The organism is Pseudomonas sp. P1_A1 (assembly GCF_056406935.1).
On the sequence record NZ_JBFTZE010000001.1, the window covers coordinates 284,033 to 339,496 of the forward strand.

56 protein-coding genes (2 of these 56 only partly in view) are annotated in these 55,464 nt (G+C 60.1%); 29 read left to right on the top strand and 27 right to left on the bottom strand.

Translation table 11 applies throughout. The features are described from left to right. From AC1D2Q_RS01335 to AC1D2Q_RS01355, 5 genes are all read left to right on the top strand, one after another. Positions 1 to 761, top strand: partial view of a hypothetical protein gene (locus tag AC1D2Q_RS01335; protein WP_477811989.1) — the end only. It extends 1,159 nt beyond the left edge of the window; the window shows 761 of its 1,920 coding nt (coding positions 1,160-1,920); its start codon lies off the left edge, out of view; its stop codon occupies positions 759 to 761. A gap of 31 nt (positions 762 to 792) precedes the next feature. Further along, entirely contained in the window at positions 793 to 2,016 is a 1,224-nt protein-coding gene (locus AC1D2Q_RS01340) for a GNAT family N-acetyltransferase (RefSeq protein WP_477811990.1), read from the top strand. Continuing rightward, positions 1,988 to 2,800: a ChbG/HpnK family deacetylase gene (locus AC1D2Q_RS01345; protein ID WP_477811991.1), complete on the top strand. Its 813-nt coding sequence runs from the start codon at positions 1,988 to 1,990 to the stop codon at positions 2,798 to 2,800. The genes AC1D2Q_RS01340 and AC1D2Q_RS01345 overlap by 29 nt, the downstream gene beginning before the upstream one ends. A 56-nt stretch (positions 2,801 to 2,856) precedes the next feature. Continuing rightward, positions 2,857 to 3,546 carry an N-acetyltransferase gene (locus AC1D2Q_RS01350; protein WP_477811992.1) on the top strand — a complete coding sequence of 230 codons (690 nt, stop codon included), beginning with the start codon at positions 2,857 to 2,859 and terminating at the stop codon, positions 3,544 to 3,546. Between the two features lie 211 nt (positions 3,547 to 3,757). Then, complete coding sequence (locus AC1D2Q_RS01355) at positions 3,758 to 4,066, top strand: addiction module antidote protein (RefSeq protein WP_477811993.1); 309 nt, start codon at positions 3,758 to 3,760, stop codon at positions 4,064 to 4,066. Between the two features lie 69 nt (positions 4,067 to 4,135). Here AC1D2Q_RS01355 and AC1D2Q_RS01360 read toward each other — a convergent pair whose 3' ends face one another. Further along, a complete protein-coding gene (locus AC1D2Q_RS01360; RefSeq protein WP_477811994.1) occupies positions 4,136 to 5,014 on the bottom strand; it encodes a LysR family transcriptional regulator in 879 nt (292 codons plus the stop codon). Between the two features lie 160 nt (positions 5,015 to 5,174). Between AC1D2Q_RS01360 and AC1D2Q_RS01365 the strand changes: the two genes are divergently transcribed. Together AC1D2Q_RS01365 and AC1D2Q_RS01370 are read left to right on the top strand one after the other, a co-directional pair. Beyond that, positions 5,175 to 6,191, top strand: coding sequence for an alpha/beta hydrolase (locus AC1D2Q_RS01365; RefSeq protein ID WP_019648504.1), 1,017 nt, complete (start codon positions 5,175 to 5,177; stop codon positions 6,189 to 6,191). A 63-nt stretch (positions 6,192 to 6,254) separates the two neighbouring features. After that, the gene (locus tag AC1D2Q_RS01370; protein ID WP_477811995.1) at positions 6,255 to 7,682 is read left to right on the top strand and encodes a mechanosensitive ion channel domain-containing protein; all 1,428 of its coding nucleotides are present in this window, start codon (positions 6,255 to 6,257) and stop codon (positions 7,680 to 7,682) included. A gap of 89 nt (positions 7,683 to 7,771) precedes the next feature. On the opposite strand, the gene ycaC is transcribed toward AC1D2Q_RS01370, so the two are convergent. The 8 genes from ycaC to AC1D2Q_RS01410 form a co-directional block, all read right to left on the bottom strand. Then, positions 7,772 to 8,398, bottom strand: a complete 627-nt coding sequence (gene ycaC, locus AC1D2Q_RS01375) for an isochorismate family cysteine hydrolase YcaC (protein WP_028941293.1) — start codon at positions 8,396 to 8,398, stop codon at positions 7,772 to 7,774. A gap of 67 nt (positions 8,399 to 8,465) precedes the next feature. After that, a complete protein-coding gene (locus AC1D2Q_RS01380) occupies positions 8,466 to 10,304 on the bottom strand; it encodes an amidohydrolase (protein WP_477811996.1) in 1,839 nt (612 codons plus the stop codon). Between the two features lie 45 nt (positions 10,305 to 10,349). Continuing rightward, a complete protein-coding gene (locus AC1D2Q_RS01385; RefSeq protein ID WP_018925556.1) occupies positions 10,350 to 10,976 on the bottom strand; it encodes an antibiotic biosynthesis monooxygenase in 627 nt (208 codons plus the stop codon). Continuing rightward, positions 10,969 to 11,385 carry a DoxX family protein gene (locus tag AC1D2Q_RS01390; protein ID WP_064618759.1) on the bottom strand — a complete coding sequence of 139 codons (417 nt, stop codon included), beginning with the start codon at positions 11,383 to 11,385 and terminating at the stop codon, positions 10,969 to 10,971. The genes AC1D2Q_RS01385 and AC1D2Q_RS01390 overlap by 8 nt, the downstream gene beginning before the upstream one ends. A 193-nt stretch (positions 11,386 to 11,578) precedes the next feature. Beyond that, positions 11,579 to 11,947 (bottom strand): DUF6124 family protein, encoded by a 369-nt coding sequence (locus tag AC1D2Q_RS01395; protein WP_477811997.1) that lies wholly within the window; start codon positions 11,945 to 11,947, stop codon positions 11,579 to 11,581. Between the two features lie 387 nt (positions 11,948 to 12,334). Next, positions 12,335 to 14,827: a hypothetical protein gene (locus AC1D2Q_RS01400; RefSeq protein ID WP_477811998.1), complete on the bottom strand. Its 2,493-nt coding sequence runs from the start codon at positions 14,825 to 14,827 to the stop codon at positions 12,335 to 12,337. A gap of 157 nt (positions 14,828 to 14,984) precedes the next feature. Further along, positions 14,985 to 15,908: a LysR family transcriptional regulator gene (locus AC1D2Q_RS01405; RefSeq protein ID WP_477811999.1), complete on the bottom strand. Its 924-nt coding sequence runs from the start codon at positions 15,906 to 15,908 to the stop codon at positions 14,985 to 14,987. A gap of 47 nt (positions 15,909 to 15,955) precedes the next feature. Beyond that, positions 15,956 to 16,951: an MBL fold metallo-hydrolase gene (locus AC1D2Q_RS01410; RefSeq protein ID WP_477812000.1), complete on the bottom strand. Its 996-nt coding sequence runs from the start codon at positions 16,949 to 16,951 to the stop codon at positions 15,956 to 15,958. 279 nt (positions 16,952 to 17,230) lie between these two features. Between AC1D2Q_RS01410 and AC1D2Q_RS01415 the strand changes: the two genes are divergently transcribed. Then, positions 17,231 to 17,695, top strand: coding sequence for a helix-turn-helix domain-containing protein (locus tag AC1D2Q_RS01415; RefSeq protein ID WP_477812001.1), 465 nt, complete (start codon positions 17,231 to 17,233; stop codon positions 17,693 to 17,695). Between the two features lie 22 nt (positions 17,696 to 17,717). Here the strand turns inward: AC1D2Q_RS01415 and AC1D2Q_RS01420 are convergent, their stop codons facing one another. Both AC1D2Q_RS01420 and AC1D2Q_RS01425 read right to left on the bottom strand, forming a co-directional pair. Further along, entirely contained in the window at positions 17,718 to 18,542 is an 825-nt protein-coding gene (locus AC1D2Q_RS01420) for an alpha/beta fold hydrolase (RefSeq protein WP_477812002.1), read from the bottom strand. Positions 18,543 to 18,575: 33 nt separating this feature from the next. Continuing rightward, positions 18,576 to 19,151, bottom strand: a complete 576-nt coding sequence (locus AC1D2Q_RS01425; protein WP_477812003.1) for a flavodoxin family protein — start codon at positions 19,149 to 19,151, stop codon at positions 18,576 to 18,578. A 255-nt stretch (positions 19,152 to 19,406) separates the two neighbouring features. Here AC1D2Q_RS01425 and AC1D2Q_RS01430 point away from each other — a divergent pair, with 255 nt between their 5' ends. After that, positions 19,407 to 22,211 carry an ATP-binding protein gene (locus AC1D2Q_RS01430; RefSeq protein ID WP_477812004.1) on the top strand — a complete coding sequence of 935 codons (2,805 nt, stop codon included), beginning with the start codon at positions 19,407 to 19,409 and terminating at the stop codon, positions 22,209 to 22,211. On the opposite strand, the gene AC1D2Q_RS01435 is transcribed toward AC1D2Q_RS01430, so the two are convergent. Together AC1D2Q_RS01435 and AC1D2Q_RS01440 are read right to left on the bottom strand one after the other, a co-directional pair. Next, complete coding sequence (locus AC1D2Q_RS01435; RefSeq protein WP_477812005.1) at positions 22,176 to 23,654, bottom strand: ATP-binding protein; 1,479 nt, start codon at positions 23,652 to 23,654, stop codon at positions 22,176 to 22,178. The genes AC1D2Q_RS01430 and AC1D2Q_RS01435 overlap by 36 nt on opposite strands. A 186-nt stretch (positions 23,655 to 23,840) precedes the next feature. After that, a complete protein-coding gene (locus AC1D2Q_RS01440; protein WP_477812006.1) occupies positions 23,841 to 24,791 on the bottom strand; it encodes a GlxA family transcriptional regulator in 951 nt (316 codons plus the stop codon). A 226-nt stretch (positions 24,792 to 25,017) separates the two neighbouring features. Between AC1D2Q_RS01440 and AC1D2Q_RS01445 the strand changes: the two genes are divergently transcribed. Beyond that, positions 25,018 to 25,740 (top strand): pirin family protein, encoded by a 723-nt coding sequence (locus AC1D2Q_RS01445; RefSeq protein ID WP_477812007.1) that lies wholly within the window; start codon positions 25,018 to 25,020, stop codon positions 25,738 to 25,740. 89 nt (positions 25,741 to 25,829) lie between these two features. Here AC1D2Q_RS01445 and AC1D2Q_RS01450 read toward each other — a convergent pair whose 3' ends face one another. The 4 genes from AC1D2Q_RS01450 to AC1D2Q_RS01465 all read right to left on the bottom strand — a co-directional run bounded on the left by AC1D2Q_RS01450 (position 25,830) and on the right by AC1D2Q_RS01465 (position 28,532). Continuing rightward, on the bottom strand, positions 25,830 to 26,648 hold the full coding sequence (locus tag AC1D2Q_RS01450) for a helix-turn-helix transcriptional regulator (RefSeq protein WP_477812008.1): 819 nt from the start codon (positions 26,646 to 26,648) through the stop codon (positions 25,830 to 25,832). A 5-nt stretch (positions 26,649 to 26,653) separates the two neighbouring features. Beyond that, complete coding sequence (locus AC1D2Q_RS01455) at positions 26,654 to 27,193, bottom strand: kinase inhibitor (protein WP_477812009.1); 540 nt, start codon at positions 27,191 to 27,193, stop codon at positions 26,654 to 26,656. A 125-nt stretch (positions 27,194 to 27,318) separates the two neighbouring features. Next, positions 27,319 to 27,912 carry an NUDIX domain-containing protein gene (locus tag AC1D2Q_RS01460; RefSeq protein WP_477812010.1) on the bottom strand — a complete coding sequence of 198 codons (594 nt, stop codon included), beginning with the start codon at positions 27,910 to 27,912 and terminating at the stop codon, positions 27,319 to 27,321. 182 nt (positions 27,913 to 28,094) lie between these two features. Continuing rightward, the gene (locus AC1D2Q_RS01465; protein WP_477812011.1) at positions 28,095 to 28,532 is read right to left on the bottom strand and encodes a hemerythrin domain-containing protein; all 438 of its coding nucleotides are present in this window, start codon (positions 28,530 to 28,532) and stop codon (positions 28,095 to 28,097) included. A 123-nt stretch (positions 28,533 to 28,655) separates the two neighbouring features. Between AC1D2Q_RS01465 and AC1D2Q_RS01470 the strand changes: the two genes are divergently transcribed. Then, the gene (locus AC1D2Q_RS01470) at positions 28,656 to 29,084 is read left to right on the top strand and encodes a GNAT family N-acetyltransferase (protein WP_477812012.1); all 429 of its coding nucleotides are present in this window, start codon (positions 28,656 to 28,658) and stop codon (positions 29,082 to 29,084) included. A gap of 98 nt (positions 29,085 to 29,182) precedes the next feature. Here AC1D2Q_RS01470 and AC1D2Q_RS01475 read toward each other — a convergent pair whose 3' ends face one another. Then, positions 29,183 to 29,533, bottom strand: coding sequence for a hypothetical protein (locus AC1D2Q_RS01475; protein ID WP_007941140.1), 351 nt, complete (start codon positions 29,531 to 29,533; stop codon positions 29,183 to 29,185). Between the two features lie 148 nt (positions 29,534 to 29,681). Here AC1D2Q_RS01475 and AC1D2Q_RS01480 point away from each other — a divergent pair, with 148 nt between their 5' ends. The 8 genes from AC1D2Q_RS01480 to AC1D2Q_RS01515 all read left to right on the top strand — a co-directional run bounded on the left by AC1D2Q_RS01480 (position 29,682) and on the right by AC1D2Q_RS01515 (position 33,837). Continuing rightward, entirely contained in the window at positions 29,682 to 29,930 is a 249-nt protein-coding gene (locus AC1D2Q_RS01480; protein WP_477812013.1) for a hypothetical protein, read from the top strand. Between the two features lie 19 nt (positions 29,931 to 29,949). Continuing rightward, entirely contained in the window at positions 29,950 to 30,279 is a 330-nt protein-coding gene (locus tag AC1D2Q_RS01485) for a DUF6388 family protein (RefSeq protein WP_019648485.1), read from the top strand. An 86-nt stretch (positions 30,280 to 30,365) separates the two neighbouring features. Then, entirely contained in the window at positions 30,366 to 30,758 is a 393-nt protein-coding gene (gene tusD, locus AC1D2Q_RS01490; protein ID WP_477812014.1) for a sulfurtransferase complex subunit TusD, read from the top strand. Position 30,759: 1 nt separating this feature from the next. Beyond that, positions 30,760 to 31,122, top strand: coding sequence for a sulfurtransferase complex subunit TusC (tusC, locus tag AC1D2Q_RS01495; protein WP_253421614.1), 363 nt, complete (start codon positions 30,760 to 30,762; stop codon positions 31,120 to 31,122). Then, positions 31,122 to 31,415: a sulfurtransferase complex subunit TusB gene (gene tusB, locus AC1D2Q_RS01500; RefSeq protein WP_477812015.1), complete on the top strand. Its 294-nt coding sequence runs from the start codon at positions 31,122 to 31,124 to the stop codon at positions 31,413 to 31,415. Before tusC ends, tusB begins: the two co-directional genes overlap by 1 nt. Next, a complete protein-coding gene (locus AC1D2Q_RS01505) occupies positions 31,412 to 31,747 on the top strand; it encodes a TusE/DsrC/DsvC family sulfur relay protein (RefSeq protein WP_477812016.1) in 336 nt (111 codons plus the stop codon). Before tusB ends, AC1D2Q_RS01505 begins: the two co-directional genes overlap by 4 nt. Continuing rightward, the gene (locus AC1D2Q_RS01510) at positions 31,744 to 32,745 is read left to right on the top strand and encodes a glycosyl transferase family protein (protein ID WP_413695351.1); all 1,002 of its coding nucleotides are present in this window, start codon (positions 31,744 to 31,746) and stop codon (positions 32,743 to 32,745) included. Before AC1D2Q_RS01505 ends, AC1D2Q_RS01510 begins: the two co-directional genes overlap by 4 nt. Positions 32,746 to 32,835: 90 nt before the next feature. Next, positions 32,836 to 33,837 carry a glutathione S-transferase family protein gene (locus AC1D2Q_RS01515; RefSeq protein WP_477812017.1) on the top strand — a complete coding sequence of 334 codons (1,002 nt, stop codon included), beginning with the start codon at positions 32,836 to 32,838 and terminating at the stop codon, positions 33,835 to 33,837. 144 nt (positions 33,838 to 33,981) lie between these two features. On the opposite strand, the gene cysG is transcribed toward AC1D2Q_RS01515, so the two are convergent. The 6 genes from cysG to AC1D2Q_RS01545 form a co-directional block, all read right to left on the bottom strand. Further along, positions 33,982 to 35,376, bottom strand: a complete 1,395-nt coding sequence (cysG, locus tag AC1D2Q_RS01520; protein WP_477812018.1) for a siroheme synthase CysG — start codon at positions 35,374 to 35,376, stop codon at positions 33,982 to 33,984. Beyond that, positions 35,377 to 36,657: a serine--tRNA ligase gene (serS, locus tag AC1D2Q_RS01525; protein WP_258669397.1), complete on the bottom strand. Its 1,281-nt coding sequence runs from the start codon at positions 36,655 to 36,657 to the stop codon at positions 35,377 to 35,379. It abuts the gene before it with no gap. Positions 36,658 to 36,672: 15 nt separating this feature from the next. Further along, positions 36,673 to 37,047, bottom strand: a complete 375-nt coding sequence (gene crcB, locus AC1D2Q_RS01530; protein WP_007941127.1) for a fluoride efflux transporter CrcB — start codon at positions 37,045 to 37,047, stop codon at positions 36,673 to 36,675. Further along, on the bottom strand, positions 37,047 to 38,369 hold the full coding sequence (locus AC1D2Q_RS01535) for a replication-associated recombination protein A (protein WP_477812019.1): 1,323 nt from the start codon (positions 38,367 to 38,369) through the stop codon (positions 37,047 to 37,049). The genes crcB and AC1D2Q_RS01535 overlap by 1 nt, the downstream gene beginning before the upstream one ends. An 85-nt stretch (positions 38,370 to 38,454) precedes the next feature. Beyond that, positions 38,455 to 39,078 (bottom strand): outer membrane lipoprotein periplasmic chaperone LolA, encoded by a 624-nt coding sequence (gene lolA / locus AC1D2Q_RS01540; RefSeq protein ID WP_018925528.1) that lies wholly within the window; start codon positions 39,076 to 39,078, stop codon positions 38,455 to 38,457. 68 nt (positions 39,079 to 39,146) lie between these two features. Then, entirely contained in the window at positions 39,147 to 41,552 is a 2,406-nt protein-coding gene (locus AC1D2Q_RS01545; protein ID WP_477812020.1) for a DNA translocase FtsK, read from the bottom strand. 306 nt (positions 41,553 to 41,858) lie between these two features. Between AC1D2Q_RS01545 and trxB the strand changes: the two genes are divergently transcribed. From trxB to infA, 4 genes are all read left to right on the top strand, one after another. Next, positions 41,859 to 42,818 (top strand): thioredoxin-disulfide reductase, encoded by a 960-nt coding sequence (gene trxB, locus AC1D2Q_RS01550; RefSeq protein WP_477812021.1) that lies wholly within the window; start codon positions 41,859 to 41,861, stop codon positions 42,816 to 42,818. A 68-nt stretch (positions 42,819 to 42,886) separates the two neighbouring features. Beyond that, positions 42,887 to 43,567, top strand: coding sequence for a leucyl/phenylalanyl-tRNA--protein transferase (gene aat / locus AC1D2Q_RS01555; protein WP_477812022.1), 681 nt, complete (start codon positions 42,887 to 42,889; stop codon positions 43,565 to 43,567). Between the two features lie 87 nt (positions 43,568 to 43,654). Beyond that, on the top strand, positions 43,655 to 44,362 hold the full coding sequence (locus tag AC1D2Q_RS01560) for an arginyltransferase (protein ID WP_305409377.1): 708 nt from the start codon (positions 43,655 to 43,657) through the stop codon (positions 44,360 to 44,362). 100 nt (positions 44,363 to 44,462) lie between these two features. Further along, positions 44,463 to 44,681 carry a translation initiation factor IF-1 gene (gene infA, locus AC1D2Q_RS01565; protein WP_002553999.1) on the top strand — a complete coding sequence of 73 codons (219 nt, stop codon included), beginning with the start codon at positions 44,463 to 44,465 and terminating at the stop codon, positions 44,679 to 44,681. A 195-nt stretch (positions 44,682 to 44,876) separates the two neighbouring features. Here infA and clpA read toward each other — a convergent pair whose 3' ends face one another. Both clpA and clpS read right to left on the bottom strand, forming a co-directional pair. Continuing rightward, positions 44,877 to 47,147, bottom strand: a complete 2,271-nt coding sequence (gene clpA, locus AC1D2Q_RS01570) for an ATP-dependent Clp protease ATP-binding subunit ClpA (RefSeq protein WP_305480610.1) — start codon at positions 47,145 to 47,147, stop codon at positions 44,877 to 44,879. Positions 47,148 to 47,177: 30 nt separating this feature from the next. Further along, on the bottom strand, positions 47,178 to 47,540 hold the full coding sequence (clpS, locus tag AC1D2Q_RS01575) for an ATP-dependent Clp protease adapter ClpS (protein WP_015094394.1): 363 nt from the start codon (positions 47,538 to 47,540) through the stop codon (positions 47,178 to 47,180). A 224-nt stretch (positions 47,541 to 47,764) separates the two neighbouring features. Between clpS and AC1D2Q_RS01580 the strand changes: the two genes are divergently transcribed. Next, on the top strand, positions 47,765 to 48,046 hold the full coding sequence (locus AC1D2Q_RS01580) for a cold shock domain-containing protein (protein ID WP_477812023.1): 282 nt from the start codon (positions 47,765 to 47,767) through the stop codon (positions 48,044 to 48,046). 73 nt (positions 48,047 to 48,119) lie between these two features. On the opposite strand, the gene icd is transcribed toward AC1D2Q_RS01580, so the two are convergent. Beyond that, the gene (icd, locus tag AC1D2Q_RS01585; RefSeq protein WP_018925522.1) at positions 48,120 to 49,376 is read right to left on the bottom strand and encodes an NADP-dependent isocitrate dehydrogenase; all 1,257 of its coding nucleotides are present in this window, start codon (positions 49,374 to 49,376) and stop codon (positions 48,120 to 48,122) included. A 506-nt stretch (positions 49,377 to 49,882) separates the two neighbouring features. Here icd and AC1D2Q_RS01590 point away from each other — a divergent pair. From AC1D2Q_RS01590 to purB, 5 genes are all read left to right on the top strand, one after another. After that, positions 49,883 to 52,108 (top strand): NADP-dependent isocitrate dehydrogenase, encoded by a 2,226-nt coding sequence (locus tag AC1D2Q_RS01590; protein ID WP_477812024.1) that lies wholly within the window; start codon positions 49,883 to 49,885, stop codon positions 52,106 to 52,108. 126 nt (positions 52,109 to 52,234) lie between these two features. Then, positions 52,235 to 52,681 (top strand): NUDIX hydrolase, encoded by a 447-nt coding sequence (locus AC1D2Q_RS01595; RefSeq protein WP_018925520.1) that lies wholly within the window; start codon positions 52,235 to 52,237, stop codon positions 52,679 to 52,681. Between the two features lie 59 nt (positions 52,682 to 52,740). Next, positions 52,741 to 53,874, top strand: coding sequence for a tRNA 2-thiouridine(34) synthase MnmA (gene mnmA / locus AC1D2Q_RS01600; protein ID WP_477812025.1), 1,134 nt, complete (start codon positions 52,741 to 52,743; stop codon positions 53,872 to 53,874). After that, positions 53,871 to 54,494, top strand: a complete 624-nt coding sequence (gene hflD, locus AC1D2Q_RS01605; protein WP_007940860.1) for a high frequency lysogenization protein HflD — start codon at positions 53,871 to 53,873, stop codon at positions 54,492 to 54,494. Before mnmA ends, hflD begins: the two co-directional genes overlap by 4 nt. Positions 54,495 to 54,622: 128 nt before the next feature. Then, on the top strand, positions 54,623 to 55,464 hold the 5' portion of the coding sequence (gene purB / locus AC1D2Q_RS01610; protein ID WP_007940861.1) for an adenylosuccinate lyase. 529 nt of this gene lie beyond the right edge of the window; only the first 842 of its 1,371 coding nucleotides appear in the window; the start codon lies at positions 54,623 to 54,625; its stop codon lies off the right edge, out of view.

A 55,464-nucleotide genomic window follows, 5' to 3' on the forward strand; every position in this document is an offset into this window, starting at 1 on the left:
CCATGCCCGCCAGTTCGCGCTTCGTCAACGGCCCGTTCACCGACGATGCCGCCGACAAGCGCGGTATCGACTGGGCACGGCGCCTGCTGGCCGAATCCGGCGAGCAGATCGACGCCCTCGCCTGGCATGAATGGATGGTTCGCGACCTGTTGGCGACCCGGGTCTACCGCGACAGCGTGCGCCGCGCCGCCGAACTGGTGGGCCTCGATGCCAAGGGCCGGCCACGCAAGGCCTTGCTGCTGGACCAGACCAACCTGTCCAGCGGCTCAAGCCTGAGCCCCTACGATCAGGAAACCCATTTCACTTCACTGTGGTGGGCCTCGGTGGTCATCAACTCGGCGCAGGACGGCTTGCTGGACATGCTCAACTGGTTCCAGGCCGCCGACGAACCGAACTACCCCAAAGGCATGGTGCGGATACTGGGCGGCGATCGTTTCGAGCTCAAACCGGTGGGCCTGGCCCAACAATTCATCCGCCAGCACTGGCTGAAAAACGTCATGCGCCTGGACAACGACGCCTTCGAAGTCGACGTGCTGGCGATGGCCACCGAACACCAACGCAGCCTGTTGGGCGTCAATAAGGGCGCGCGCTTGCAGCGTGTCGATCTGGCCGGGGCGACCTGCCCGCTGACCAAGGGAGCGCTGGTGTATTTCGGTGCCGACAGCCGCAGTCGCGAAGGCAAATTCAACTGTCAGGACGGTCGCGTCAGCTTCGACCTGCCAGGGCAAACCCTGTTCGCACTGAGCTGGAGCGCCTCATGAACGTCCATGAGTTATGCAGCGGTCTGAACCTATGATGGCTCGATTCGAATGGCGCACGTCGTTGTGCGCTCCGGACTTTCCAACAGCCGCCTATGAGGGGTTGCGCTGGCGCGTGACGGACCATACGCCGTTCAACACCCTCGCCTGGCTGCGCGCATCGGAGCAGGCACTGTCCGCTGGGGAACGCTTGCACGTTCTGCTCGGCTGGCACGGCGATGAATTGGCCTTGTGCCTGCCGCTGGTGGTGTCCGTGGAGCGCTTTGGCGGGCTACCGTTTCGAGTCCTGCATCACCTCGGCTATCCCCTCACCGATCGTCTGACCGTGCTCACCTGCCTCGATGCCGAAAGCATGCGCAAAGCGCTGGTGATCATCCGCCGTCGCGTGCCTCATGCGATGCTGCAACTCAATGAATTGTCCGAACCCATCGGCGAAGAAAGTGCGTTGACCACCTGGATGGCCCACAGCTCGACCGGCGAGCGCCGCCTCAGTTGTCGGGTGCCGGTGCACCTGATCAGCGATGCCGACCGCCAGGAGGTGTCCGGCGACCCGCGTTACAAATTGCGCCGGGCGCGTAAACGCATCGCGGCCTGCGGTGCCGAGGTCCGGCGGCTAACCCCCGACGCCGCTACCATCAGGCCACTGTTGCGGACCCTCGGCAAAGTCGAAGCGCTGAGCTGGAAAGGCGTTCAAGGCGTGGGGATTTTCACCAATGACCGCTACCGGCAATGGATCGAGCAAGCCTTCACCGCCCTCGCCGAACAGGGACTGGTACGGGTGGTGGTGCTGGAACTGGACGGGCGCTGCATCAGCTACCGCATCGGCTTGCTGGAACAGGGCCGGCTGTACGACTACAACCTGGCGTTCCTGCCGCAACACGCAGACCTGGGCAGCGGTCGTGTGCTGCTTGAAGAGTGGATCCGCTGGGGGCTGGACGACAACTGGCACTGGGTCGACGCCTCGCGGATCAGCCTGGAAAACTCCAGCCATCAACTCCTGGAACGCATGACCGGGCAACTGGAGCACTGGCGCTGGAGTTTCTACTCCTGGCGCCCCAGCGGCCTCGCCCTGGGGCTGGCCCTGCGACTCTGGCACCGAATCAAACCCGGGTTAAAAAAGTGGCAGGCCAGGCGTGCAGCAACGCTGGTTGCTCCTACGCTTACACCTATACAGGCACCTATTGTCGCCAAAGACGCTGCACCCACCGAACAAGAAAGAGAGGGCAGCCATGCCTCGCCAAGTCATAGTCAACGCTGACGATTTCGGCCTCAGTCCGAGCGAAAACGCGGTGATACTGGGCGCCTTCCACGCCGGGGTCATCAGTTCCGCGACCGCCATGGCCAACATGCCGGCCTTCGAAGCGGCCTGCGTCCTGGCCCGGCAGCCAATGCTCAAGGGGCGGATCGGCCTGCACTTCAACCTCACATACGGCCGGCCGTTGAGCCTGTCGATTCGCGCGCGCTCGACATTTTGCGACAGCCAGGGTGAGTTCGACCTCAGCCTGCCCCGCCATAGCCTCTGGCTCAATCGCCTGGATCGCGATGCAGTGCTGGAGGAACTCGAAGCCCAATGGCAACGCTGCCTGGACAACGGCCTGCACCCCAGCCACCTCGATTCCCATCAGCACGTGCACAACATCTGGCCCATCGGCGAAATCGTCGCGCGGTTTGCCGCCCGCCAAGGGGTGCCCGTGCGACTGGCGCGCGATCTGGGCAGTAATTTGAGTGTGCCCAAACGAGTGTTCAAGACGTTACTCAACCATCGCCTGAACAGCCTGTCCGGAGCGACCGCCCAGAACGTCTGCACCCCGGTAGACCTGCGCACCGTAGCAATGCCAATCGACGGCCTGCTGGAAATCGTCGTCCATCCGATCCATATCGGCGCCGATTTTGGCGATGCCTATCTGGCCCCCGGAGAGTCGCTGAGCCATGTGCTGGATCAGCGTCTTGGCGGTGTTCCGAGGGTGTCCTATGCCGTTGTGCCGAGGGCGTCCAAACATGAGCCGCAGTACTCGACCGAACTGCACCCGTTGAAACTTTGATTTATCGCCATTGAAACCTTACCCACCGCACCCTGGCTTCAGCCTCGGAGGACTTCATGAGCGTCATCGACAAGCTTCGCGAACGTATCAAACAAAAAGGCCTGCTCCACACACTCCAGTCGCTCTGGAAGCGCTACGTGTATTTCCATCGGGAGCTGCTGTGGCTGGGGCGCGACCTGGTGACCCCGGTGGCGCCGCAAAATCTGCGGCCCTATTCGGGCTTGCGCCTGGTGATCATCACCCCGGAAAACGCCACCGCGTTCACCAAGTACTACGGCAACCGCGTCAAGGCCATGGCCGAAATCGCCGCCGAGGGTCACACCGGGCACATGTACGTGAACGAGGAAGGTGATGCCATCGGATTCATCTGGGGCAGTGCCAGGGACTACTTCGACCGGCACTATTACGGCTGCTGGTTCCGGATCAACCCCGGTGAGTTTTTCGAGTTCGGCGGTGAAATGATCCCTCAATACTTCGGCACCAGTCTGTCGATGGACGCCCAGTTCAAGCTCTGGGACGCGATGCGGGCCAAAGGATGCAACAAAATCGTCGACGTCTGCGATACCCGCAACATCCAGGCGATGAAAATGCACATCCGCATGGACTACCAGGAGCAAGGGCGCATCACCCACGTCTACGACCTGTTCGGCCGCTGGCGCTTCTTCCGCGAAACCTACTACACCGGCTCGCGGCTGACGGCACTGCGCAAACCGGAACAGCGGCCGGTGACGGCGGCGCAGGCGTGATTGGCTTCCACATCGATCTCAATCAGCCACTTTTTTACGGCTGACTCGCTCCCACATTGAATTGCACTGAACCTGTGGGAGCGTGGCTTGCCCGCAATGGGGTCAGTTGCCTACACAGTTCAGGGAAAAATACACCCATCACAAAAGAACCAACTGACTCCTCATGCCTGCGCTAACAGATACATTCGCACAGGAACGAGGAGCCAGAAGCATGAATCACAAACTAACAAACTTCGACATGGCGGCACTGCTCGACAGTGACGAAGCCATCAGCGAATACCTCTCACAGGTATTGGCGGACGGCGACAACGAAGAGTTTCTTCGTGCTATCGGCTACGTGGTAAAGGCCCGCGGCATGACACAAATTGCCAAAGATTCCGGAATGGGGCGCGAAAGCCTGTACAAGGCCTTCGCACCCGGTGCGAAACCACATTTTGACACGGTTCTAAAGGTCATTCATGCCTTGGGCATTGATCTCTGCGCGCAACCAGGGCAGGCGGAAAATCACTCAACGCTCTGAGAGTGCTTTGGCACTACGTTGCTTCTGTCACTCAAAGTGGCATCACTGGTGGCGCGAACCCTTTTCGCGTTAATTCAACCGCTCACGCAAGAACTCGATCAACGCCTGCACCGGTCGCGAGGCCTGACGGTGCTGCGGGTAGACCGCCGACAAGGTCAGCGGCTCGGGGCGGAAATCATCCAGTACTGGCACCAGCCGGCCGTCCTCCAGGGCCGAACCGACGATGAAGCTCGGCAAGTACGTGATGCCCATGCCGGCGATGGCCGCGTCCTTGAGCAGTTCACCGTTGTTGACCCGCATCCGCCCGGTGACATTGACGGTCAACGGTTTGCCCCGCCCTTCGAACCGCCATTGCACCTGGCGGCCATGGCCGTAGGGCAGGCAATCGTGGCTGTGTAATTCCTCGGGCTCAAGCGGCGTGCCACGTTCGGCCAGATACGCCGGGCTGGCGCAGTACACCCGCTCGATGACGGCGATGCGCCGGGCGATCAGTGTCGAGTCTTCCAGCACGCCGATGCGCAAGGCCAAATCGTATCCCTCACCGAGCAAGTCCACCGGCCGATCACTCAGGTCGACCTCGACGGTGACGTCCCGATAACGCTGCAAAAATACTGGCAGCAAACAGCCCAAATGCGCCACGGCAAACGACAACGGTGCACTCAGGCGAATGGTCCCGCGAGGCTCGATGGTCTGGCCGGCGATGCCCTGCTCCACTTGCTCGACTTCACTGAGCAGGCGCAGGGCCGATTCGTAATAACTCTGCCCCAGCGGGGTGACGTCCAACCGTCGGGTGGAGCGATTGAGCAGGCGCACACCGAGACGCTCTTCGAGTTGCATCAGCCGACGGCTGACGAACTGCTTGGACAGGCCCAACTGATCGGCCGCCGCCGTGAAGCTGCCGGAGTCCATGACCTGGCAAAAAATACGCATGTCTTCGAACGGGTTCATTGTCACTCTCTGGTTGACAGTTAATCGCTTTATAGCCGCTTTTTCACTTTCCGGCATCCCATTAATCTGTGCTCACGGTGTTGCTGAGGCCTGAACCCCAGCGCCACAGCAGCCCGATCCCAAGGCATAAAAACTCAAACGATTTAAAAAGGATTTGCACATGAACATCAAGAAAACCCTCGCCACTTCCGTCCTCGCCCTGTCCATCGGCAACGCATTCGCCGCCGGCAGCCCCGGTGTCGAACACAACACCCAGGCCTTCCTCGATGCCCTCGCCGCCGGCGGTGGCAAACCGCTGGAACAACTGAGCCCGAAAGACGCCCGCGCGGTGCTGACCGGTGCCCAGGCTTCGGTGAAGGTTGATCTGTCGGGTGTTGAAGTCAGCGACAAGGCGATCAAGGTCGACGGCCAGACCATCAACCTGAAAGTGGTGCGTCCGGCCAAGGTCAAGGGAGAGTTGCCGGTGTTCATGTTCTTCCACGGTGGCGGCTGGGTATTGGGCGACTTCCCGACTCACCAGCGCCTGATCCGTGACCTGGTGGTGGGCTCCGGCGCAGTCGCGGTATACGTCGACTACACGCCGTCGCCGGAAGCGCAATACCCAACCGCCATCAACCAGGCCTACACCGCGACCAAATGGGTGGCCGAGCATGGCAAAGAGATCGGTGTCGATGGCAAGCGACTGGCGGTGGCCGGCAACAGCGTCGGCGGCAACATGGCGGCAGTCGTGGCGCTGATGGCCAAGGAACAGAAAACCCCTGCCCTGCGCTTCCAGCTGTTGATGTGGCCGGTGACCAACGCACAGTTCGACGACGGCTCGTACCAGCAATTCGCCGAAGGGCACTTCCTCACCAAAGGGATGATGCAGTGGTTCTGGGACAACTACACCACCAACCCGGCCGAGCGTGCGCAGATCCATGCCTCGCCGCTGAATGCCAGCGCCGAACAACTCAAGGGCCTGCCTGCGGCACTGGTGCAGACCGCCGAATTCGACGTGCTGCGTGACGAAGGCGAAGGCTACGCCCGCCACCTCGATGCGGCCGGTGTGCCGGTGACCTCGGTGCGCTACAACGGGATGATTCATGACTTTGGCCTGCTCAATCCGCTGAACCGGATTCCGGAAGTCAAAGCGGCGGTACGTCAGGCCGCGGCTGAGCTCAAGACGCATCTGAACTAAGCCCAACCTCTCGCCACACCTCAGGGTGTGGCGAGTTTTTTTGTRCCCGCTGGAGTGCAATCCATGAGCCTTTTCTCTGCCCACCTGTTGCCTTGGAGCGCCCTGCTGCTGGTGCTCGACGCCCTGCTCTGGCACCTCGTCCCGCTCAAGCATCGCGCGCCAAAGGTCGGTGTGCGGCTGGTGCTGTTTCTGGCGTTCAGCGCGCTGATTATCAATGTCGGCGTCAGCCCGTTGCAGGCACCGTCGTTTACCGATGACCAGGTGGCCCAACTCGGCGCAACGGCGCTGGGGATTCTCTGGTGGTTGTACGCCGCACGGGTGCTCACCGAGGTGTTCGGTCTGGTGCTAATGCGTCGCATAGGTCACAGCGGCCGTTTGCTGCAGGACGTGATCGGTGCGCTGGTGTTTCTGGCCTCCATCGTCGCGGCCGCCGGTTATGTGCTGGATCTGCCGGTCAAGGGTTTGCTGGCGACTTCCGGCGTGTTCGCCATCGTGGTCGGTCTGGCGTTGCAAAGTACCTTGGCCGACGTGTTCTCCGGCATTGTGCTCAACACCACCAAACCCTATCAGGTGGACGACTTTGTGATGATCGATGGCGTCGAAGGCAAAGTGCTGGACATCAACTGGCGCGCCACGCACCTGTTGAGCAGCGCCGGCACGATGGCCGTGGTGCCGAACTCGGTGGCGGCCAAGGCCAAGATCGTCAACCTCAGCCGCCCGAACAACCTGCACGGGGTGTCGATCAGCATCAAGGTGGCGAACCACATCCGCCCACGCCGGGTGCTCGACGCCCTCGACCGCACGCTGCAAGGCAGCAGCAGTCTGTTGCTGTCGCCCGCGCCAAAAGCGGTGCTCGTCGATGCTGGCGAAGAGATGTCCGAATACGTGGCCAGCGGGTTCATCGCCGAGCTGGGCAAAAAGAGCGAGGTGCGCAATCAACTGTTCGACCTTGCCCATCGCCATCTGGAAGCGGCAGGCATCTCACGACACCCCGACGGTGTGATCGAACCCTCGACCCGCGCCCGCGCACTGCTCGATGAAGTGAAGATTTTCCGCTCGCTGAGCCATGAGGAACGCGACCGCCTCGCCGAATCGATGGTCGCGCAACAATACGCCGCCGGCGAGGTGGTGCTGGATCTGGCTGAAGTGCCGGACAGCCTGTTCGTGATCGCCACTGGCGTCGTCAGCGCCAGTGTGCCGGACGGCAATGGTTTCACCGAGGCCGGTCGCATGGGGCCGAGCGAAGTCATGGGCGAACAGAGCATCCTGGCCGATACGCCGTCGCAGGCGACGTTCACCGCGCTGACATCTTCGATCATCTATCGTCTGGACAAGAACCTGACCCGACAGTGCATGGAACAGCGCAGCGAAGTGGGCCGGGCATTGAACAAGTTGCAGGCGGTACGCCAGCAGAACAGTCGGCTGGCGTTGATGGCCAAACCGGTGCCGATCAGGAAAGGTGGTTTTTTGGGATGGTTGCAAAAACGCTAAAAGCAAAAGATCGCAGCCTGCGGCAGCGCCTACAGGAGGAACGCATTCCAATTGTAGGAGCTGCCGCAGGCTGCGATCTTTTGATCTTCTTACTTGGCAGTGAACTTGGTGTAGCTGTTGATCAGGTTGCGGTAGTTAGGCAGGCGCTGGGACAGCAGGTTGGCCAGGCCTTCCATGTCGTTGCGCCAGTCGCCTTGCAGCTCGCAGGCCACGGCGAACCAGTTCAGCAGGTGTGCACCCGCCGCCGACATGCGTGCCCACGCCGCTTGTTGCACGGTGGTGTTGAAGGTGCCGGAAGAGTCGGTTACCACGAACACTTCAAAACCTTCGGCGATGGCCGACAGGGTTGGGAACGCCACGCAGACGTCAGTCACCACGCCAGCGATGATCAGTTGCTTGCGACCGGTGGCCTTGATGGCTTTGACGAAGTCTTCGTTGTCCCAGGCGTTGATCTGGCCTGGACGCTGAATGAACGGCGCGTCCGGGAATTGCTCGCGCAGTTCAGGCACGATCGGGCCGTTCGGGCCTGCGTCGAAACTGGTGGTGAGGATGGTCGGCAGGTTGAAGAACTTGGCGATGTCGCCCAGGGCCAGCACGTTGTTCTTGAATTCGTTGGGCGAGAAATCCTGCACCAGAGAGATCAGGCCGGTCTGGTGATCGACCAGCAGCACAACGGCGTCATCTTTGTTCAGACGTTTGTAAGGAACGTTGCTCATGTGAAACTCCTCGGAGGGTGGTGAGTGAAGCGTCGACCACACATGGCCGACGCTTTTGTTGCAAGACTCAGAACGCGAAGCAGGAACAGCCGAAGGCGCCCCAGAAGCCGGCGAAGTCACTCACCGGCACGTTCGACATACGGGCCTTCTCATGGCTGTGGGTATGCACGGCACACGGGCCGCTGCACTGGTGCACCTGCGCCTGCATCGGCGCGTTCGGCCGCCAGTGCCCCGGCACCTTCGCCACCGGCGACCAGTCCGGCAGCACCGGCAGGCTGACAGGCCCGAGTTTTTCGAAGTCGCCGGCGGCGTACACCACCTTGCCGCCGACCACGGTCAATACCGACTCGATCCACTTGATCGCTTCTTCGTCGACGCTGAAGAAGTCCGCGCTCAGCGCCGCGACGTCCGCCAGTTGTCCGACCTTGATCTGGCCCTTCTTGCCCTGCTCGGACGAGAACCAGGCACTGCCGTGGGTGAACAGTTCCAGCGCGGTCTGCCGTGGCAAGCCTTCCTCGTACAGCGCCAGGCCACCGACAGTGCGGCCGCTGACCATCCAGTACAGCGAAGTCCATGGATTGTAGCTGGACACTCGCGTGGCATCGGTGCCGGCGCCGACCGGTACACCCTCGGCCAACATGCGCTTGATCGGTGGCGTAGATTCGGCGGCCTGCTTGCCGTAGCGGTCGACAAAATATTCACCCTGGAACGCCATGCGGTCCTGGATCGCAATGCCACCGCCCAGCGCCCTCACCCGCTCGATGTTCTGTGGGGTGATGGTTTCGGCGTGGTCGAAGAACCATGGCAAACCGTTGAAGGGAATATCGCGATTGACCTTCTCGAACACGTCGAGCATGCGGCTGATGGATTCGTTGTAAGTGGCGTGCAAACGGAACGGCCAGCGCTGTTCCACTAGATGGCGGACCACCGGCTCCAGCTCCTGCTCCATGGTCTGCGGCAGATCCGGACGCGGTTCGAGGAAGTCCTCGAAGTCCGCCGCCGAGAACACCAGCATCTCGCCGGCGCCGTTGTGCCGCAGGAAGTCGTCGCCCTGGTGCAACTTGACGCTGCCGGTCCAGTTCTGGAAATCGGTCAGCTCTTCTTTGGGCTTCTGGGTGAACAGGTTGTAGGCAATGCGGATGGTCAGTTGCTCGTCCTTGGCCAACTGCTCGATCACCTGATAATCGTCCGGGTAATTCTGGAAACCACCGCCGGCATCGATCGCACTGGTCAGGCCGAGGCGGTTGAGCTCACGCATGAACTGGCGGGTCGAGTTGACCTGATATTCCAGCGGCAGCTTCGGCCCCTTGGCCAAGGTCGAGTACAGGATCATCGCGTTGGGCCGCGCGACCAGCATGCCGGTCGGGTTGCCGTTGGCATCACGCACGATTTCGCCACCCGGCGGGTTCGGCGTGTCGCGGGTGTAACCGGCAACTCGCAATGCAGCGCGGTTGAGCAAGGCGCGGTCGTACAAATGCAGCACGAACACCGGGGTGTCTGGTGCCGCCTGGTTGAGCTCTTCCAGGGTCGGCATGCGCTTCTCGGCAAACTGGAATTCGTTCCAGCCACCGACCACCCGTACCCATTGCGGCGTCGGTGTGCGGTCGGCTTGCTCCTTGAGCATGCGCAACGCATCAGCCAGGGACGGCACGCCTTCCCAGCGCAGTTCGAGGTTGTAGTTCAAACCGCCACGGATCAGGTGCAGGTGCGAATCGTTGAGGCCAGGGATGACACAGCGGCCCTTGAGGTCGATTACCTGGGTGCCCGAGCCGCGCAGGGCCATCGCCTCTGCATCGTTGCCGACAGCGACAAAGCGCCCGTCCTTGATCGCCACGGCGCTGGCGAGGGGTTTTTCGCGGTCTACCGTATGAAATTGGCCATTGAATAGAATCAGATCGGCGTTCATCGCAGTTCCTTCGTCATCAGGGAAATGAAGCAAAAAAGCGCCAGCTCAGCGCGGCGAATTTGCGTTGGATTCGAGGTGCTCCCGTGGCTGACTGGCCGTCAGCCACGGCGCAAACAAGCGAGTCGCGGCCGGCATGCACACGTACACCACCGACACCACGATGGTCAGGGTGATCAGGAACGTGGCGACCAAGTAGTTGGAGAGAAAAGCGTTGAGTTTGAGCAGCGGCCCCCAGAGCAGCGGCACCAGCAAGGTGTGCGGCAGAATCACCAGCAACGACACCACGGCCTGCTTCCAGCGCGGTGGCGGCGAAGCAGCATCGGCCAGCGGCGCGAACCAGAATTCGTTGACCGGGTTGACCTCGGTCTGGTCGCCGTCGGCCAGCATCGGCGCGGCTTCATCGATCAACGACTGACGTTGCGGCGAATCGAGCCAGTGCTGCATGGCCTCGGTGGAGCAAAAGCGCAGCACGCAGGTGAACATGTCCAGGCCAGCGTTCTTGCCGCGGATCACGTCCACGCCCAGATGTCCCTCCGTGCGCCCCGCTACGCTGACGATGTTGCGTAGCCAGGCTTCATAGGCTGCTTCGAAACCGGCCTTGACCCGGTGCTTGACGATCAGCGTCACGATCTCATCGGACCCCGGCGCTTTTTGAGTTTGGGCTTCAGACATAACGGAGCACTCCGGGCAAACGGACATTGAGCGCCAGCCGTCCAGGCCCGGCGATAAACACAGAGGTGAAGATGATCAACAACAGCCAGCCGAACTGCCCTTCGGCCACACTCCATTGCGGGTGCACGACCAGCAGCGCCACCAGCAGCACAAACAGAATAGGCAAGCACGCCAGCCGCGCCAGCACCCCGGCGACAATCAGCAGCGGGCACAGCACTTCGGCGAAAATCGCCAGGCTGAGGGTGAGGTGGGCACCGAGGTGGAACGGGTCTTCGATCAGTTGCAGTTGCGCACTGAAGTCCAGCAGCTTGGGCAAGCCGTGAACCCACAGCAGAAACAGACCACCGCTGACCCGCAGAAACAGCAGCCCGACATCCCGCGCCTGTTCATCCCTTTGCGAAGCGTTCATGACTCACCCCTGTTCAATCATTGGATTGAATAGTGCCGCCAAGGGGTGGGGAAAAATTGAATGTACGTGCTCTCTTTGCGGTATGAAGAGCTTAGGCTCAACGCCCCCCCGTAGGTGGACCGTGGGCAGGGAGCCCCATTGTGGCGAGAGAGTTTGCCCCCTTCGCCACAGGGATGTTTTCTGATGAATCCGGTCAGGTGGCCGGGTTGGCCTTCAACTCCAGACTATCCAGCGCCCGACTCACCGCCAGCTCGCCGAACATGATGAGTTGCGCGACGCCCAGTATCGTATTGCGCTGCGGCCCCTCCAGAAACCCGGCGCAGTCGCTGGCGATCACCTTGGTCGAGGCAAAGGACTCGCAGGCATTGGTCAGTAGCTCTTCGATGTTGATGTCCGGGGCGATGGTGTAAATCGTGCTCGGTTTGCGCGGGGGCTTGGCGTCGGACGGTTTTAGGTAGTGATCGAGGGCGCGTTCGGCGGCTTCGTTGAGTTTTTTGGGATCCAGGGGATCGTAGGGGGAAACGTCGTCGGTTGCTGGCGGGTTGGGTGTGGCTTTGAACATGGTGAATCTCCTTTGGAAAATAGCACCACCAGAACCTGTCGCTAAACAAGTAAGGGTGGCGACTGTATGCAGGTTAGCGAACCGGTCAAAGGCACCCGGTAGACCCGAGAGTCTCCCGCATACAGCCACCATAACGTAATTGCAGGCGTCAAAAGTCGGCAATAAAGTCTGGAGCACTGATGCACTTTGAATAGTCCGAGTCGCTAAACCCGATCGCTGATTGGCAGCGACACGGAAACGATAAAGACCAGGCCCAAAGCGCACAAGCCGGCGGATTCTGGCGCAGTCGTAGGCAACCACGCAAGGATCTGTAGCTTTCAGGAAGTAACGCTAAACACCTTTAAACACTGCACGTCGAATACCAAAACCCTCCAGCCCCGCCTCTGGTCAACGAGTGTCCTTGATAGTGTATTCCCGCACTTCGAAATCCGTCCTGGCCGCCGAACCAGGCACCTGATCCGTACACACCGAGAACACGATAGACAATGTGCTCCCGGGCCTGAGCGCCAGCAAATAGACGGCCGGTATGGTCGTGCTGTAGCCACCAGACGTAACCCATGCTCGATGAACCGCGTTACGCGTGTCCGTCCAAATGGGCAAATTGTGCTCGGCGCCGCTGGCATTGCGGCCCATCAACATCAACGACAATCGTTGTCCGATCGCGATATGTAGCCAGATGCCAAACGCCAGCGTCCCTCCGGCAATGACATCCTTCAGATCAAGCTCGGTTGTACCTTTCGCTTCGGCAATCACCGGGGAAACGAGCGAGGCCTTCGGGATAGGCAGAACATGTAACGGCCAGGGCAATGAAGTGACTGGATCCGATGAGCCACGCCTGTAGGTGAACGAGATATCCGCCGCCTTACCGATGCTGAAAGCCACCAATGGAACGGGCAACGTAATTTCCATGGGCATGGTGCCCACCGCGACAGGGATTGTGGTTCGCGAACCCGCCGCCGGCGTGCCTGGCTCGGCAGTCCAGTTCACGCTGACCAGGTCGGTAGACTCACTGGCGTAATTCAAGACAGCGGTCAAATGTGTCATTGCGTCAACCGGGTTCAAATTGGCGTTATCTGGCGCTTCCTTGATCGTCACTTCCCGGCTTACCTCAACGTTGATCGTCCATGAATTAGATACCCCACTGCCATTCAAGGGCCGGGCGGTGAATACGTGCGGGCCATCAGTCAACGCAGAGACCGTAAGCTCCCAGATGCCGGAAACTACCGGGATCGTGCGTATGGGGGTTGGCCCGTCAAGTATCTCCAGTTGTTCGTCTGCCCTCGCGCTGCCGCTGATCATCACCTGGGTGGTGTTGGTGTTCCCGCCATTGGTTATGTCATTGCCGGCAGAGTCTTTCACCGCCAGGATCTTCGGATCCTGCGGTATCGGTCCGCCCGTTTTGACGGTGTACTGTTTCGCTGGAAACTTCACTGCTGAACTTTTGCTCAGGCTTTTATCCAGTGCCACCCTGAGTTCCACTGTCAGTGTGCTGCCATCCATGAGCAGGTTTAGCGGGGTGGTTGAAAAGATTTGCGAAAAGAAGTCGTGGGTGACAAACGACTGGTCGACGGGGGGGTGAGGGGCAATCACGTACTCGACATTGAAAACGCCGCCATCGGCCAATGTTCCAATCAGGCTTACCCAGAAGTACTGACCGACGGCGATCAGCGGCCAACCCTCTATGAACAGGGTGAACGCCGAGATAGAGCTCACGTCCAGCTCGTTGCCATGGCCATTGCCCAATGCTTCCTTGATGATCGGCTGGGGCAATGCGTTCTGCGCAAGAGGCAGCACGTTCAACATCAGCGGCAGCGAACTCGCGGCGGGAGCGTTGCCGACCATCAGGTCAAAGATCACCGTCACCGTTTGGCCCAGGTTAAAGGCGACCACCGAATTGGGCAGCGACACGTCTTTAGTACCGGTTGCACCGGCATCGACATAAGCGGTGACAACTGAACCCTCTGGCGAAGTGCCCGGCGCACCTATCCAGCGCACACGGACCCTGGCGCCCGCTATTACGGGAAAGGAGAGACGAGCCGTGAGGGTGTATCGGGCCGCCAGCGAGTCCAGATGGGGCTTACCTTTGGCTTCCACGATAGAGGGAGCCAACAGTCGCATTTGGGCATCGTTATTGATGGTGTAGTGACGCGGCGCAAACTTCAGTGCTGCATTCTTGTTCAGTTTTTTATCCAGCGCGGCCCTGAAATCCAGTGTCAACGTGCTGCCATGCTTGAGTCTCTTGAGCGGCAACGCCGAAAACGTCTCGGCATAAAAACCGGACTGCAGAAATGCCTGGGTGACCACACTGTTGGGCGCTATCCAGTATTCAATGTAAAAAGCGCTGCCGTCGTCGTTGATGCCACTCAGGCTCATCCAGAAATACTGCCCGTCCGTTATCAGCGGCCAGCCATTGATGCGCAGGGTGAAATTCGTCAAGAACACCACGTCCAGCACGCTGCCTATGCCATTGTTGGGCGCTTGGGTGATCAGCGGGATGGGCAGAGCGCTCTGCGCAAGCGGCAGAATGGTGACCGTCAGCGGCAATGAGGTCGCGATCGGTGTGGTGCCGTTCATGACGACATAAGTCACCGTCACCACGTTGTTCAAGCTATAGGCCACTATCCAGTTGGGCAGTGGGACTTTCCATGGCGCAGTGCCGCCGACCGGAAAGAAGACGGTCGTGAATGAGGCCTCGCTCGGCGCTCCTGGCGCAGCCGTCCAGATCACTTGCAAGCTCTCCCCAGGCTGCATGGGGTAGTTGATGACAACCGTCAGGTTATTGCGGACCAACGCTGGGTCAAGTGGCGGGTTACCCGGGTTTTGCTCGAGTTCAGGGGCTGGCGGAGAGTTTATGAGCGCTGCGGCAACTGGGCTATTCATCATTCGCTCCCTGTGCATGATTGAGGTCGCCCCATGGGCACTGACTCATCACACACCGGTTGGCGACATCGCGCTACTATCAGAAATTACAGGTCAGGAAAAAAACGGATGAACGGTAAGAGCAAAAGCGCTTGCTCGCAGCACGTGTGCTGCCTGTTTACACCGCCGGAGTGTTCAGTGACACCGACATGAACTGACTGATGCGCGACCTGAGCCAGCGCTCCGCTGGATCGTTGTCATGCACCCCGCTCCAGGCCATCGACAGCTGCGCCGCGTCGATGGGAAACGGCGGATCTTCCGCTCGCAACCCACACCCCTCCACCAATGCACACGCGGCGTAATCCGGCACGGTGGCGATCATCTCGGTGCCAGCGAGCAACGCGCGCAAACCACTGAATTGCGGCACGCCGAGCACCACGCGGCGGGTGCGGCCGACCTTGGCCAGGTCGAGGTCGATGTTGCCGCTCAGGTCGCCGGAGAACGACACCATCGCATGGGGCCGCGCACAATACTCGTCCAGCGTCAGCGGCCCCGGGCGGTCATCGCCGCGCAGGACTTTGCAGGTGATGTCCCGCAGCTTCTTGCGTTTGGCATTGGCCGGCAGATCCGTGGTGTAACTCACCCCCACCGAGATTTCCCCCGACGCCAGCAACGCCGGCATCAACAGATAGTTGGCGCGGCGCACCACGACCACGATCCCCGGTGCCTCTTCCTGCAATTGTCGCAGCAACGGCGGAAACAGCCCGAACTCGGCGTCGTCCGACAGCCCGATGCGGAACACATCGCAGCTGCTGGCCGGGTCGAATTCCTTGGCCCGGCTGACCGCCCCCGAGATGGTGTCCATCGCTGGTTGCAGCTCCTTGAGAATCGCCAGCGCCCGCGCCGTCGGCTCCATGCCGCGACCGTTGCGCAGCAACAACGGATCGTCGAACAGATCACGCAGCCGCCCCAGCGCGGCGCTCACCGCCGGTTGGCCCATGAACAGTTTTTCGGCGACGCGGGTCAGGTTTTTTTCGAACATCAGGGCTTCGAAAATCACCAGCAGGTTCATGTCGACACGGCGCAGATCGTTACGGTTCATGGGCACGGTTCCCCTTTGTGTTCAGCCAGGCGCAAGTGTGTCGGACTTTACTCGATCATCGGCACTTTCGCCGCTCGTTTATAAGGCCCGTACTCGATCGGTACCCACTGGAAATGCTTGTCCACCGCGGTGATATGGCCGACACCCGGAAACGGCAAATGCGCTGCCGTGACCCAGATCTTGCTGGCCGCCGCATCGCTGAACACCTTGGCGCGGCTCTTGATCGCCTGCTGATTGTCGACGTCGAAACGGATCGATACCTCGGGATGCTCAAACTGCACCGCCAGGTTATGCACCAGATCACCCATGAACAGAATGCTCTGGCCCTGGGAGTTGAACCGATAGGTGGTGCTGCCCGGTGTGTGCCCGGCCTCCAGCTCGGCATCGACAACGCCCGGCACTGGCGACTGCCCGGCAGTAAAGGTTTTGAAACGGCCCGCCGCGATATACGGCGCGGTTGAGTCCTGGGCGATCTTGAAGAATTCCCTGGCACCGGCCGGTGCCTTGGCCATGGCCTGGGGATCAAGCCAGTAATCGGCTTCTGCCTTGGCCGCGTACACCGTTGCGTTGGCGAACACGGGCTTTTGCTGCCCATCCACCAACCCGCACACATGATCCAGATGCAGGTGGGTGAGCAGGATGGTATCGACCTGTTCCGGCTTATAACCAGCGGCTTGCATGTTCGCCGACAACTGGCCCGCCGTGGCACCGATGCACTGCCCTGCTCCGGTATCCACCAGAATCAATTGTTTGCCGGTATTCACCAGAAACGCGTTGAACGCGGTTTGCACCCCCGGCGTTTCAATCGAACGACGAGCCAGCAACGCGCGGATCTGGTCTTGGGTCAGCCCCTCGAGCAGTTTGGGCGACAGGTCGTTGTAGCCATCGAACAACGCCGTCACCTCGTAGTCGCCCACCGCGAGCCGGTAGTAACCGGGCACCTGAGTGTTCACCTGAGCCGGCGCCTGGGCCAGGCTGGTGCCGGACATCAGCGCCAATGCCAGGCCAAGTCCGCCAAACGTGCAAACGCGGGATTGCTTCATGAGATCACCCTTGATCGAACCAGAAAAAGCGGCCCAGTCCAGGCCGCTACACGTCGTCAATCTTGCATGACCGTGCATCACCCCGAATTGCAGTGATGTGCTCAGTTGGCGCATTTTCAGCCTTAAGCCTGACTGCGGAATTAACAACGTTTAACTCGCAAGCCAAAGCCCTCGCGACCAAGAATGAAGCCTTCTGCGCAGACTTGTTTTTCAGACAAGGGAACGTGCTGGCCCACCGTGCAGTGCATCCGCGCGCGCCCATCGACACGGACATTGGCCATGGCTCTCATTCAGCAAAACGCGATCAAGGCGTGTGCCATTGAAACGCAAAAAAAACCCACGGGTGGCCTTAGCCCCTGGCGTGAAACTCTGGTCAAGCGACTGATCCTCGACCACCTCGGCGACCCCCTGGAAGTGACCGAACTGGCACGGGCCTGTGCCCTGTCGCGCAGTCATTTTTCCCGTGCATTCAAGTGCACCACCGGTGTTTCACCGCAGGACTGGATCCGACAGCAACGCATCGCCCGGGCCAAGCAGTTGATCCGGAACACCGACCTGACCCTGACGCAAATCAGCCTGGAATGTGGCTTCTGCGATCAGGCACATTTCTCTCATATCTTTACTCGCAGCGAAGGCATTACACCATTTGCCTGGCGCTGTCGGACCGTGGGTGTTCTTCCCTCGCTCAACAGCAAAAGATCGCAGCCTTCGCCAGCGCCTACAGGTGCTCACATGTCCCTGTAGGCGCCAGCGCCTTTGATTTTGATCAGCCCTTGATGAACGCCAGCAGATCTTCGTTGAGTTGATCCTTGTGGGTATCGGTCAGGCCGTGTGGAGCTCCCGGGTAGACCTTCAGTGTAGAGCCCTTGACCAGTTTCGCCGAGGCGATGCCCGCCGCTTCGATCGGCACCACCTGATCGTCATCGCCATGCACCACGAGGGTCGGCACGTCGAACTTCTTCAGGTCTTCGGTGAAGTCGGTTTCAGAGAACGCCTTGATGCAGTCGTACGCGTTCTTGTGACCGGAAGCCATGCCCTGCAGCCAGAACCAGTCGATCATGCCTTGCGAAGGTTTGGCACCCGGCCGGTTGAAACCGAAGAACGGACCGCTGGCCAGATCCTTGTACAACTGCGAACGGTCGACCAACGACGCCTGACGAATACCGTCGAACACTTCCATTGGCAGGCCGCCAGGGTTGGTGTCGGTCTTGAGCATCAGCGGCGGCACCGAAGAAATCAGCCCGGCCTTGGCCACGCGACCGGTGCCATGGCGACCGATGTAGCGCGCCACTTCGCCACCGCCGGTGGAGAAGCCGAACAGTACGGCGTTTTGCAGATCCAGATGCTCGATCAACTGCGCCAGGTCATCGGCGTAGGTGTCCATGTCATTGCCGAACCATGGCTGGCTCGAACGGCCGTGACCACGGCGGTCATGGGCGATGACCCGGTAGCCTTTGGAGGCCAGGAAGATCATCTGCGACTCCCAACTGTCGGCGTTCAACGGCCAACCGTGGCTGAAGACGATCGGCTGACCGGTGCCCCAGTCCTTGTAGTAAATCTCGGTGCCGTCTCGGGTGGTGAAGGTGCTCATTTTGATTCTCCTGATGCATGGGGTTTACGACGGTTAATAAGAGGTATGAGCCATTCGTTCGGCCAGGCGCGCCACCCGCTCGCCCAAATGTGCGGCGGTACGGCGGTCTTCCAGTGGAGGTGCAAATTCAGGAGATTGTTCGACGTTCGATTGGGCCATCGCCCCTAGCGAACTGCCGAGTCGGTTCAACTGCCCGTCGAACACGCCGAGGCTGCTGCGCGCCGGCAGCAGGTCGAGGCCGACCCAGATCATCGAGTGCTGGGCAGCGAACACCGCCATCTGCAGCAAGGTGTTGAGCTTATCGCCGCACAGGCAACCGGAGTTGGTGAACCCGGCAGCGAGTTTGTCGCGCCAGGGCTGGGCCAGGTAGAACGAGGCGGTGGCCTCCATGAAGCCCTTGAAGGCCGCCGAGGCACTGCCCATGTAGGTCGGGGCGCCGAAGATGATTGCATCGGCACGGTGCAAGCGTTCCCAGTGTTCGTCCACTTCCTCCACCGGAATCAGCCGACAGGTGCTGCCCAGGTGCCGTTCCACACCCTGGCCCACGGCTTCGGCCATGACCCGGGTGTGCCCGTAGCCACTGTGATAAACCACCACCACGTTGCTCATTCCGGCTCCTCCAGAAGTGTTCGTCCTTTTTGCGGCACGCTTTTGGTTGCACTTTCTGTTGCACTTTCTGTTGCAAAGAAGGCCGAGACCTTCGGCTACTTGAAGAAATGGATTTTTGAGCGTAGACCGGACACAGCACGAGTTAAACGTTGTTAATTTTCTACTGCGCACCTGACGCTGCGTTGCGTTGCCGAAAAAACTTGAGGAACATGCCCGGATACCGCGTGATAGACGGACGCAAGCAGGAGTGACCCGTTGACCCTTACCCCCGAACAGGCCATCCGTTTCGGCCCCTACCGGATCTACCCCGGACAACGCCTGGTGATGGAGGCCGACCAGCCCCTGCGCCTGGGCAGGCAAGCCATGGACATTCTGTTGATGTTGCTGGAGCACGCAGGCCAGGTGGTGAGCAAGCAGCAACTGATCGCGCGGGTCTGGCCCAAAAGCGTAGTGGAAGACACCAACCTGCGCGTGCACATGGCGGCACTGCGCAAAGCCCTCGGTGACGGTCAGGCCGGCCAGCGTTACATCGTCACCGTCGCCCAGCGCGGCTACAGTTTTGTCGCGCCGTTTTCCCTGGAGTCCATCGACCCCCCCCAAAAAAACGACGCCAATGAACCTGGCGGCCATAACCTGCCGGTGCGCCGGACTCGCTTGATCGGCCGTCAGGCGCTGGTCGACAGACTGCTGGCGCAACTCTCACAGCAGCGTTTCATCACCCTCGTGGGCCCCGGCGGGATCGGCAAGACGACCGTGGCGCTGCGCGTCGCCGAGCAACTGATCGGTCGCTATCGAGACGGCATTCGCCTGGTGGACCTGGCACCGATCAACTGCCCTTTGATGATCGGCGCGCACTTGGCGACAGCGCTGGGCTTGTCGTTGCATGACGCCGACCCCATGAACGGGCTCGCCACATGCTTGCGCGAACGGCAGATGCTGCTGGTCATCGACAACTGCGAACACCTGATCGATGCCATTGCGTTGCTCAGCGAAAGCATCCTGCGCGCGGCGCCCCAAGTGCACATTCTGGCCACCAGTCGCGAAAGCCTGCGGGCCGAAGGCGAATGCGTGCAGCGCCTGGAATCACTGGACTGCCCGCCGCCCATCGCCGTGCTCGACCGTGCTCAGGCCCTGACGTTTTCGGCGCTGCAATTGTTTGTCGAGCGGGCGATGGCCAGCCACGACAGCTTCGAACTGAGCGAAGGCGACCTGCCGCTGGCGATTGAAATCTGCCGACGTCTGGACGGCATCCCGTTGGCGATCGAACTGGCAGCGGCGCAGGTTGGCAACCTGGGTTTGAGCGGCTTGCTATCGCAACTGCAAGACAGCTTTCGCCTGCTCGCCCAAGGCTGCCCGACCACCATGGGCCGCCATCAGACCCTGCGCGCCACGCTGGACTGGAGCTTCGAACTGCTCAATGCCTGCGAGCAGACGTGCCTGCGCCGACTGGGGATATTCCGGGGCGCTTTTACCCTGGAATCGGCGGCTGCCGTGATTGTCGGCCAGTACATCGAGCCCGACGTAGTGTTTGCCTCGATTACCCAATTGGTGGCCAAGTCATTGCTGAACGTGGAAGTCGGCGACGAAGAAGTGTTCTACCGTCTGCTCGACACCACGCGTGGCTATGCGCTGGAAAAACTCGACCAGGCCCAAGAGCTGGCGGACACCCGAGAGCGCCACGCCGAATGCTGCCTGGCCTTGATGCAGCAGGCGCAGAGTGATTGGGAACACACCCAGAGCGAGCGCTGGACCGAGCGTTACGCCCGCAGCCTGGACGACATTCGTGCAGTCCTGGATTGGGGCTTGAACGCTCAAGGGCCGCAGGCCTTGGCCATCCGTCTCGCCGCGACCTCGGCACCGCTCTGGCAAGAGCTGTCGTTGCTCAAGGAATACGGGGTGTACGTGCGCAAAGCCCTGGCGTTGCTCGAAGCGACGCACCAGCCCTGCCCGCGTTTGACCATGAACCTCAAGCTTGCCCTCGGCAGTTCCTGCTACCACACCCAGGGCGGTACCGCCGAAACCATCGAAGCGTTCGTCAGCGCCAAACGACTGGCCGAAGACTATAACGATATGGCCGGTCAACTAAGGGCAATCTCGGGGCACATGGCGGTCAACCTCAGTTGTGGCCAATACCAAATGGCCCTGGAGCAGAGCCGGGAATTTGACCGTTTGGGGCTGCACGGCGACGCGGTGTTATCCCTGAGCACTCACCGCTTGCGGGTCCTGGCCCTGCATTTTGCCGGAGATCAGGCACTGGCGCGGGAGAATGCCGAGCAGGTCATTCAACGCCTGGCCCAGAGCGGCCAGCTCAACCGCTTCACCCATGGCTTTGGCGTGCAGTACGACCAGAGCGTGGCAGCCCTGACGATTCTGGCGCGCATTCTCTGGCTGCAAGGGCTCCCGGAAAAAGCCTGGCGCACCGCGCGACAGGCGCTCGACATCGCGATGCAGATCAATCATGGCACGTCCATCTGCTACACCCTGGCGCTGTCCGGTTGCCTGATCGCCCACTACAACGGCGACACTCCGGTCGCCCGCGAACTCCTGGCCTTGCTGCTTGAGCAGGCGAAGAAACACTCGGTGTTGCTGTTCTACACCTGGGCCAAACATTACGCGCAGGTGATCGACGGAACTGATGCGCCTTCATCCCCGCGACCGGACACCGGGTTGGTCAAGGAAATCATGGTCACTCTGGGCAGCCGTTTCATCGATGATGCGTTGCTGGAGCGGGCCGAAAACGGCGCGGCGGGCTGGAGCACGGCGGAGATTCTGCGGGCTCGGGCCGACTCGTTACTGGCAGAGGATTGCCCGAGCAGTGCTGACGCGGCCGAGGCGGTGTTGCTCAAGGCTTTAGCCGTGGCGAAAACCCAGGGAGCGCTGGCCTGGGAACTGCGCAGCGCCACATCACTGGCTCAGCTGTGGCAACGTCAAGGCCACTTCCGACAAGCCCATGAACTGCTGGCGCCGATTTACCAGCGTTTCACCGAAGGCTTCGCCACACCGGACCTGATCAAAGTCCGGCGGTTACTCGACGAGTTGCAGCGCGACCTGCCCGCCTGATGTCCAGTGAGCCGGACTGGTGTAGCGCTCATAACGCAGTTCGAAGGCACGCAAGTAACCGCTGTGTTCGAGTTTCTCCAGGGCGTAGGTGCGCGTGGTATTGAGGAAACGGTAGCGCGTCACGCCGTTGCCCTGCTCCACCGACAGCAACGATTTATTCGCCAGACTCTCCACCACGTTGACCAGGCTTGCGGGCAGCAACATCGCGCCACTGATCACGCCAATCGCCGCGTCCAGGGTGAACGCCATCTTGAACACCGCCAGCCGCTGCAACACGATCTGTTCCAACGGACTCAGCCGTTCATAGCTCCAGTCCAGTGCGGCTTTGAGATTCTGATGCCGTGGCACGGCGGTGCGTCGACCTTGGCTCAACAGCTGAAAACAGTTGCCCAGTTGCGCTTGCAACCCCACCAGCGCCAGTGCATCGATTTGCGCCGCCGCCAGCTCAATGGCCAGGGGCAAGCCATCCAGCCGTCGACAGATGTCGCGCACAGCATTGAGATCCTGTTGGCGCAGGGCAAACCCTTGCTGACGGGCTCGGGCGCGGCTGACCAACAGCTGCACCGCTGAATACCCCATGGCCTCGTCCACGCTATAAATCGCCGAGGCTGGCGGCACCGTCAGGGCGGGTAACCGCAGCAGCGTTTCCCCCGTTGCTCGCAGCGGTTCGCGACTGGTGGCGAGGATCGACAACCGAGGCGCCGAGGCCAACAGATCGTCCACCACTGTCCTGCAACGTTCGAGCAGGTGTTCGCAGTTGTCGAGCACCACCAAGGCATGCCGTTGCGCCAACGCCTTTGCGCCGACATCGAGTTCCAGCGTGCGCGACAGATGATCGATAAGCTGTGATGGGTCATCGATGGCCGCCAGGTCAACCATCCAGACACCATCCCGATAGTGCTGCAACAGCAACTCGGCCACGCGCAACGCTACGGTGGTCTTGCCGATGCCAGCAGGGCCGACCAGGGTCATGAAGCGTCGAACCGGCAACTGCCGGACCACGCTGCCAACGATCGAGTCGCGACCGGTCACTGGCGTCAGCCGCGCAGGCAGATTGTGTTGAGGTTTGTGCACGGTTTCGACCAGCACCGGCGTGCCCGCCCGGTCGTGCTGCACCGGGGCGATGAAGCTATAACCGCGCTGGGGAATATTAACGATATAGGGCTGCCCGTTCGGCCCATCGCCGAGCGCTCGACGCAGGGCGGCAATGTGGACGCGCAGGTTGATTTCCTCGACCACCGAGGTCGGCCAGACGTGGGCAATAAGCGCCTCTTTGCTGACCACCGCACCGGCGTGCTCGACCAGCACCTGCAAAATTTCCAGGGCTCGCCCCCCCATGCGCAGCGGCCGATCACCGTCCAGGATCAGCCGCTGATGCAGGTGGAATGCGTAGGGCCCGAACCGCAGCACCGTGTCACTGTTTATATTTATGAGGCTGTTCATGCACGTTCATGCGCTGAAAACCTGGCCCGGTTCAAGGAACTGCAAGGCCCCTCGCAACCACCTATCCAGGCTCCCGCACCTCCTTGAAAAAGAGTTCACGGGTATCTTGGCAGGCATGGATGACCGTACAACGGCCACGGGAGGAGCATCACCGCCATCGCGGTGCGCACGACGGACAACAATGCGCTAACTGAACTGCTCGCGGTACTGGGTGGGGGTCAGGCCGAGCTTTTCACTAAACAGAAAGCGCATATGGCGCACGCTGCCGAAGCCACTTTTATAGGCCACGGTCTTGAGCGGCAGCTCGCTGGTTTCCAACAGATTCCTGGCGTGATCGATGCGCGCGCTTTGCAGAAACTCCATCGGCGTCATGTTCACTTCCCGGGTGAAAACCCTGGCGAAGTGCCGCGCACTCATGTTCACCAGACTGGCCATGCGTTCGATGCTGAACCCTTCGTCGAGGTGTTCGAGCACGTGGTTCTGCACCCGGGTGATCGGCGTTTCCTGGGGTGCCACCGCCGCCATCAGTGGACTGAACTGCGCCTGCCCGCCCTGGCGTTTCATCACCACCAGCAGCACTTTGGCGACATCCTGGGCGACTTTCTTGCTGTGGTCCTGGGCAACCACCGCCAGCGCCAGGTCGATACCGGCGGTGACACCGCCGGAAGTGATGAGGTTGCGGTCCTGCACGAAAATCTGATCGGTCTCGACGGTTGCCTTGGGGAAGCCTTTGATCAGTCGTTCGGTGTAATGCCAGTGAGTGGTCACGCGAAAGCCGTCCAGCAACCCGGCATGCCCGAGCACGAACGCGCCGGTGCAGATCGACCCGTATCGGTTCGCACGGCTGATGGCAGCCTGAAGCCATTCGAGCAGCGGCGGATGCTTTTCGTTGTAGGCCCCCGGCCCGCCCGGCACCAGCAACAGATCATAGTGCCCGCTCGCCTGATCGATGTGCAGATCGGCCTGGACACTGACGCCGTTGGAGGCCCGCAATGCGCCCTGCTCGGTGCCGATGGTCAACAGCTCGTATCGGTCCGCCGGTTGCAGATAACGATTGGCGATGGAAAACACTTCCATGGGGCCGGCCATGTCGAGCAGGAGAAAGTCTGGGAACAACACCATTGCCACGGTTTTCATGGGTTCAAGGTCACTAATAGAGAACTGTTCAATACCATTGCGCCGCCCACAGGTCTGGCGCCCGACATTATGGCCACATGTAACAACAAGCATACATGAACCCGTTCACACAACTGTCAACCTGAGCGAGACAGTATTTCAATTTCCATCTACTTACTGCACTTTAAGGTAAACATTAATCTTCTCCTCACTCGGACGAATTCACGTCCTGACAGGAGATTTCATCATGCTGACCCTTCGCAAAGCTTCGGATCGCGGTGCGGCCAATCACGGTTGGTTGAAGTCGTTCCATACCTTTTCCTTTGCCAACTACCGCAACCCACGGGAACAGGGCTTTTCCGACCTGTTGGTGATCAACGACGACCGCGTGGCCGCCGGCAAGGGCTTTGGCCAGCACCCTCACCGCGACATGGAGATCTTCTCCTACGTGCTCGAAGGCGCGCTGGAACACAAGGACACTTTAGGCACCGGTTCGGTGATCCGCCCTGGCGATGTGCAACTGATGAGCGCCGGCAGTGGCGTGGCGCACAGTGAATACAACCACTCATCGACACGCCCGGTGCACTTCCTGCAAATCTGGATCGTGCCTGACGTCAGCGGCGCCAAACCGCGTTATCAGCAAGAGCATTTCAGCACCCAGAAAAAACGCGGCCGCTTGCAGTTGATCATCTCCCCGGACGGGGCCAACGGTTCGCTGAAAGTCCGGCAGGATGCGCGGGTGTATGCCGGCCTGATTGACGGCAAGGAAAGCGCCACCCTGGAACTGGCAGCCGATCGCTACGCTTATGTGCATGTGGCGCGGGGCAGTGTCGAGCTGAACGGCCTGCCGTTGCAGGAAGGCGACGGCGTACGGGTTCGCGAAGAACAGGTGCTGACCTTGAGCAATGGCGCGGATGCCGAGGTGCTGGTGTTTGATTTGCGACCGCAGGAGTTGCCGGAAATGCCGTGATCCCATTGTTCAACGCCTACAAAAAACGGCCTGATCAAGGCCGTTTTTTTGGTGGAATCTGATCGCGCGCGCCCACCCTTTCAAGGCGCTTAAATCGCCGCCCGCAATTCCCGTGGCGACAGGCCATAGTGTGAGCGAAAGCGCACGGCAAAACGTGAGGCCGAGGCGTAGCCGCTGGCACCGGCAATTTCACCGATGGGCCGGGAAGTGGTTTGCAACCATTGCAGCGCGGTCGCCAGACGAACGCTTTCCAGAATATTCCTGAAGCTGCTCCCCTCATTGGCCAGTTGGCGACGCAACGTCGACTCACCAAGGTTCAGGTGTTGTGCGACGCTCGCAACCGTCCAGTCGCTCTCAGGGCTGCCCATCAGCAACTGCTGCACACGTTCGCACAGCGGATCATTGCGATCCATCAGCAGTGGTCCGGCCTGGCCATTGAGGCCCAGGCTGAGCAGAACCGCTTCCCCATAGTGGGTGCGTAATGCATCCGGCGCGTTCGCATTGATGGCGGCCAATAACTGATCCCATGCCTGCGTCGTGTGCCTGTCCAGAGGAACACACAGATCTGTGGTCGGGGCACGCTGACCACTCATGATCTGGCGGCCATATCGGTTGCTGAAGTTGCGCAGTGTCGAACCGGGAAAGGTCACGACATCAGCGATGTAGTGACCGTGAAGACCGGGGAAGTTCGAGATACCAAGCTCGCGCCCGGCCGGCATCAGAATCAGATGTTGCGGCCCTGCGCGCATCTCTCGGTCATCCCATTGCAGCAGCTTTTCCCCCTGTCGCACTCGACACAAGGTGGTTGCGAAGATCGGCACCCGTTGCAAGGTATGAGGCTGCCGCGCCCGTATGACACACGCATCGATAATGTTTTCCCGGTGCTGGATGCCGTCACAAGGGCGCATTGTTCTTAACGTCCGTAAGTTGAAGTGATGGTCGCTTTGGCCAAGGCGTTGGCATTGAGCATATAGCCCACCAAGGCTCCGCTGGCCTGGTTGTCTAGTGGCAGCTTATCGACTTTCAACGCCCATACAGTGAATTGATAGCGATGGGGCTTATCCCCTACAGGAGGGCACGCTCCGCCAAATCCCGACTGGCCATAATCGGTTCGCCCTTGTACTGCGCCGGCAGGCAGGTTCGAACCGACCCCTCTTGGCAAACTGCTGGTGGAAGCCGGTAAGTTGACCACCGTCCAATGCCACCAGCCGCTGCCGGTCGGCGCATCAGGGTCGTAGACCGTGATCGCGTAACTTTTAGTCCCCGCCGGGGCGTTGGACCAGGACAGTTGCGGAGACGTATTTCCCCCTTCGCAACCGAAGCCCTGGAACACCTCGCGACTGGTCAGCGGGCGATTTTCAGCAATATCCTGGCTGGTCAGCGAGAAGTCGGCAGCGTGCCCGGTGAGGACGACGCCCATGGACAATGCGGATAGGATAACTCGGATGTTCATCGTGACCTCATCGGTGTCTTGGCGTGAAGCACGATTCTAGAGAGAGCAAAGGCTGATTACTGTGCCGAAACGCTCGGCCGTTGTGCCTGAACGCTCTCTCGATCCAGGCACTGCCATGGGCGATCTCAAACCGCTGCGAAGATATTCTTCATCGCCGCATACTGCAGCAGCATGATGGTCTTGGCATCGCAGATTTCCCCGCGATAAAACGCCTCGAGTGCGTGGTCGAATGGCCACTCCAACACTTCCAGTTCCTCGGTTTCTTCTTCCAGCCCACCGCCGTCGCTGACTTTCGAAGACGCGTCGTATTCGGCAATAAAGAAATGCAGTTTCTCCGTGACCGAACCGGGGCTCATGTAGGACTCGAACACCTTCTGCACATGGTGGACGCGATAGCCGGTTTCTTCTTCGGCTTCAGCGCGAATGCGCTCTTCAGGCGCGGCACCTTCCAGCAGCCCCGCCGCGACTTCAATCAACAAGCCATCATGGCCGTTGACGAACACCGGCAACCGGAACTGGCGGGTCAGCACGACGGTTTTCTTCTCGCGGTTGAACAGCAGGATCGCCGCGCCGTTGCCACGGTCATAAACCTCGCGGGTCTGGCGCTGCCAGTCGCCGTTGTTGCGCAAGTAATCGAACGTGATTTTCTTCAGCAGATACCAGTCGTGGGACAGCACCTGGGACTCGATGATGTTGACCCGCTCGGCTGTGTTCGACATGACAATCCATCCCTATTTTCGTCAGAAGACGTCCATGTTAGGCGAAAACAGAAAAGCCCGGCATGGTTGCCGGGCCTCTTTTTTACTGCGCTGTCCAATCCACATGTTGATTCAGAGGGTTGGCGTTACTTGAAATCCACTTGGCCTACACGCCAAAGCAACAAATGATTGCGTGCTTAAGTTCAGGGCAACTGCGCCTTATATTCTTTCTGGTATTGCCCGGCGAGTGACTCCTTTTGCTTGTCGTCGAGCAGTTTGCCGGCCATTTGAAAGAACTTCTGCTCTTCCTCTTTCAGGTGGTGATGGACCTTTTCCGAGAGCTTTTTTGCAGTGATCAACCAAGCGGCGCTGGACATCTCAGTCTCGTCCAGTTCCTCCATCATCTCGTCCATTTCATGGTGTTCGGAAATGGCGTGGCGACTCAGGTCGATGCCATTGTCGAATGCCATCAACGGGATGTAGAAATGGCGTTCTTCGGCCGTTGCGTGGGCCTGCAGTTCGGCTTTGAGCTGTTTGTAAGCCTCCAGCCGTTCCGGGGTGTCGCCGTGGGTCTTGATCAGGGCGACGGCATAGCTACGCTGGCGATCATGGCTTTCGCGCAAGGCTTCAAAGATATCCACGGGCTGTCCTCACGGGTGCATTTTGAAATGTCGCTATTGAGCGCTAGACCTCCCGGCGCGCCCGGGAGTTCCAAACGAACGGCGATCACGATAGGCTCCCTTTTCGCCATAAGGATATAGCCCATGCCCCTTCGAATTGAACTGTCGGAAAACGCCACCCTGGAAGAACGCGAGGCGATCCTCACACCGCTACGTGCCTACAACGCATCGAAGGCCGGGGCCACGGTTTCAGAACAGATTGCCTTGCTGGTACGCGATGACAATGACGAGATTCTCGGCGGTCTTTATGGCCGGGTGTTTTACCGGTGGTTTTTCATTGAGTTGTTGTCGGTGCCAGAGCAGGCACGGGGACAAGGGCTGGGCTCGAAGCTGATGCAGATGGCCGAAGACCTGGCGCGGGAGAAGGCGTGCATCGGGATCTGGCTGGACACCTTCGACTTCCAGGCGCCGGAGTTTTACAAGAAACACGGCTACAGCGAGCTGGGGCAGATTGCCGATTACCCGCCGGGCCACAAGCGCTTCTTTTTCCAGAAGCGTTTGATCGATTTGTAAGCTTCGGTTTTCGGGGGGGGGCCTTAAAAAGATCGCAGCCTTCGGCAGCTCCTACGCGCCTGTGGGCGCCGCCGAAGGCTGCGATCTTTTGATCTTGCTTACAAACAGGTCGCCAACGCCGCCAAACGGCGCTTGGCGACAAAATCATCATGCTGGGCGTAGTAGCTCAAGGCCGTGCCTGAAGCATCGCTGGTCACGTCCACGAAAGACTCGGCCGAACGGGTGTAGACCGTCGAGCCGCCCTTCTTGCCCGGCTGCAAATACGCGCCGGCATCGACGCCGAACACCGCCTCGTCCTGCCAGGCAAACTGCACGCACTGGGCGACGACTTTTTCCGGTTTGTCCGAGGTCAGGGTTTTGTACGGGGTTTTGGTGCGGGCGTCGTTCATCGCCGATCCGGCGCAGCCCGCCAGCAAGGTTGCGGCCAGCGCCACCATCAGAATTCGCATTGCGTTCGCTCATCAGGAAAAAGCGGACTGTACCACCGCGGCGCGGCGTATCGTTCTGCTTTACTTCATTTATACCGCGACACCGCGCAACGATTCGCGCACCCTGTCGCGCCGATAGCGTCGCATCGCCCATTTTTTCAGGAAAGCCATGATACCCAATGCCGAGTTCTACAAACCGTCCACCGACTACGCCGACAAGCTGATCAGCCAGATCGGCCAGACGCCGGCCTGGATCGCCAAGCGAATTGGCGTCACCGACAAGCGGATTCGTTACATTCTCGACGGCGAAAGAACCGTCAAAGGCGAAACCACGCCGATCCAGATGACCTACACCGAGCAGTTTGCCCTCGAGTGTCTGGCCGCGGCTGCCAAGGCGAGCAATAAGCAGTCTTCGTAATCCCTCTCAAGGAGTGACCATGGCGGCAACCGAACAGCAACACGAACAGGCGCTGAGGAAATTCCTCGATGAACGCCCTGAGCTGCGTCTTGAGCTCGACAATCTCAATCCCCTGCTCGCACAGGCCAAAGGCGAGACGATGGCGCAGTACCGCGATGAACGCTTGCATGAAGCGTTCGAAGCCGAGGCCGAGCGCCTGGGTTTGTTTGCCTGGGAGCTGACGCTGCAACTGACCACCGCCACGCCCGAGGAATATCAGGCCCAACGCATGGAAGTGCACAAGGAAGTTGCAGAGATGGCCGGCATGAACTGGCTTGAGTATTGCGAGTTGTATGGGCTGACCAAATAGTCGTCGCGATCTCACCTACCCAAAGCCCTTCGCCGCCCTGCCGATAAAGCTTTATCATGGCCGCAGTTTTGCTGATCGAGTCCGTCATGAAATTCGCCATAGCGCTGTTTTCCGCCGCCCATGCGCCCTCCTCGCGCCGTGCCTTGCTGTTCGCCCAGGCCGCGCTGGCCGGCGGGCATGAGATTGTCCGGCTGTTTTTCTATCAGGATGGCGTCTACAACGCGTCCGGCAGTGTGGTCACGCCTCAGGATGAGCAGGACTTGCCCAAGCAATGGCGCAACTTTGTCAGCGAGCATCAACTCGATGGCGTGGTCTGCATCGCCGCCGCCCTGCGTCGTGGCGTGCTGAACGAGGAAGAAGCTCAGCGCTATCAGCGTGAAGCGGTCGCCGTGAGAGCGCCGTGGGAATTGTCCGGCCTTGGCCAGTTGCATGACGCGGTGCAGGACGCTGACCGCCTGATCTGTTTCGGAGGCGCGTGAGATGGCTAAATCCTTGCTGATTATCAGCCGTCAGGCGCCGTGGTCCGGGCCGAATGCGCGGGAAGCACTGGACATTGTATTGGCCGGCGGCGCCTTCGATCTGCCGATCGGGCTGCTGTTTCTGGATGACGGCGTGTTCCAGCTCGCCGCGAAACAGGATGCCAAAGCCCTGCAACAAAAAGACCTGAGCGCCAACCTGCAAGCCTTGCCGATGTTTGGTGTCGACGACCTGTTCGTCTGCGCTGAAAGCGCCGCGGCCCGTGGCCTGGCCACTGAAGGCCTGTCACTTGCAGAAGCCCGGGTACTGAGCGCCCAGGACATCACCGCCCTTATTGACCGTTACGACCAGGTGATCACCCTCTGATGTCGACTTTGCATGTGTTGTCTCATTCCCCTTTCGGCGACGAGCGCCTGACCAGTTGTCTGCGCGTGATCGGCGCCAACGATGCGCTGCTGCTGAGTGGCGACGCGGCCTATGCCTTACAGCCAGGCACCGCGCCTTTCAGCGCGCTGCACGCCCGCCAACTGAAACTGTTCGTACTGGCCGAAGATGTACAGGCCCGGGCTCTGCAAGTCCCGGACTGGGCCAAGGCTATCGATTACCCGGCCTTCGTCGAGCTGTCGATTCACTACGACAAGGTCAACAGTTGGCTATGAAATCCCTGACCGTTGGCACCCGCGCCATTGAACTGGACAAGGACGGTTTCCTGGTCGAACTGAGCGACTGGTCTACCGAGGTGGCCACCGCCCTCGCCGCCGCCGAAGACATTGAGTTGAGCCCGGAACATTGGGAAATCCTCGAACTGCTGCGCAGTTTCTACGACGAATTCCAGCTGTCCCCGGCGACCCGCCCGCTGATCAAGTACACCGCATTGAAGCTCGGCCCCGACAAGGGCAACAGCCTGCACCTGAACCGACTGTTCAAAGGCACCCCTGCCAAACTCGCCGCGAAACTGGCGGGCCTGCCCAAACCGACGAATTGCTTATGACCGACTATCCAGCGCTGACCCTCGAAACGCCCGCCGAGCACCCGTTCGCCCAATTCGTGCGGATCCTTGGCAAAGGCAAACGCGGCGCCCGTGATTTGACTCGCGAAGAAGCCCGCCAAGCCATGGGCATGGTGCTCGACGACAAGGTCGAGGACACCCAGCTCGGTGCGTTCCTGATGCTGTTGCGGCACAAGGAGGAGAGCGCCGAGGAAATGGCCGGGTTCACCGAAGCCTTGCGTGAACGCCTGAATCCACCGGCACTGGCGGTCGATCTGGACTGGCCGACTTACGCGGGCAAGAAGCGGCATTTGCCGTGGTATCTGCTGGCGGCCAAGTGCCTGGCGCAGAACGGCGTGCGCATCTTCATGCACGGCGGCGGCGCGCACACGGCGGGACGGCTGTACAGCGAACAACTACTCCAGACGCTGAATATACCGTTGTGCCGCAACTGGCAGCAGGTCGGCGCGGCACTCGATCAGGGCGGTCTGGCGTTCATGCCATTGGTGGACTGGGCACCCCAGCTTCAGCGGATGATCGACCTGCGCAACACCTTGGGCCTGCGCTCGCCGATCCATTCCCTGGCGCGGATTCTCAACCCGCTGGGCGCCCGTTGTGGCCTGCAAAGCATTTTCCACCCCGGCTACCAGGCGGTGCATCGCGATGCCAGCGGTCTGCTCGGGGACACGGCAATCGTCGTCAAGGGCGATGGCGGCGAGATTGAGATCAACCCGGACGCCGACAGTCACCTGTATGGCACCACCGGCGGCGAAAGCTGGGATGAAGAATGGCCGCAGCTGTCGAGTCAGCGCCATGTCAAACCGGCGAGCCTGGACCCGGAGCACTTGAAAGCCGTGTGGCGTGGCGACGTGGTCGACAGCTACCCGCAAATGGCGCTGATTTCGACCATGGCCCTGGCCTTGCGCGGCCTCGGTCAGCCCCGCGAACAAGCCTTCGAAACCGCCCAGCAATATTGGGACGCCCGGGACCGATCGATTTAATCGATCATAACAGTCCAACCTTTGCGCTTTTTGTTCGAACCTATGCGCATAGACTCCTCTCCAACGCTTATAGGTTGAGGAGTCAGGCACATGGGTTTGTTAGTCGAAGGTCGCTGGCAGGATCAGTGGTACCAAAGCAGCAAGGATGGCGCGTTCCAACGTGAACAGGCGCAGCGTCGCAACTGGCTGACCGCCGATGGCAAGCCAGGCCCGAGTGGCGTCGGTGGTTTTGCCGCCGAGGCCGATCGCTATCACCTCTATGTGTCCCTCGCCTGTCCGTGGGCCCACCGCACGCTGATCCTGCGCAAACTCAAAGGCCTGGAAAGCCTGATCGACGTGTCGGTGGTCAGCTGGTTGATGCTGGAAAACGRCTGGACCTTCGATAAAAACCTCGGATCGACCGGCGACAAGCTCGATCATTTCAATTTCATGCATCAGCGCTACACCGCCGATACCGCCGACTACACCGGCCGCGTCACCGTGCCGGTGCTGTGGGACAAACAGACCAACCGCATCGTCAACAATGAATCGGCGGAGATCATCCGCATGTTCAACAGCGCGTTCGATGACTTGACCGGCAATGACCTGGATTTCTACCCGGCACCGCTGCGCAACGAAATCGACGCCCTGAACGAGCGGATTTATCCGGCGGTGAACAATGGCGTCTATCGCGCCGGGTTTGCCACCTCGCAGCAGGCTTACGAAGAAGCGTTCGATGAGTTGTTTGCGGAGCTGGATCAGCTGGAACAGCTACTGGGCGCGAATCGTTACCTGACGGGTGAATACCTGACTGAAGCGGATATCCGGTTGTTCACCACCCTGATTCGTTTTGATGCGGTGTATCACGGCCACTTCAAATGCAATCTGCGGCGGATTGCCGATTATCCGAACCTGTCGAACTGGCTACGGGAGATTTATCAGTGGCCCGGGATTGCCGAGACGGTGGATTTCACCCACATCAAGAACCACTACTATGGCAGCCACAAGACCATCAATCCGACCGGGATCGTGCCTAAAGGGCCGGCGCAGGATTTCACTGTGGCGCATGATCGGGGGCGGTTGAGCGGGAAAGGGGTTTGGCGCAAGGCCTGAGGTTGATTGTTCCCACGCTCCGCGTGGGAATGCATCCCGTGACGCTCTGCGTCACATCCGAAACGGAACGCGGAGCGTCCCTGGCGGCATTCCCACGCGGAGCGTGGGAACGATCACAACGGGGGCAAGCCCCCTCGCCACAGGTCAGACCTGCGCCTGAGCCCCTTCGAACCACGCCAGTTTCTCGCGCAGTTGCACCACTTCCCCGACGATCACCAGTGTCGGCGCATGCACTTCATGCTCCGCCACCAGCCGTGGCAGGTCGGCCAGAGTGCCGGTAAATACCCGCTGATTGACCGTGGTGCCCTGCTGGATCAACGCCGCCGGGGTATCGGCCGCGCGACCGTGCTTGATCAACTGCTCGCAGATGATCGGCAAGCCCACCAGCCCCATGTAAAACACCAGGGTTTGCGCCGGCGCGACCAGGTCGGCCCACGGCAAATCGGTGGAACCGTCCTTCAGGTGCCCGGTGACAAACCGCACTGACTGCGCGTAATCGCGGTGAGTCAGCGGAATCCCGGCATACGCCGCGCAGCCGCTGGCGGCGGTAATGCCCGGTACGACCTGGAACGGGATGCCATGGGCCGCCAGTTCTTCGATCTCTTCGCCACCACGCCCGAAAATGAACGGATCGCCGCCCTTCAAGCGCACCACGCGCTTGCCGGCCTTGGCCAGATCTACCAGATGCTGGTTAATCTGTTCCTGAGGCACGGCGTGATCGGCGCGGCGCTTGCCGACGTAGACCCGCTCGGCATCGCGACGGCACAAATCCAGAATCGCCGGCGCCACCAGACGGTCATACAGCACCACGTCGGCTTGCTGCATCAGGCGCAAGGCGCGGAAGGTCAACAGGTCGGGATCACCCGGCCCGGCGCCCACCAGATAAACTTCGCCGGTGGCGACAGGCGCCTCGCCATTGATTTTGGCCAGCATCAAGCGCTCGGCCTCGGCGCCCTGCCCAGCCAGTTGCCGGTCGGCAATCGGCCCTTGGAACACATCCTCCCAGAACGCCCGACGCTGCTGCACGTCCGGAAACAGGCCTTTGACCTGATTGCGGAAACGCGCCGCCAGACCGGCCAGTTGACCGTAGGTGGAAGGAATCCAGGTTTCCAGCTTGGCGCGAATCAACCGCGCCAGCACCGGCGCATCGCCGCCACTGGACACGGCAATGATCAGCGGCGAACGGTCGACGATCGCCGGGAAGATCACGCTGCACAGGGCCGGCGCGTCCACCACGTTGACCGGCACGCAACGCCGATGGGCATCGGCGGAGACTTGCGCGTTCAGCGGTTCATCGTCGGTGGCGGCGATGATCAGCCCGCAACCATCCAGATCAGCCTCGACGTAGCCACGCAACAGGCACTCGCCACCGCTGCCGGCTACCAGCTCACGCAACTGCGGTTCGATTTCAGGTGCGACCACCCGCAGCAGCGCACCAGCTTCGGCCAGCAGGCGGGATTTGCGCAAGGCAATCTCCCCCCCGCCGACGAGCAACACACGACTGCCGCGAAGGTTATGGAACAGCGGCAGATAGTCCATTTAGCCGATGACCTCAAGGCCACCCATGTACGGCTTGAGCACTTCAGGCACACGGATCGAACCGTCGGCCTGCTGATAGTTCTCGAGTACCGCCACCAGGGTACGACCGACCGCCAGGCCGGAACCGTTCAGGGTGTGCACCAGCTCAGGCTTGCCGGTTTCCGGGTTGCGGAAACGCGCTTGCATACGGCGCGCCTGGAAGTCGCCACAGTTGGAGCACGACGAAATCTCGCGGTACTTGTCCTGGCTCGGAATCCACACTTCCAGGTCGTAGGTCTTGACCGCGCTGAAGCCCATGTCGCCGGTGCACAGCGCCAGGGTGCGGTATGGCAGTTCCAGCAGTTGCAGGACTTTCTCGGCGTTGGCGGTCAGGTTTTCCAGCGCTTGCATCGAGGTCGACGGCTCAACGATCTGGACCATCTCGACCTTGTCGAACTGGTGCTGACGGATCATCCCGCGAGTGTCGCGCCCCGAAGCACCAGCCTCGCTGCGGAAGCACGGCGTGTGCGCCACGAACTTGATCGGCAGCAATTTCGAGTCGACGATTTCGCCGGCCACGATGTTGGTCAGCGACACTTCAGCGGTCGGGATCAGGTACAGATCGGCTTCGCCGTCGCGGCTGATCTTGAACAGGTCTTCTTCGAATTTCGGCAACTGACCGGTGCCCTGCAGGGCCGGCGCTTGTACCAGATAAGGCGTGTAGGCCTCTTCGTAACCGTGTTCATTGATGTGCAGGTTGATCATGAACTGCGCCAGCGCACGGTGCAGGCGAGCAATCGGGCCGCGCAGCAGGGCGAAACGGGCGCCGGACAGCTTGGCGGCGGTTTCGAAGTCCAGCCAGCCGAACTTCTCACCCAGGGCCACGTGATCCTGAACCGGGAAGTCGAAAGTCTTTGGCGTGCCCCAACGGCGCACTTCAACGTTGCCTTCTTCGTCATCGCCGACCGGCACCGATTCGTGCGGCAGGTTCGGGATGCCCAGCAGGATCGAATCCAGCTCGGTCTGGATCGCGTCCAGCTCGACTTTACCGGCGCTCAACTCGCCCGCCATGCGCTCGACATCCGCCATCAGCGGCGCGATGTCTTCGCCGCGCTGCTTGGCCTGGCCGATGGATTTGGAGCGCGCGTTACGTTCAGCCTGCAGAGCTTCGGTGCGGGTCTGGACGGTCTTGCGCTGTTCTTCCAGCGCTTCGATGCGCGCAACATCCAGGGCAAAGCCACGGGATGCCAGGCGGTCCGCTACGTCCTGAAGGTTGCTACGTAACAGTTTGGAATCGAGCATGTCGGTTTCTCGTTATCAAAGTTTGGTCAGGGACAGGCCAGCCCAGGTGGCGAGCAGCCCGCCGAATACGCTGATGGCCGCATAGCCCAGGGCCAGCGGCACTTGCCCGGTTTCCAGCAGGCGCACCGTATCCAGTGAAAAGGATGAAAAAGTCGTCAGCCCCCCGAGGAAGCCGACGATCAGCCCGGCGCGTACCGCAAACGATACCTCCGGGCGAATCAAAAACAGGCCGTATAGAACGCCGATCAGCAAACAGCCCACGATATTAACGGCCAGCGTCGCGGTATAGAAGTGCCGCGGCCAATTCGCGTTGATCCAGTTACCGGTGGCGAAGCGCAACAGCGTGCCGGCGACACCACCGACAGAAACCGCAACAATCAAGGGAATCACTATTTTCTCCGCTGTCGGGGGCTTAGACGGTCAAGCTGCGCGAGGTGGTTGAGCTTTTCGCCGATCTTCAGCTCCAGGCCGCGGGGCACGGGTTGATAGAACCGTTGTGGCTCCAACTCGTCCGGGAAGTAATCTTCGCCAGCGGCGTAGGCATCCGGTTCATCGTGGGCGTAACGATATTCATCGCCGTAGCCCAATTGCTTCATCAACTTGGTCGGCGCATTGCGCAGGTGCAGCGGCACTTCCAGCGAACCGTGCTCGGTGGCGCTGCGCATCGCGGCCTTGAAGCCCATGTACACCGCGTTGCTTTTCGGCGCGCAGGCCAGATAGGTAATGGCCTGGGCCACCGCCAATTCGCCTTCAGGGCTGCCGAGGCGCTCCTGCACTTCCCACGCCGCCAGGCACAGGCTCAGGGCGCGGGGGTCGGCGTTGCCGATGTCTTCGCTGGCCATGCGCACTACGCGTCGGGCCAGGTACAGGGGGTCGCAACCGCCGTCGATCATTCGCGCGAACCAGTACAACGCGCCGTCGGGGTTGGAACCGCGTACCGACTTATGCAGTGCCGATATCTGGTCGTAGAAGGCTTCGCCGCCCTTGTCGAAGCGCCGACGGGTGTCGCCGAGCAGGCTTTGCAGCAGGTCGACGCCGATTTCGCTGTGGTCTTCGGCCAGGTCCGAGGCATTTTCCAGCAGGTTGAGCAGACGCCGGCCATCGCCATCGGCGGCGGACAGCAGCATCTGGAAGCCCTCGTCGCTGAGGGTCAGTTGCCGCTTGCCCAACCCGCGCTCTTCGGTCAGCGCGCGATGCACCAGTTTGCGCAGGGCGGCTTCGTCGAGGCTTTTGAGCACATAGACGCGCGCCCGGGACAGCAGCGCGTTATTGAGTTCGAACGAGGGGTTTTCCGTGGTGGCACCGATGAAAATCAGCGTGCCGTCTTCAACGTACGGCAGGAACGCATCCTGTTGGGATTTGTTGAAGCGATGCACTTCGTCGACGAACAGGATGGTGCGTTTACCGTACTGCCCGGCCTGCTGCTTGGCGATTTCCACCGCCTGACGAATCTCCTTGACCCCGGCCAGCACCGCCGAAACCGTTTCGAAGTGCGCATCCGAGACTTCCGCCAGCAGCCGCGCCAGAGTGGTTTTCCCCACGCCCGGCGGCCCCCAGAAAATCATCGAGTGCAGGGCACCCTGCTCCAGGGCTTCGCGCAAAGGCTTGCCGCGAGCGAGCACGTGTTCCTGACCGACGTACTCGTCCAGATTGGCCGCACGCAAACGAGCGGCCAGGGGCTGAGCAATCGGGGCGCTGCGAAACAGGTCCATCACTACTTATGAAACCTCACTGGGTCCTGATGCCGATCAGTCAAAGCACTAAACACCACAAGCCCGCTCCCACAGGTCCTGCGTCTTACTCCTGGATCACGTCCGCACCTTTAGGGATGTCGAACTTGAACTTGGAGGCCGGGATCGGCTCGTTGGCCTTCACACCGGTGAACAGGATATTGGTGCGCTGGCCGACGCTGTCGATCATCTGCATATCATTGACCAGACCATTGCGGAACGACAGGCGCAGGCTGTCGAACAGGGTGTCCTTGGTTTTCGGCTTCAGGGTGAAGTCGATCACGCCGCCGGCTTCCTTGGCGCTGATGTCGAAGCTCTGGCTGATCTTGGACACGTCACCGGACAGCAGCAACGCCGGGGTCTGGGTCAGACGCTGATCGAGGGTCTTGATGGTGGCCTGTTCCAGATCCGGGTCCCAGAGGGTCACTTTCTTACCGTCCGAGACCATGGTTTGCTCGGCCGGCGCGTTGGTGTGCCAGTAGAACAGGCCTGGGCGCTGCAAGGACATTTCACCCGCAGTTTCTTGTAACTGGGTACCGCTGCCATCGAGGGTCAGCTGGGAGAAACGCGCGGTCAGGGTCTGGGATTTTTCCAGCAGTTGAGTCAGACGCGCCACGTCCTTGTCGTCGGCGTGGGCCGAGAGCGTGGTCAGAGCCAGTACCGGCAGCAACAGCATGCGGATAAGACGCATGGGAGTCCTCATAAACATTCGTGGGAGTGCGGGCGGCGCCTCAAGACGCCGCCCCTTTCAATACCGGATCAGTCGCGCACCGGGCCAGGGGCCAGGACTTCACGCGAACCGTTGGTGTTCATGGACGTCACGACTCCGGCCATTTCCATGGCTTCGATCATGCGCGCCGCGCGGTTGTAGCCGATTTTCAGCTTGCGCTGAACCGCGGAGATGGACGCGCGACGGCTTTCCAGGACGAACTGCACCGCTTCGTCGTAGAGCGCGTCGGTTTCGGCATCATCTTCACCGCCACCGCCGCCGTTTTCAAAGCCGCTACCAGCCTCTTCGACACCGGCGAGGATGTCATCGTTGTATTCCGGCGCGCCGCGCAGTTTCCAGGCTTCAACCACCCGGTGCACCTCGTCATCGGACACGAATGCGCCGTGAACACGAATCGGCAGGCTGGTGCCCGGCGGCATGTACAACATATCACCGTGGCCCAGAAGTTGTTCGGCGCCGCCCTGGTCGATGATGGTCCGCGAATCGATCTTGCTCGATACCTGGAACGCCATACGGGTCGGGATGTTCGCCTTGATCAGACCGGTGATCACATCCACCGACGGACGCTGGGTCGCGAGGATCAAGTGGATACCCGCCGCACGCGCCTTCTGCGCGATACGCGCGATCAGCTCTTCAACCTTCTTGCCGACGATCATCATCATGTCGGCGAATTCGTCGACCACCACGACGATGGTCGGCAGCTTCTGCAGCAGAGGTGCCTCGTCGTGGATGCTTTCGCGCTTGTACAGCGGATCGCTCAACGGCTCGCCAGCGTCCTGGGCTTCCTTGACCTTGGCGTTGAAGCCCGACAGGTTACGCACGCCCATCTTCGCCATCAGTTTGTAGCGCCGTTCCATTTCGGCGACGCTCCAGCGCAAGGCGTTGGCGGCGTCCTTCATGTCGGTGACCACCGGGCACAGCAGGTGCGGGATGCCTTCGTAGATCGACAGCTCAAGCATTTTCGGGTCGATCATGATCAGCTTGGCGTCTTCAGGGCCCGACTTGAACAGAATCGACAGGATCATCGCGTTCACACCCACCGACTTACCGGAACCGGTCGTACCGGCCACCAGCAAGTGGGGCATTTTCGCCAGATCAGTGATGACCGGCTTGCCGCCGATGTCATGACCCAGGGCCAGGGTGACCGGGGACTTGAAGTTATCGTACTCGGGGGTCGACAAGACTTCGGAGAACCGCACGATCTGCCGGTCTTCGTTAGGGATCTCGATACCGACCGTGGTCTTGCCCGGAATCACTTCCACCACGCGCACACTGGTCACGGCCAGGGAACGGGCCAGGTCTTTCGCCAGGTTGGCAATGCGGCTGACTTTCACCCCGGCGGCAGGCTGGATTTCGTAACGGGTAATGACCGGGCCCGGGTGGATCGAATCCACCGAGACTTCGACGCCAAATTCCTTGAGCTTGATCTCCAGCAAGTGGCCGACGGCCGCCAGGGATTCAGGCGAATAATTGAGTTGTTTCTTTTCCGCCGGGTCGAGAATCGAAATCGGCGGCAAGGTGCCTTCCACGGCACTGTCGACGAACAACGGCGCCTGTTTCTCTTTTTCCACGCGCTTGCTCGGAGCGGCCGGTTTGGGCGGCGCGGGAGCAATCACCGGCGGCACCTGCTTTTCGCGCTCGAACATGTGCTTGCTCAGGGCCTGCTCGCGCTCGATCAGGCGTTCCTTGACCTTGGCCTGCTCACGTTTGTCGGTGACCGTCGGCGCAACCACGTCATGCACGCGATCGTCGACTTCACGTAGCTGGGCGACCAGTTGCTTGCGTTCGGTACGGGCTGCCCACCAGCGATTGGCCGCGCCCTGAAACAATTCGAACAAATCGAGGGTGATCTTGCCGGTGACGTCCATCACCTTGAACCACGACAGGTCGGTGAATACCGTCAGGCCGAACAGGAACAGGGCAATGAACAGCAGCGTGCTGCCCTGAATGTTCAGCGCATTCTTCGCCAGATCGCCGAGGCTTTCACCCAAAGCGCCGCCCGCGCCGGCCGGCAGGCCGGTCGCCGCATGGAAATGGATATGGGCCAGCGCCGCGCCCGACAGCACCAGAAACACCAGGCCGATCAGGCGCCAGGAAAACAGCCAGCCGCTCCACTGCCATGGCTCATGGCGCTGGCGGAAGATCTGATAGGCCTTGATCGCCAGCAATAGCGGGAAAATGTAGGCGAAGTAACCCAGGACCATGAACAGGATGTCGGCGCTATAAGAGCCGGCAGGCCCGCCGAAGTTCTGTACATCGTCGATCTTGCTGTTATGGCTCCAGCCCGGATCGTCCTTGCCATAGGTCAACAAGGCCATCATCAGGAACAGGCACAAGGCACCGATGGCGATCAATGCACCTTCCTTGAGCCGGTAGTGCAATTGCTGGCGCCAGAGCGGAACGACTGTTTTAGGTGCTGCGGTGGATTTCTTCAAAACGCTTCTTTTCCTGCGCCTTTGGCGCGTCCATCTGTTGAATGACTATAAAAACTGCCCAATCCAGGCAGGTAAAAAAGTTAACAGCCCCAACCGGGACTACTTTTAACACTGTGCCCCGGGTTTTCGAAATACGGCACGCAGCGCTTTTTTGATACAAACACTGTTACAAGCGGGCATTGTACGGGTTTGTTCGCCCAATGCCATGCTTGAGGCCCTTGGCTCCAGCATAGCCAACAGCACAATACGCGCCGTCCAATTTGAGCATGCATTCTCTTTTGTGACAAAGGCTTATGAGGTGTTTTTATGAGTGAAGCGAAGCATTCCCGCCTGATCATTCTGGGTTCCGGCCCTGCCGGTTACAGCGCAGCCGTTTATGCCGCTCGCGCCAACCTCAAACCCGTTGTCATTACCGGCATACAGGCCGGTGGCCAGCTGACCACCACCGTCGAAGTCGACAACTGGCCCGGCGACGTCGAAGGCCTGACCGGCCCGGTGCTGATGGAACGCATGCAGAAACACGCCGAACGCTTCGACACCAAGATCGTTTACGACCACATCCATACCGCCAAGTTGCAACAGCGCCCGTTCGAGCTCATCGGCGACAGCGGCACCTACACCTGCGATGCGCTGATTATCGCCACCGGCGCTTCGGCCCAATACCTGGGGCTGCCATCGGAAGAAGCCTTTGCCGGCAAAGGGGTTTCGGCCTGCGCCACCTGCGATGGTTTCTTCTATCGCAACCAGGTGGTCGCGGTGGTCGGCGGCGGCAACACCGCGGTCGAAGAAGCCCTGTACCTGTCGAACATCGCCAAGGAGGTTCATCTGATTCACCGTCGCGACAAACTGCGCTCGGAGAAGATCCTGCAGGACAAGCTCTTCGAAAAGGCCGCCAACGGCAATATCCGCCTGCACTGGAACCAGAACCTGGACGAAATACTCGGTGACGCCAGCGGCGTGACCGGCGCCCGCCTGCGTCACAGCCATACCGGTGAAACCGCTGAACTGTCGCTGGCCGGCGTGTTCATCGCCATCGGCCACAAACCCAACACCGACCTGTTCCAGGGCCAGCTGCAGATGCGCAACGGCTACCTGCTGGTCAAGGGCGGCAGCGAAGGCGACGCCACCGCCACCGCCATCCAGGGCGTGTTCGCCGCCGGTGACGTGGCCGACCACGTTTACCGCCAGGCGGTGACCTCCGCCGGAGCCGGTTGCATGGCTGCGCTGGATGCCGAGAAGTATCTCGATGACATTCCCGGCGTTTGACGGTTAACCTTCTATCTGGCGGGTTTATCGGCCCGCCACCGCCCTCCCTTTCTGCAAGCCCGGATGCCATGCTGACTTGGTTACAACGCAATACCCTGACTTTTCCGCCGCTGGAAAAAGCCATGCGCGACCCCAACGGACTTCTGGCCGCGGGCGGCGATTTGTCCGCCGACCGCCTGATTCAGGCGTATCGCCATGGCTGCTTTCCGTGGTTCTCGGAAGGCCAACCGATTCTCTGGTGGTCGCCGGATCCGCGCACGGTGCTGTTTCCCGACGAACTGCATGTCTCCCGCAGCCTGAATAAACTGCTGCGCCAACAACGCTATCAAGTGACCTTCGATCGGGATTTTGCCGCAGTCATCAGCAACTGCGCCGCGCCGCGCGAGTACGCCGATGGCACCTGGATCACCCAAGCGATGCAGGACGCCTACGTCGAACTGCACAGGCGCGGCTACGCCCATTCGGTGGAGGTCTGGGACGATGGCGTGCTGGTCGGCGGGCTCTACGGCCTGGCCATGGGACAGCTGTTTTTCGGTGAGTCGATGTTCAGCCGTGCCGACAACGCCTCCAAATATGGCTTTGCCACGCTGGTGCGACATCTGAAAGACTCAGGTTTTGTGCTGATCGATTGCCAGATGCCTACCGATCATCTGCACAGCCTGGGCGCCCGAGCGATTCCCCGCACCGAGTTTGCCGGCTACCTTGCCCGGCACCTGGATCAACCCAGTCGTGCCACCTGGGTTTGCTGAGCGACATTGGCCCGTGTGGCTTACACTTAATGCGGGGAGACGAATTGAGAACGTCCCCTTATCAAAAGTTTATCCCGAGGGTTGATCATGACCGAGTTGGCGCGTTTGAAGTTCTATGCCACTCAGCCCCACTCTTGCAGTTATCTGCCCGAGGAGCAGGCCACTACGCTGTTCCTCGACCCCAGTCAGCCCATGGATGTGCATGTCTACGCAGATCTGTCGGAAATGGGCTTTCGTCGCAGTGGCGATCATCTCTACCGGCCCCATTGCCAGAATTGCAATGCGTGCGTACCGGCGCGCATTCCTGTGGCGCAATTTACCCCCAACCGTCAGCAGAAACGCATTCTCAAACGCAATGCCGACTTGCAGGTACGCCCGGCCCGACCAAAGTTCAGCGAGGAGTATTTCGACCTCTATCAGCGCTACATCGAACAGCGCCACGCCGACGGCGATATGTATCCGCCGAGTCGCGACCAGTTCTCGACCTTCCTGGTGCGTGACCTGCCGTTCTCCCGCTTCTACGAATTTCGTCTCGAAGGCCGACTGGTGGCGGTGGCCGTCACCGACTTGCTGCCCAATGGCCTGTCAGCGGTGTACACCTTCTACGAGCCTGGCGAGGAGCGTCGCAGCCTGGGGCGTTACGCGATTCTCTGGCAGATTGCCGAAGCCGGGCGCCTGGGGCTGGAAGCGGTCTATCTCGGCTACTGGATCAAAAACTGCAAAAAAATGAGCTACAAGACCCAATATCGCCCTATCGAACTGCTGATTAATCAACGTTGGGTCATCCTGAACTAGAACCCCTTGGCTTAAACCCCACTTTTCGGGCACAATGCACGCCGCTTTTGCCTGGCGCAGTTGCACCGGGCCATTCATTGGACACCGAGGGCTTTACTGCATGTCGAAAGAAGACAGCTTCGAAATGGAAGGCACTGTCGTCGACACCCTGCCCAACACCATGTTTCGTGTGGAGTTGGAAAATGGGCACGTCGTAACCGCGCATATCTCCGGCAAGATGCGCAAGAACTACATTCGTATTCTTACCGGCGACAAAGTGCGCGTCGAGCTGACGCCCTATGACTTGAGCAAAGGGCGCATCACCTACCGCGCTCGCTAATCAAGTCAATACAAAACGCCCGGCTATGCCGGGCGTTTTTGTTTGTGCGCAATGCGGATCGTTCCCACGCTCTGCGTGGGAATGCCTCAACGGACGCTCTGCGTTCGGCTTTTGAAGGGACGCGGAGCGTGGGAACGATCATGGCAGACAGCAAAAAGGCGCCTTTCGGCGCCTTTTGCTTTGTTGCGGTTAACGTCAGGCCATTTCAGCCGTGGTCTCGAACTCGAAGGTCAGCTCGCCGTCCTTGATGTCGATGTGCACCACACCGCCATGTTCGGCCAGTTCGCCAAAGAGAATCTCCTCCGCCAGCGGACGCTTGATCTTGTCCTGAATCAAGCGCGCCATTGGTCGAGCGCCCATGGTCACGTCGTAACCACCGGCCGCCAGCCAGCTGCGAGCAGCGTCGGTGACTTCCAGCAGCACACGCTTGTCTTCCAGCTGCGCCTGAAGCTCGGTAAGGAACTTGTCCACCACGCTTTTGATGACCTCATGGCTGAGGCGACCAAACTGGATAATGGTGTCCAGACGGTTGCGGAACTCCGGCGTAAAGCTCTTCTTGATCACTTCCATCGCATCGGACGAGTGGTCCTGATAGGTGAAACCGATCGAGGCACGCGCTGCAGTCTCGGCACCGGCGTTGGTCGTCATGATGACGATCACGTTACGGAAATCTGCCTTGCGCCCGTTGTTATCGGTCAGCGTACCGTGGTCCATGACCTGCAACAGCAGGTTGAAGACTTCCGGATGCGCCTTCTCGATTTCATCGAGCAACAACACGCAGTGAGGCTGCTTGGTGATGGCTTCGGTCAGCAGACCGCCCTGGTCAAAGCCGACATAGCCTGGAGGCGCACCGATCAGACGCGATACGGTGTGGCGCTCCATGTACTCGGACATGTCGAAGCGAACCAGCTCGACCCCCAACGCCTTGGCCAGCTGCCGCGCAGCTTCGGTTTTACCGACGCCGGTCGGGCCTGCGAACAGGAACGAACCGACGGGCTTGTCAGGCGACTTGAGGCCGGCACGGGACAGCTTGATCGCGGTCGACAGTGAGTCGATCGCCGCATCCTGGCCGAATACCGTGAGCTTCAGGTCACGCTCAAGGTTACGCAGCAGCTCTTTGTCGGAGCTGGTGACGTGTTTTGGCGGAATTCGCGCGATTTTCGCAACGATATCCTCGACCTGAGGCACTTCGATGCGTTTCACGCGCTTCTCGATCGGCTGCAGACGCTGATAAGCGCCCGCCTCGTCGATGACGTCGATAGCCTTGTCCGGCATGTGCCGGTCATTGATGTAACGCGAGGCCAGTTCGGCAGCGGCGCGCAGGGCTTCATCACTGTATTCGATATTGTGATGGAGCTCGAAACGCCCTTTCAGGCCACGCAGGATACCAATGGTGTCTTCCACCGAAGGCTCCGACACATCGACCTTCTGGAAGCGCCGGGCCAAGGCACGGTCCTTCTCGAAGATCCCGCGGAATTCCTGGAACGTGGTCGAACCGATGCAGCGGATATCGCCCGACGACAACAATGGCTTGAGCAGGTTCGAAGCGTCCATGACGCCACCGGACGCAGCGCCCGCACCGATGATGGTGTGGATCTCGTCGATGAACAGGATCGCCTGCGGACGTTTTTTCAGTTCATTGAGCAACGCCTTGAAGCGCTTCTCGAAATCGCCGCGGTATTTGGTTCCGGCCAGCAAGGCCCCCAGGTCGAGGGAATACACCACGCTGTTGGCCAGCAGGTCCGGCACCTGGTTGTCGACAATGCGTTTGGCCAGGCCTTCGGCAATCGCGGTTTTACCCACGCCCGCCTCGCCCACCAGCAGCGGATTGTTTTTGCGACGACGCGCCAGGATCTGCGCGACGCGCTCGACTTCGAGCTCACGGCCTACCAAAGGATCGATACGACCCTGGCGCGCGAGTTCGTTGAGGTTGCTGGCATAAGCATCCAGAGGATTGCCTGAAGAAGAAGACTCACCGCCCTCGTCGTCCTGCATATCTTGTTCACCTTCAGAGTGATCGCCATGCCCTGGCACTTTGGAGATGCCGTGGGCGATGTAGTTGACGACATCGATACGCGCAACGCTCTGCTGTTTCAGCAGAAACACTGCCTGACTCTCTTGCTCACTGAAGATCGCGACCAGCACGTTGGCGCCAGTCACTTCGCGTTTGCCCGAGCTCTGTACGTGAAAGACAGCACGTTGCAGTACACGCTGGAAGCCCAGGGTTGGCTGGGTTTCACGATCCTCGTCATGCAAGGGGATCAATGGCGTGGTGGAGTCGATGAACTCCTGCAGGTCATGCTTGAGTTTGTCGAGGTTTGCGCCGCAGGCACGCAAAACGGTAGCGGCAGCCTCATTATCCAATAGGGCCAGCAGCAGGTGTTCGACGGTCATGAATTCATGACGCTTCGAACGAGCCTCCTTGAAGGCTAGATTGAGGGTGACTTCGAGCTCGCGGTTTAACATAGCTTCACCTCATACCCAAGTGGTCGGCGATTAACCGTCCTTCTCGATTTCACAGAGTAGCGGATGCTGGCTTTCCCTGGCGTACTGGTTGACCTGCATGGCCTTGGTCTCCGCGATGTCGCGGGTAAACACTCCACATACTGCCCGCCCTTCTGTATGAACGGCCAGCATGACCTTGGTCGCCAGCTCGCGATTCAGGTTAAAAAACACCTCGAGCACTTCGACGACGAAATCCATCGGTGTGTAGTCATCGTTGAACAAAACCACCTTGTACATAGGCGGCGCCTGTAAAGCAGGCTTAGCCTCCTGAACAGCAATGCCTGCGGAATCGTCGTCGTGTAAATCAGGGCGATCCTGATTGAATGTTAGTCGAATCTGGCTGATTGCATGCATGGAAAGAAAGGTTCGTCAGTTGTGCAAATACAGTGGTGGGGGCGCCCATCGACGATTTCAACTCCGACTACCCGGTCACCTTGACTATCGGGAAAACGGTGTTACAACCAATAGAGCCCACAGTGGGTAAAAAAGGTCCGCGGAGTCAATCTATTTACAAGATTAGACTGCGGATGAACTGGATGATACTCCAGTGATGGAGTCTGTTGCAGAGGGATATGGGTATGGCTGTCGGTAAGGTGAAATGGTTCAACAATGCCAAGGGGTTCGGTTTCATTAATACCGACGCCAGGGAAGGTCGTGACGAGGACGGAAAAGAAATCGATTTCTTTGCCCACTATTCGGCCATCGAGATGGATGGCTACAAGACCCTCAAGGCCGGGCAAATCGTTAGTTTCGAGATCGTTCAGGGCCCCAAAGGGTTGCATGCCGTAAAGATCACATCTGCGACCTCCCCGAACGGACAGACCGCACCTGCCATCAAGCCAGAAACAGTGTCGAGCTGACACAACTTGCCATCCAGTCATAAAAAACCGCCCGAAGGCGGTTTTTTTGTGCCGATTCGCTTACATGTGCCGCTTACATATGCGAGATGAGCGCATCGCCAAACCCGGAAGACGATACCAGCTTCGCGCCATCCATCAGGCGTTCGAAGTCATAGGTCACGGTTTTAGCGGAAATCGCGCCATTGGTGCCCTTGATGATCAAGTCGGCCGCTTCGGTCCAACCCATGTGACGCAGCATCATCTCTGCGGACAGGATGAGCGAGCCCGGGTTGACCTGATCCTTGCCGGCGTACTTCGGCGCGGTACCGTGGGTGGCTTCGAACATGGCCACGGTGTCGGACAGGTTCGCACCCGGCGCAATACCGATACCACCCACTTCCGCCGCCAGGGCATCGGAGAGGTAGTCACCGTTGAGGTTCAGGGTGGCGATCACATCGTACTCGGCCGGGCGCAGCAGGATCTGCTGGAGCATGGCGTCGGCGATGGCGTCCTTGACGATGACGTTCTTGCCGGTTTTCGGGTTCTTGAACTGCATCCACGGACCGCCGTCGAGCAGGGTCGCGCCGAACTCTTCGGCAGCCACTTCGTAGGCCCATTCCTTGAAGGCACCTTCGGTGAACTTCATGATGTTGCCTTTGTGCACGATAGTCAGCGAGTCGCGGTCATTGTCGACCACATACTGCAGAGCCTTGCGCGCCAGACGCTTGGTGCCTTCCAGGGAAACCGGCTTGACGCCGATACCGCAATTCTGGTCGAAACGGATCTTGGTGACGCCCATTTCTTCTTTAAGGAACTTGATGACCTTGGTCGCTTCCGGCGAACCGGCCTTCCATTCGATACCGGCATAAATGTCTTCCGAGTTTTCGCGGAAGATGGTCATGTCGACGTCGCCTGGCTTCTTGACCGGGCTCGGCACGCCTTCGAACCAGCGCACCGGACGCAGGCACACATACAGGTCGAGTTGCTGACGCAGCGCCACGTTCAGGGAACGGATGCCACCGCCGACCGGCGTGGTCAGAGGGCCCTTGATGGAAACCACGTAATCCTTGACCGCATCCAGGGTTTCCTGAGGCAGCCAGGTGTCCTGATCGTAAACCTGAGTCGCTTTCTCCCCGGCGTAGACTTCCATCCAGGAAATTTTGCGCTCGCCGCCGTAAGCCTTCTTAACAGCAGCATCGACAACCTTGATCATGACCGGGCTGATATCAACACCAATACCATCACCTTCAATGAAGGGAATGATCGGGTTGTTAGGAACATTGAGAGAATGGTCCGCGTTGACGGTAATTTTTTCGCCGACGGCTGGAACCTGAATCTTCTTGTATCCCATGCTGAACTCCATTGTTTGGATTGAACATCTGGCTTCGTCCGAGCGTACCCCAGTTGAATCGGCGCGCAAACCCTATGTTCCGTCCATCTGCCGCGAAGCTGCACAGTTCGTGACGTACAAGCCTGAAAGTAAAGGGAAAAGCGCCAAACTCAAGCACGCCATACAAGGCTACTCCCCACACCTGCCTGCGACCTTTAGACCAATGGACGAGAATCGTTGCATATGAACCATCGGCAGATTGCCAGCTACCTATGTATAATGCCGCCGCTGACCACAGAGTCACGACGGCCGACCTCTCTGCCACTGGAAATGTAGCCGAGACTCTGGGCCCGAAAAAGCAGGATTGTTACCGCAGTCCACCCGCTTGACGCTCGACCGATGCACCCAACATCACCGCAAAGAAACCTCGACATTCGGCTCATGGATGACTTTGAACGAACGCGCTTACCCGGCGCCCCTCGAGTTTCTGTGCACGCTTTAGCAAAGAAGAGAGAGTTAATCCGAATATGCCCACCCGCTCGAAGATCATCTATACCTTCACCGACGAAGCCCCAGCCCTCGCCACCTATTCACTGTTGCCTATCGTAGAGGCCTTCACCGCCTCCGCTGATATCGCCGTTGAAACCCGCGATATCTCTCTTGCAGGGCGCATCCTGGCCAGCTTCCCCGAGCAATTGGGTGACAAAGCGGTAGCCGACCACCTCGCCGAACTGGGCGACCTGGCCGTTACACCTGAAGCCAACATCATCAAGCTGCCGAACATCAGCGCTTCGGTTCCGCAACTGCAGGCCGCGATCAAAGAGCTGCAAGCCCAGGGCTATGCACTGCCGGACTACCCGGAAACCGTGACCAGCGACGCCGACAAAGAAGCCAAGGCCCGCTACGACAAGATCAAGGGCAGCGCCGTAAACCCGGTTCTGCGCGAAGGCAACTCCGATCGTCGCGCACCGCTGTCGGTCAAGAACTATGCGCGCAAGCACCCGCACAAAATGGGCGCCTGGGCCAAGGACTCCAAGTCCCACGTAGCCCACATGAGCACCGGCGATTTCTACGGCAGCGAAAAAGCTGCCCTGATCGACGCCGCTGACGCCGTTAAAATCGAACTGATCGCTCAGGACGGCACCACCACCGTCCTGAAAGAAAAAACCACCGTACAAGCCGGTGAGATCCTCGATTGCGCGGTCATGAGCAAAAACGCGCTGCGCAGCTTCATCGCAGCCGAGATCGAAGACGCCAAGGCAAAAGGCGTGCTGCTGTCGGTTCACCTCAAAGCCACCATGATGAAGGTCTCCGACCCGATCATGTTCGGCCAGATCGTTGCCGAGTTCTATAAAGACGCACTGGCCAAGCACGCAGACGTGCTGGCGCAGATCGGCTTCAACCTGAACAACGGCATCGGCGACCTGTACGCTCGCATCAAGGCCTTGCCTGCCGAGCAACAAGCGCAGATCGAAGCGGACATCCAGGCCGTTTATGCCGTTCGTCCATCGTTGGCCATGGTCAACTCCGACAAAGGCATCACCAACCTGCACGTGCCGAGCGACGTCATCGTCGACGCCTCGATGCCGGCGATGATCCGTGACTCCGGCAAGATGTGGGGCACCGACGGCCAGCTGCACGACACCAAGGCAGTGATCCCGGATCGCTGCTACGCCACCATCTACCAGGCGGTGATCGAAGACTGCAAGGCAAACGGCGCCTTCGATCCGACCACCATGGGCAGCGTGCCAAACGTTGGCCTGATGGCGAAAAAAGCCGAAGAGTACGGCTCGCACGACAAGACGTTCCAGATCAAGGCCAACGGCGTTGTTCGTGTCACCGACAGCAAAGGCACCCTGCTGCTGGAACAGTCGGTTGAAGCCGGCGACATCTTCCGTATGTGCCAGACCAAAGACGCGCCGATCCAGGACTGGGTCAAACTGGCTGTCAACCGTGCTCGCGCAAGCAGCACTCCAGCGATTTTCTGGCTGGACCCAATGCGCGCCCACGACGGCGTAGTGATCGAGAAAGTTCAGGCTTACCTGAAGGATCACGACACCGCAGGCCTGGACATCCGCATCATGTCCCCAGTCGACGCGATGAAGTTCACCCTTGAGCGCACTCGCTCCGGCCTCGACACCATTTCGGTGACCGGCAACGTATTGCGCGACTACCTGACCGACCTGTTCCCGATCATGGAACTGGGCACCAGCGCCAAGATGCTGTCGATCGTCCCGCTGATGAATGGCGGCGGCCTGTTCGAAACCGGCGCTGGCGGTTCGGCACCGAAGCACGTTCAACAGCTGCTGGAAGAAAACTTCCTGCGCTGGGATTCCCTGGGCGAGTTCCTGGCCCTGGCCGCCTCCCTTGAGCATCTGGGTGTGACGTACAACAACCCTAAAGCGCTGGTACTGGCCAAGACCCTGGATCAGGCCACTGGCCAGTTCCTGGACAACAACAAGTCGCCATCGCGTAAAGTCGGCAACATCGACAACCGCGGCAGCCACTTCTACCTGGCGCTGTACTGGGCTCAAGCCCTGGCCGCCCAGACCGAAGACGCTGCACTGCAAGCGCAGTTTGGCGAACTGGCCAAAACCCTGACCGCGAACGAAGCAACCATCGTCGCCGAGCTCAACGCCGTTCAGGGCAAGCCAGTGGACATCGGCGGTTACTACCACGCCAATGCCGAGCTGATCAGCAAGGCCATGCGCCCGAGCGCAACCTTCAACGCCGCGATTGCTGCGCTGGTTTAAGGTTGTAAGGGAACATCACAAACCCCGGCCATGTGCCGGGGTTTGTGTTTTCAGCGTTGACAGCATTTAAATGTGAACACTGCCCCCACAGGGAAAGCGCTTCAAATTCAATATTGAGGACATTTCATGGATTGGCTACCCCACATCACCGTCGCCACCATCGTCGAAGACAATGGTCGCTTCCTGATGGTCGAAGAGTCCAAACACGGACGAACGGTGCTCAATCAGCCCGCCGGTCATCTGGACCCGGACGAAACCCTGATCGAGGCCGCCGTACGCGAAACCCTCGAAGAAACCGGCTGGGACGTCGAGCCGACCGGCGTCATAGGCATTTATCTCTACACCGCCCCGAGCAATGGCGTGACCTATCAACGCGTCTGCTTCACCGCCAAAGCGCTGAAACACCACCCCGATTATCAATTGGACGACGGTATTGTCGGCGCGAAATGGCTGACGCGTGACGAACTGCTGCAACAGCGCGCAAACTGGCGCAGTGAGCTGATCATCCGCTGCATCGATGATTATCTGGACGGCAAACACTTCAGCCTCGAGCTGATCCGCCCTTCTCTTTAGCCTTGCAGGCTTGAGCCTGCTAGAATCGCGTCCTTTTTCAAGACACTCATTAAATCCCTATGCGTGATCCAGCCCCTTCTGCCACACAAAAGAAGCGCGTCATTGTCGGTATGTCCGGCGGCGTGGACTCTTCCGTTTCCGCTCTCCTGCTGATCGAGCAGGGCTATGAGGTGGAAGGCCTGTTCATGAAGAACTGGGAAGAAGACGATGGAACGGAATACTGCACCGCCATGGATGACCTGGCGGACGCGCAAGCCGTGTGCGACAAGATTGGCATCAAGCTGCACACCGCCAACTTCGCCGCCGAGTACTGGGACAATGTGTTCGAGCACTTCCTGGCCGAATACAAGGCCGGCCGCACGCCGAACCCGGACATCCTGTGCAACCGCGAAATCAAGTTCAAGGCGTTCCTCGACTACGCCATGATGCTCGGCGCCGACCTGATCGCCACCGGCCACTACGTGCGTCGCCGCGACATCGATGGTCGCACCGAATTGCTCAAGGGCCTGGATCCGAACAAGGACCAGAGCTACTTCCTGCACGCCGTCGGCGGCGAACAGATCGCCAAGACGCTGTTCCCGGTCGGCGAGCTGGAAAAACCCGAAGTCCGCGCGATTGCCGAGAAACACGACCTGGCCACCGCGAAGAAAAAGGACTCCACCGGGATCTGCTTTATCGGCGAACGCCGCTTCAGCGATTTCCTCAAGCAATACCTGCCGGCCCAGCCCGGCGAGATCAAGACCACCGAAGGTGAAGTCATTGGCCGTCACCATGGCTTGATGTACCACACCATCGGCCAGCGCCAGGGCCTGGGCATCGGCGGTCTGAAAGACGCCGGTGAAGAGCCGTGGTACGTGCTGATCAAGGACCTGGAACACAACGAGTTGATCGTTGGCCAGGGCAATGACCACCCGCGGCTGTTCTCCCGCGCCCTGCTCGCCTCGGACATCTATTGGGTCAACCCGATCGATTTGACCGAGCCGCGCAAGCTGACCGCCAAAGTGCGTTATCGCCAGAGCGACCAGCCTTGCACGCTGGAAAAGACCGCCACCGGCTACCGCGCCACCTTTGATGACCCGCAACGCGCGGTCACCCCGGGCCAATCCGTGGTGTTCTACGACGGTGAAATCTGCCTCGGCGGCGGCGTGATCGAAGTCGCCGAGCCCTGGACCAGCAAGGGTCAGTGTTCATGAGCCCGACTCAGGAACAACTGACGGCCCTGGGCGGCGTGTTTCTCGCCGCCGTGCTGGTCGACAAGATCGCCAAGACCGGCCAGACCAACGAAGCCGGCCTGACCTGCATGCTTGGCAGCCTGTTGATTCGCGACCCCAAGGACACTCTGGAAGTGTACGGCGGCGACGACATCAATTTGCGCGAAGGCTATCGCGCATTGATCGGCGCCCTGGAACGCGACCCCAGCACCCTTCAGCGCGAACCGCTGCGCTATGCCCTGGCGATGCTGGGGCTGGAGCGCCAATTGGCCAAGCGCAATGACATGCTGGACGTGATCGGCAAACGCCTGCCGCAGATTCAGTCCCAGGTCGAACACTTCGGCCCGGCCCACGAAAACGTGATCGCCGCTTGCGGTGCGCTGTACCAGGACACCCTGAGCACCTTGCGCCAACGGATTCAGGTGCATGGCGACATGCGCAACCTGCAGCAACCGAGCAATGCCTCGAAAATCCGCGCACTGTTGCTGGCCGGGATTCGTTCGGCACGCCTGTGGCGGCAGTTGGGCGGTCATCGCTGGCAGCTGGTGATCAGCCGACGCAAGTTGCTTAAAGAGCTTTACCCGCTGATGCGCAGCAGCTGAACCGCGCCTGCAATACCGTTTTGTAGTCAGTAACGCGTAATACGCCGGTCAGTTGGCAACGGACCGGCGGATATTTTTCATGTATGATACGCGCCCCATTTCGTTGCCCGACTGTCCGAGAACACCCCATGCAGCTCTCTTCGCTCACTGCGGTTTCCCCTGTTGACGGCCGCTACGCCGGCAAAACCCAGGCCCTGCGCCCAATTTTCAGCGAATACGGTCTGATCCGTGCTCGCGTTCTGGTTGAAGTGCGCTGGCTCCAGCGCCTGGCCGCTCACCCTGCCATCAGCGAAGTGCCGGCGTTCTCCGCCGAAGCCAACGCGGTGTTGAACACCCTGGCGGAAAACTTCTCTCTGGAGCACGCCGAGCGCGTCAAAGAGATCGAGCGCACCACCAACCACGACGTCAAAGCCATTGAGTACCTGCTCAAAGAGCAGGCGGCCAAGCTGCCGGAACTGGCCAAGGTCAGCGAATTCATCCACTTTGCCTGCACCAGCGAGGACATCAACAACCTGTCCCACGCCCTGATGCTGCGCGAAGGCCGTGATGACGTGATGCTGCCGCTGATGCGCCAGACCGCCAACGCCATCCGCGAACTGGCCATCCGCTTCGCAGACGTACCTATGCTGTCGCGCACCCACGGTCAACCGGCATCGCCGACCACCCTGGGCAAAGAGCTGGCGAACGTGGTTTACCGCCTGGAGCGTCAAATCGCTCAAGTCGCCGCCGTTCCGCTGCTGGGCAAGATCAACGGCGCCGTCGGCAACTACAACGCTCACCTGTCGGCCTACCCTGAGATCGACTGGGAAGCCAACGCCCGCGCCTTCATCGAAGACGAGCTGGGCCTGGGCTTCAACCCGTACACCACGCAGATCGAACCGCACGACTACATCGCCGAGCTGTTCGACGCGATCGCGCGCTTCAACACCATCCTGATCGACTTCGACCGCGACATCTGGGGCTACATCTC

What these genes read in the sequence shown, in the direction of transcription:
- clpS (WP_015094394.1), bottom strand. Translation starts at nt 47,540, where the DNA reads ATGCATGCAATCAGCCAGATTCGACTAACATTCAATCAGGATCGCCCT.
- tusD (WP_477812014.1), top strand. Translation starts at nt 30,366, where the DNA reads ATGAAATTCGCCATAGCGCTGTTTTCCGCCGCCCATGCGCCCTCCTCG.
- icd (WP_018925522.1), bottom strand. Translation starts at nt 49,376, where the DNA reads ATGGGATACAAGAAGATTCAGGTTCCAGCCGTCGGCGAAAAAATTACC.
- AC1D2Q_RS01385 (WP_018925556.1), bottom strand. Translation starts at nt 10,976, where the DNA reads ATGTCTGAAGCCCAAACTCAAAAAGCGCCGGGGTCCGATGAGATCGTG.
- serS (WP_258669397.1), bottom strand. Translation starts at nt 36,657, where the DNA reads ATGCTCGATTCCAAACTGTTACGTAGCAACCTTCAGGACGTAGCGGAC.
- AC1D2Q_RS01345 (WP_477811991.1), top strand. Translation starts at nt 1,988, where the DNA reads ATGCCTCGCCAAGTCATAGTCAACGCTGACGATTTCGGCCTCAGTCCG.
- AC1D2Q_RS01395 (WP_477811997.1), bottom strand. Translation starts at nt 11,947, where the DNA reads ATGTTCAAAGCCACACCCAACCCGCCAGCAACCGACGACGTTTCCCCC.
- AC1D2Q_RS01390 (WP_064618759.1), bottom strand. Translation starts at nt 11,385, where the DNA reads ATGAACGCTTCGCAAAGGGATGAACAGGCGCGGGATGTCGGGCTGCTG.
- AC1D2Q_RS01580 (WP_477812023.1), top strand. Translation starts at nt 47,765, where the DNA reads ATGGCTGTCGGTAAGGTGAAATGGTTCAACAATGCCAAGGGGTTCGGT.
- AC1D2Q_RS01480 (WP_477812013.1), top strand. Translation starts at nt 29,682, where the DNA reads ATGATACCCAATGCCGAGTTCTACAAACCGTCCACCGACTACGCCGAC.
- ycaC (WP_028941293.1), bottom strand. Translation starts at nt 8,398, where the DNA reads ATGAGCAACGTTCCTTACAAACGTCTGAACAAAGATGACGCCGTTGTG.
- trxB (WP_477812021.1), top strand. Translation starts at nt 41,859, where the DNA reads ATGAGTGAAGCGAAGCATTCCCGCCTGATCATTCTGGGTTCCGGCCCT.
- AC1D2Q_RS01410 (WP_477812000.1), bottom strand. Translation starts at nt 16,951, where the DNA reads ATGAAGCAATCCCGCGTTTGCACGTTTGGCGGACTTGGCCTGGCATTG.
- hflD (WP_007940860.1), top strand. Translation starts at nt 53,871, where the DNA reads ATGAGCCCGACTCAGGAACAACTGACGGCCCTGGGCGGCGTGTTTCTC.
- lolA (WP_018925528.1), bottom strand. Translation starts at nt 39,078, where the DNA reads ATGCGTCTTATCCGCATGCTGTTGCTGCCGGTACTGGCTCTGACCACG.
- mnmA (WP_477812025.1), top strand. Translation starts at nt 52,741, where the DNA reads ATGCGTGATCCAGCCCCTTCTGCCACACAAAAGAAGCGCGTCATTGTC.
- AC1D2Q_RS01510 (WP_413695351.1), top strand. Translation starts at nt 31,744, where the DNA reads ATGACCGACTATCCAGCGCTGACCCTCGAAACGCCCGCCGAGCACCCG.
- aat (WP_477812022.1), top strand. Translation starts at nt 42,887, where the DNA reads ATGCTGACTTGGTTACAACGCAATACCCTGACTTTTCCGCCGCTGGAA.
- AC1D2Q_RS01485 (WP_019648485.1), top strand. Translation starts at nt 29,950, where the DNA reads ATGGCGGCAACCGAACAGCAACACGAACAGGCGCTGAGGAAATTCCTC.
- AC1D2Q_RS01360 (WP_477811994.1), bottom strand. Translation starts at nt 5,014, where the DNA reads ATGAACCCGTTCGAAGACATGCGTATTTTTTGCCAGGTCATGGACTCC.
- AC1D2Q_RS01475 (WP_007941140.1), bottom strand. Translation starts at nt 29,533, where the DNA reads ATGCGAATTCTGATGGTGGCGCTGGCCGCAACCTTGCTGGCGGGCTGC.
- infA (WP_002553999.1), top strand. Translation starts at nt 44,463, where the DNA reads ATGTCGAAAGAAGACAGCTTCGAAATGGAAGGCACTGTCGTCGACACC.
- AC1D2Q_RS01445 (WP_477812007.1), top strand. Translation starts at nt 25,018, where the DNA reads ATGCTGACCCTTCGCAAAGCTTCGGATCGCGGTGCGGCCAATCACGGT.
- AC1D2Q_RS01590 (WP_477812024.1), top strand. Translation starts at nt 49,883, where the DNA reads ATGCCCACCCGCTCGAAGATCATCTATACCTTCACCGACGAAGCCCCA.
- AC1D2Q_RS01435 (WP_477812005.1), bottom strand. Translation starts at nt 23,654, where the DNA reads ATGAACAGCCTCATAAATATAAACAGTGACACGGTGCTGCGGTTCGGG.
- cysG (WP_477812018.1), bottom strand. Translation starts at nt 35,376, where the DNA reads ATGGACTATCTGCCGCTGTTCCATAACCTTCGCGGCAGTCGTGTGTTG.
- AC1D2Q_RS01470 (WP_477812012.1), top strand. Translation starts at nt 28,656, where the DNA reads ATGCCCCTTCGAATTGAACTGTCGGAAAACGCCACCCTGGAAGAACGC.
- AC1D2Q_RS01505 (WP_477812016.1), top strand. Translation starts at nt 31,412, where the DNA reads ATGAAATCCCTGACCGTTGGCACCCGCGCCATTGAACTGGACAAGGAC.
- AC1D2Q_RS01560 (WP_305409377.1), top strand. Translation starts at nt 43,655, where the DNA reads ATGACCGAGTTGGCGCGTTTGAAGTTCTATGCCACTCAGCCCCACTCT.
- AC1D2Q_RS01455 (WP_477812009.1), bottom strand. Translation starts at nt 27,193, where the DNA reads ATGAACATCCGAGTTATCCTATCCGCATTGTCCATGGGCGTCGTCCTC.
- tusB (WP_477812015.1), top strand. Translation starts at nt 31,122, where the DNA reads ATGTCGACTTTGCATGTGTTGTCTCATTCCCCTTTCGGCGACGAGCGC.
- AC1D2Q_RS01400 (WP_477811998.1), bottom strand. Translation starts at nt 14,827, where the DNA reads ATGAATAGCCCAGTTGCCGCAGCGCTCATAAACTCTCCGCCAGCCCCT.
- clpA (WP_305480610.1), bottom strand. Translation starts at nt 47,147, where the DNA reads ATGTTAAACCGCGAGCTCGAAGTCACCCTCAATCTAGCCTTCAAGGAG.
- AC1D2Q_RS01595 (WP_018925520.1), top strand. Translation starts at nt 52,235, where the DNA reads ATGGATTGGCTACCCCACATCACCGTCGCCACCATCGTCGAAGACAAT.
- AC1D2Q_RS01380 (WP_477811996.1), bottom strand. Translation starts at nt 10,304, where the DNA reads ATGAACGCCGATCTGATTCTATTCAATGGCCAATTTCATACGGTAGAC.
- AC1D2Q_RS01460 (WP_477812010.1), bottom strand. Translation starts at nt 27,912, where the DNA reads ATGTCGAACACAGCCGAGCGGGTCAACATCATCGAGTCCCAGGTGCTG.
- AC1D2Q_RS01370 (WP_477811995.1), top strand. Translation starts at nt 6,255, where the DNA reads ATGAGCCTTTTCTCTGCCCACCTGTTGCCTTGGAGCGCCCTGCTGCTG.
- AC1D2Q_RS01350 (WP_477811992.1), top strand. Translation starts at nt 2,857, where the DNA reads ATGAGCGTCATCGACAAGCTTCGCGAACGTATCAAACAAAAAGGCCTG.
- AC1D2Q_RS01340 (WP_477811990.1), top strand. Translation starts at nt 793, where the DNA reads ATGATGGCTCGATTCGAATGGCGCACGTCGTTGTGCGCTCCGGACTTT.
- AC1D2Q_RS01440 (WP_477812006.1), bottom strand. Translation starts at nt 24,791, where the DNA reads ATGAAAACCGTGGCAATGGTGTTGTTCCCAGACTTTCTCCTGCTCGAC.
- AC1D2Q_RS01355 (WP_477811993.1), top strand. Translation starts at nt 3,758, where the DNA reads ATGAATCACAAACTAACAAACTTCGACATGGCGGCACTGCTCGACAGT.
- AC1D2Q_RS01450 (WP_477812008.1), bottom strand. Translation starts at nt 26,648, where the DNA reads ATGCGCCCTTGTGACGGCATCCAGCACCGGGAAAACATTATCGATGCG.
- AC1D2Q_RS01415 (WP_477812001.1), top strand. Translation starts at nt 17,231, where the DNA reads ATGGCTCTCATTCAGCAAAACGCGATCAAGGCGTGTGCCATTGAAACG.
- AC1D2Q_RS01425 (WP_477812003.1), bottom strand. Translation starts at nt 19,151, where the DNA reads ATGAGCAACGTGGTGGTGGTTTATCACAGTGGCTACGGGCACACCCGG.
- AC1D2Q_RS01535 (WP_477812019.1), bottom strand. Translation starts at nt 38,369, where the DNA reads ATGGACCTGTTTCGCAGCGCCCCGATTGCTCAGCCCCTGGCCGCTCGT.
- tusC (WP_253421614.1), top strand. Translation starts at nt 30,760, where the DNA reads ATGGCTAAATCCTTGCTGATTATCAGCCGTCAGGCGCCGTGGTCCGGG.
- AC1D2Q_RS01405 (WP_477811999.1), bottom strand. Translation starts at nt 15,908, where the DNA reads ATGAACCGTAACGATCTGCGCCGTGTCGACATGAACCTGCTGGTGATT.
- AC1D2Q_RS01420 (WP_477812002.1), bottom strand. Translation starts at nt 18,542, where the DNA reads ATGAGCACCTTCACCACCCGAGACGGCACCGAGATTTACTACAAGGAC.
- AC1D2Q_RS01365 (WP_019648504.1), top strand. Translation starts at nt 5,175, where the DNA reads ATGAACATCAAGAAAACCCTCGCCACTTCCGTCCTCGCCCTGTCCATC.